We start from the raw sequence: 57042 nt of genomic DNA on the forward strand, positions 1-57042 counted from the left end.
CGCGGCCAGGTCGTGTGCAAGCCGGGTTCGGTGAAGCCGCACGCCAAGTTCAAGGCCGAGGCCTACATCCTGACCAAGGAAGAGGGCGGCCGCCATACGCCGTTCTTCACCAACTACCGGCCGCAGTTCTACTTCCGCACCACCGACGTGACCGGGATCGTGACGCTGCCCGAGGGCACCGAGATGGTGATGCCGGGCGACAACGTGACCATGGACGTGGCGCTGATCGTGCCGGTGGCCATGGAGGAGAAGCTGCGCTTCGCCATCCGCGAGGGCGGCCGCACCGTCGGTGCCGGCGTCGTCGCCGCCATCAACGATTGAGCTCGAGCAGGACCGGCGCGTCGCGACAGACGACGCGCCGGTCCTGCGCCGTCAGCCGGCGGATGGCCCGTGGTCGTCTCTAGACCACGGGGGTGCGTCAGGGCTCAGGCCATCCGCTTCGATGTGACTCGCGCCGGCCTCCGTCTTGACGGGGTGCCGGCGTTGTTTTGTCTTGTCTCCGCCTTGTCTTGGGGGAGACTCGGATGTTCGGTGATTCCGCGCGGTGGGCCGCGCGATTGCTGGTCCTGATCTGTGCCGGCTCCGTGTTCCTGCCGGTCGGCGCGCGGGCAGACGACCTGAGCGACGGCCGCTTTCGCGACGCGGTGATCAAGCAGATCCGGATCCGTCGACCGGACGTGGCGATCGACCTCAATGCCGATCCGGCGCAGCTCGGCATCGGCACCCAGACGCTCGATCTCACCAATCTCCACCAGCATGTCCGCGGCCTCACCGAGGCCGAGCGCCGGCGGGAGGTCGACGAATTCCTCGGCCTCGCCTTCGCCAAGGCCGGCCCTGCGCCGGAGCCGGCGGATTTCGCGGCGATCAAGGGCCGCCTGCGCGTACAGCTGGTGCCGGATGAGATCCTTCAGCAGAACCCGCAGCTCGCGCATCGCCGGTTCTCCGAGACGCTGCACGTCGTCTACGTGCTCGACGAGTCCAGGCGCTACCAGTACGTCACCCGCGAGATGATCGCCGGCTGGCACGTCGATCCTGCCGTGGTGGAAGCCACGGCGGTGCGGAACCTCGCGGGGGCCTCCAAGGATGTGCCGTTCCAGCTCGTCGTCGCGGACCGCACGCCCGTCGCCGCCCTCGCCAGGGAGGACGACAATTACGCCCTCGCGCGTTTGCTCGTGCCGGACTGGCTCGAGGAGATCAGCAAGGCGCTGAAGGCCGACGGCATCACGCTGACCGGGCCGACCCGCAATCTGCTCATGGCGTGGCCCGCCGACAGTCCTGCGCGGCGCGAGCTGGCCGCAGAGGCCACCACGCAGATGCGCGCCGGCCCCTACGGCCGCAGCGACGAGCTGTTCCGCTTCGACCGGGGCGGGCTCCGGCCCCTGACCGCCGCCGAGCGGGCGGATCACGGCCGGTGATGCGCGGCGATCGGCGGCGAACCTCTTGCAAGCCGCGCCGCGATGAGGCATTGGGCGGTGCGCTAGGAGTGTAGCTCAACTGGTCAGAGCGCCGGTCTCCAAAACCGGAGGTTGCGGGTTCGAGTCCCTCCACTCCTGCCAGACATTCAGCCCGATCCCGCGCGGTGGCCCGGTCGACAAGCCGGGGGAGTTGCGCTAGAGCGGGCGCAATCCGAGATCTGAAGCGACCGTCGGTGCGGGCCCATCCGGGTCCTCGGCGCCGACATTCGCATTCCCGGATGCGGTCTCTGCCTCGGGGCCGAACACGCACAGATACTGGCGCCATGGCATCGAACGAAGCGACCAAGAAGGTGGACCTGGTGCGCGGCGCAGCCCGCGGTCCCGCGAATCCGCCGCCGGCCCGGCCGGCGACGCCGAACCGGGCGCCGCAGAAGCGTGCCACGCCGGGCGAGTTCATCGCGCAGGTTCGCGACGAGGCCCGCAAGGTCACGTGGCCGACCCGCCGGGAGACCACGATCACGACGATCATGGTCTTCGTGATGGTCGTGGCCGCGAGCCTGTTCTTCACGGTCGTGGATCAGGCCCTGCGCTTCCTGGTCGGCCTGATTTTGGGCGTCTGAGTCGGAGGCGTACGAGGGCGGCTCGCCGCCGATCGGGGGGAGACCCCGCGGACTTGTCGGAGTTGAACGGAACCGTGTCGAAGCGCTGGTACATCGTCCACGCCTACTCGAACTTCGAGAACAAGGTCGCCCAGTCCATCAAGGATCAGGCGGCTCAGCGCGGGCTGACCGAGCTGTTCGACGAGGTGATGGTCCCGACCGAGAAGGTCGTGGAGGTCCGCCGCGGCCGGAAGGTCGATGCCGAGCGTAAGTTCTTCCCCGGCTACGTGCTGGTGAAGTGCGACCTCACCGACGAGGTCTACCACCTCATCAAGAACACCCCGAAGGTCACGGGCTTCCTCGGCGCCGACAAGTCGAAGCCGGTTCCGATCCCCGACGCCGAGGCCGAGCGGATCAAGGGCCAGGTCGCCGAGGGTGTCGACCGGCCGAAGCCCTCGATCTCTTTCGAGATCGGCGAGACCGTCCGGGTCGCCGACGGTCCGTTCGCCAGCTTCAACGGCACCGTCGAGGAGATCGACGACGCCCGCTCCCGCCTCAAGGTGGCCGTGTCGATCTTCGGCCGCGCGACGCCGGTGGAGCTCGAATACGCCCAGGTCGAGAAGGCCTGAGCCTCCTGATTTCGGCGGCCCTGAGGCCGCCGCGTCCTTCCGGCCGTCGCTGTGCGGCGGCCGCGAACTTGCCCCATCCTCCTGAGGCTGGGGCATCATCCGCGGGAGATCCGCCCGGCCTCGCCTCCGGGATCCACGGCTCGCACCGCGACCTGCAACCGTCCGACCCGCCGCGCTTCAGGCCGCGTGGGGGCGGATTCTCATTGGGAGCAGTCCCATGGCGAAGAAGATCACGGGCTACGTGAAGCTTCAGGTCCCGGCCGGCGCCGCCAACCCGTCGCCGCCGATCGGTCCCGCGCTCGGTCAGCGCGGCCTCAACATCATGGAATTCTGCAAGGCCTTCAACGCGAAGACCGCGCAGATGGAGAAGGGCACCCCGATCCCGGTGATCATCACCGCGTATCAGGATCGGTCCTTCACCTTCGAGATGAAGCAGCCCCCGGTCACCTTCTTCCTGAAGAAGGCCGTCGGCCTGAAGCTCGGCAAGAAGCCGGCCTCCGGTTCCAAGACCCCGGGCAAGGGCCCGACCGTCGGCAAGATCTCCGAGGCGCAGCTGCGCGAGATCGCCGAGAAGAAGATGCCCGACCTCAACTGCGACTCGATCGAGTCGGCCGTTGCCATGATCCGCGGCTCCGCCCGGGCCATGGGCCTCGAAGTGACGGCCTGAGGGAGGATAGCATGGCTAAGGAAGGCAAGCGCATCCGCGCCGCCCGCGAGGGCATCGAGGTCACCAAGCTCTATCCCCTCGACGAGGCGATCAAGCTGGTGAAGGAGCGGGCGACCGCGAAGTTCGACGAGACCGTCGAGGTCTCCATGAACCTCGGCGTCGATCCCCGCCACGCCGACCAGATGGTCCGCGGCGTCTGCAACCTGCCGAACGGCTCCGGCCGGACGGTGCGCGTGGCGGTCTTCGCCCGCGGCGCCAAGGCGGACGACGCCAAGGCCGCCGGTGCCGACATCGTCGGCGCCGAGGACCTGCTGGAGATCGTGCAGAGCGGCAAGATCGAGTTCGATCGCTGCATCGCGACCCCGGACATGATGCCGCTGGTCGGCCGTCTCGGTAAGGTGCTGGGCCCGCGCGGCCTGATGCCGAACCCGAAGGTCGGCACCGTCACCATGGACGTGAAGGGCGCCGTCGCCGGCGCCAAGGGCGGCTCGGTGGAGTTCCGCGTCGAGAAGGCCGGCATCGTCCATGCCGGCGTCGGCAAGGTCTCGTTCGATGCCGACAAGCTCGTCGAGAACATCAAGGCCTTCGCGGACGCCGTCGCCAAGGCGAAGCCCGCGGGCGCCAAGGGCACCTACGTCCAGCGCATCGCCGTCACCTCGACGATGGGCCCGGGCGTGAAGGTCGAGCCGAACACGGTTCTGACCGCCTGAGGCAAGGCATAGCGTCTACGCTGAAGAGCGCCCGGCCGGAAACGGCCGGGCGTTTTCCGTTGCCGGCATGCGGACGGAGCCGCCGTCCCGCCGCGACAGTCGGGCGAGCCGCCGGAACGGCACGCTCGACGCGGGCTCGGCGACCGATCCGGCGCATCGCGTGGGTACCTTGCCGGGAAACGCCCCGGATTACGGCGTGACCATGCTAGTCCCGTCCGAGGCCCGTCGGCGGATCTGATCGGCGGGGCCGAATCGCGGCGATTCTCGTGCTGGATCCCGGGTCGCATATCGCTGACGCGCCCTGTGCCCGGGAAGGGCCGGTGAGAAATAAACCCGTACCCCTTTTCCGGACGGGTGAAGCGGATCCTGATCCGGGACCCGGCACGCGACAGGCCGCGACAGCGGCGCCGTTCTCCTTCACGCCATTCTTAACGGCAGAGGGGGCGCCAACGCGCGCGGCTGTGCTAGATAGGCCGACATGCGATGCACCCTGACGGTCACCTCCAAGCGACGCATCCTGTGCGTCTTTCCCGCCTACACGCCGTCCTTCGGGACGTTCTCCCACGCCTACCCGCTGATGGGCGGGGTGAAGGCGTTCATGCCGCCGCAGGGGCTGCTGCTGATCGCGGCCTACATGCCGGAGGCGTGGGAATGCAGATTCATCGATGAGAATATCCGCCGCGCGAGCCCGGCCGAGTTCGCCTGGGCCGACGCGGTGTTCGTTTCCGGCATGCACATCCAGGAACCGCAGATCCACGACATCCGCGACCGTGCCCGGGCCGCCGGCAAGGTCACGGTCCTGGGCGGTCCCTCGGTCTCCGGCGCGCCGGAGAAATACGGCGACTTCGACTATCTCCATGTCGGCGAGATCGGCGACGCCACCGACCAGCTCGTCGCACGCCTCGACGCCGATGTCGCGCCCCCGCCCGCCCAGGTGGTGCTGGAGACGAAGGACCGGCTCGCGCTCGCCGACTTCCCGGCCCCGGCCTACGACCACGCACCGCTCAAGCGCTATCTGATCGGCTCGCTGCAATTCTCCTCGGGCTGCCCCTATCGCTGCGAGTTCTGCGACATCCCGCAGCTCTATGGCCGCCAGCCGCGGCTCAAGAGCCCCGAGCAGATGTGCGCCGAGCTCGACGCCATCATCAGCCAGCCCGGCCATCCGGCCGTCGTGTACTTCGTCGACGACAATTTCATCGCCAACCGCAAGGCGACCCGCGAGATGCTGCCGCACCTCGTGGCGTGGCAGAAGAAGAACAACTACCCGCTTCAGTTCGCCTGCGAGGCGACGCTGAACATGGCCAAGCAGCCCGAGATCCTCGAGCTGATGCGGCAGGCGAACTTCATGACGGTGTTCGTCGGCATCGAGACCCCGGAGGCCGAGGCCCTCAAGGGCATCGACAAGACCCACAACGCCGCCGTCCCGATGTACGAGGCGATCGAGACCCTCAATTCCTACGGGCTGGAGGTGACCTCGGGCATTATCCTGGGCCTCGATTCCGACACCGACAAATCCGAGCAGAACCTGATCGACTTCATCGACCGCTCGGCCATTCCCGTGCTGACCATCAACCTGCTCCAGGCCCTGCCCAAGACCCCACTCTGGGACCGGCTGGAACGCGAGGGCCGGCTCGTCCACGATGCGGCATTGGAATCGAACGTGCTGTTCAAGCGCCCGCACGACACCGTGGTGGGCAGCTGGCGCCGGGCCATCGCGCACGCCTATACGCCGGAGAAGATCTTCGAGCGCTTCAAGCACCAATGCGCGGTGACCTACCCGAACCGCATCACCACGCCGACCGCCGGCAAGCTGACCTTCACCAATCTCCGCCGGGGCCTGATCCTGGGGTTCAACATCATCACCCGGGTCGGGATCTTTTCCGATTACCGCAAGCCGTTCTGGAGTGCGGCCGGCTACGCGCTGAAGCGCGGGCAGATCGAGGCGGTGTTCAACATGGGCTTCGTGGCCCACCACCTGATCCGCTTCACCCGCGAGGCCCTGCGCGGCGAGCACAACGCCTCCTTCTACGCCGCCAAGGCCGCGGAGGCGAAGGCGGCCCGCGACCGGAGCTGGTGGGAATCGGCCCGGCGCAGGCTGGCGCCGGAACGCGAGGCCGCGTGAGGCGGGTTGCCGGCCAGGCCCGGACATTCCGCAGCAAGTCCTTGCCTGCGGCGGAAAAGTCGCGCTTCAGCCCTTGGCAGGCGGCTTGCTAGGCTCTATACACCGCGCCTCACGCATTTCATCCTCACGGAAGGAGACGGCCGATCGGCCGGTTTCCGCTCGAAATGTCGCCCGGGCAACCGGGTGGCAAAGGCCGGACGGATCCCAGGGGCGACGAGCCCCGCGGAGCCTTGTCCGGCCATGTCCTGTCCGAGACTGCAGGTGCCGGCTCGCCGGCTTAATCCCCAAGCCTGCACAGACGGGGAAGACCGAATTCGAAAAGCCTCGCCCAGGCCTCGGCCGCGGAGGGGTGTCGGTTTGAACCAACTCGCCCGAGGCGGCCTCCAGGGGCACGCGCGGGGACAGGGCCGCGAAGCGTCGTTCGGACGTTCCCGGTCTCTTGGCCGAGATGACGTCCGGGCGGCATGTGCAACCGGCGGACCCGAGATCGGGTTCCGCCAACCGGAGAGAGCCCAGTGGACCGGACAGCTAAAGCTGATCTCGTCTCGACGCTCAACGGCGTGTTCAGTGAGAGCGCCGTTGTCGTCGTGGCCCACTACAAGGGCCTCACGGTCGCCGACATGCAGAAGCTGCGTTCGCAGATGAAGCAGGCTGGCGCCACCGTGAAGGTCGCCAAGAACAGCCTCGCCGGCATCGCACTCGATGGCACGGACGTCGCCTCCATCAAGCCGCTCCTGAAGGGCCCGACCCTGCTCGCCTATTCCGGCGACCCGGTCGCAGCCGCGAAGGTCGCGGTCGATTTCGCCAAGGCCAACGACAAGCTCGTGATCCTCGGCGGCGCGATGGGGAAGACCGCCCTGAACCCGGACGGCGTGAAGGCCCTCGCCTCGCTCCCGTCCCTCGACGAACTGCGCGCCAAGATCGTGGGCCTCGTGCAGGCTCCCGCGACGAAGATCGCTCAGGTCGTCAACGCGCCGGCGGCCAAGCTCGCCCGCGTGTTCGGGGCTTATGCCAAGAAGGACGAGGCCGCCTGAGGCCCTTCAAAAACCATCCGTTCGAACCGATATTGAGAGGAATTCAAAATGGCTGATCTCGCCAAGCTCGTCGACGACCTGTCCTCGCTGACCGTGCTCGAGGCCGCTGACCTGGCCAAGATGCTCGAAGAGAAGTGGGGCGTCTCGGCCGCAGCTGCCGTCGCCGTTGCCGCCGGCCCGGCTGCCGGTGGCGCTGCCGCCGCCGTCGAGGAGCAGACCGAGTTTACGGTCGTCCTGGCCTCCGCCGGCGACAAGAAGATCGAGGTCATCAAGGAGGTCCGCGCGATCACCGGCCTCGGCCTTAAGGAAGCCAAGGACCTCGTCGAGGGCGCGCCGAAGCCGGTCAAGGAAGGCGTTGCCAAGGACGAGGCCGAGAAGCTCAAGGCTCAGCTCGAGAAGGCCGGCGCCAAGATCGAGCTCAAGTAAGTCGACGATGGGCCGGTCCCGGCCCATCACCCCACGGAGGTCCGCTTCGGGCCTGTCGTGACCGGAGCCCGCGGGTGCAACACCCGCGGGCTTTAGGCCGCTTCGGCGGATGGTCCCGGAAGGGACCGGCGAGAAGTTTCGGTTCGGTGGCGCTGCCCGGCGGGGCGCGCGTCGCGGCCCGGTGCGGGAGGTCCCTTTCGGGAACGCTTCCCCGGGCGAGAGGTACGCGGGTAGGAGCGAGGTCACATGGCCAACACGCTGGTCGGTCGCAAGCGCATTCGGAAGTTCTTCGGCAAGATCAAGGAAGTTGCCGAGATGCCGAACCTCATCGAGGTTCAGAAGGCGTCCTACGACCAGTTCCTGATGGTCGACGAGCCCGAGGGTGGGCGCGCCGACGAGGGGCTGCAGAGCGTGTTCAAGTCGGTGTTCCCGATTTCCGACTTCGCCTCCACGGCCCTGCTCGAGTTCGTGCGCTACACCTTCGAGGCGCCCAAGTACGATGTCGACGAGTGCCGCCAGCGCGGCATCACCTTCGCGGCCCCGCTGAAGGTCACGCTGCGCCTCATCGTGTTCGATGTCGATCCCGACACGCAGGCGAAGTCGGTCAAGGACATCAAGGAGCAGGACGTCTACATGGGCGACATGCCCCTGATGACGGAGAACGGCACCTTCATCGTCAACGGCACCGAGCGCGTGATCGTCTCGCAGATGCACCGCTCGCCGGGCGTGTTCTTCGACCACGACAAGGGCAAGACCCATTCCTCGGGCAAGCTCCTGTTCGCCGCACGCATCATCCCGTACCGGGGCTCCTGGCTCGACGTCGAGTTCGACGCCAAGGACATCGTCCACGTCCGCATCGACCGGAAGCGCAAGCTGCCGGCGACGTCGCTGCTCTATGCCCTCGGCCTCGACGGCGAGGAGATCCTGTCGACCTTCTACAACAAGGTCGTCTATGACCGCGACGGCGCCGACTGGCGCGTGCCGTTCGACGCCGAGCGCATGAAGGGCATGAAGGCCACCGTCGACCTGATCGACGCCGATTCCGGCGAGGTCGTGCTCGAGGCCGGCAAGAAGCTCAACGCCCGCAACGCCCGTCAGATCACCGACAAGGGCACCAAGTTCCTCAAGGCCACCGACGAGGATCTCGTCGGCCAGTACGTGGCCGAGGATCTCGTCAACGCGCAGACCGGCGAGATCTGGGCCGAGGCCGGCGAGGAGATCACCGACAAGCTCCTGAAGAGCCTGGATGATGTCGGCATCACCGAGCTCCCGGTGCTCGACATCGACCACGTCAATGTCGGCCCCTACATTCGCAACACGCTGGCGGTGGACAAGAACTCCGACCGCGAGGGCGCGCTGTTCGACATCTACCGGGTCATGCGCCCGGGCGAGCCGCCGACCCTCGAGACCGCCGAGGCGATGTTCCACTCGCTGTTCTTCGACTCCGAGCGGTACGATCTCTCGGCCGTCGGCCGCGTGAAGATGAACATGCGCCTCGACCTCGACGCCGCCGACACCGTGCGCACCCTCCGCAAGGAGGACATGCTCGCGGTGGTGAAGGCGCTCGTGGAGCTGCGCGACGGCAAGGGCGAGGTCGACGACATCGACCACCTCGGCAACCGCCGCGTCCGCTCGGTGGGCGAGCTCATGGAGAACCAGTACCGCCTGGGCCTCCTGCGCATGGAGCGCGCGATCCGCGAGCGCATGAGCCAGGTCGATATCGACACGGTCATGCCGCAGGATCTCATCAACGCGAAGCCCGCCGCCGCGGCCGTGCGCGAGTTCTTCGGCTCGTCGCAGCTCTCGCAGTTCATGGACCAGACCAACCCGCTCTCCGAGGTGACGCACAAGCGCCGCCTGTCGGCGCTCGGCCCGGGCGGTCTGACCCGCGAGCGCGCCGGCTTCGAGGTGCGCGACGTGCACCCGACCCATTACGGCCGCATCTGCCCGATCGAGACGCCGGAAGGCCCGAACATCGGCCTGATCAACTCGCTCGCCACCTTCGCGCGGGTGAACAAGTACGGCTTCATCGAGACCCCGTTCCGCCGCGTCCGCGACGGCGTGGTCACCGACGAGGTCGCCTACCTCTCGGCCATGGAGGAGGCGAAGTACTACGTCGCTCAGGCCAACGCCCAGATGGACGAGGCCCGCAAGCTCACGGAGGACCTCGTGGTCTGCCGTCGGGCCGGCGAGGTGATCGTCGTGGGGCCCGAGCGCGTCGATCTCATGGACGTGTCGCCGAAGCAGCTCGTCTCGGTCGCCGCGGCGCTGATCCCGTTCCTTGAGAACGACGACGCCAACCGCGCCCTCATGGGCTCGAACATGCAGCGCCAGGCGGTGCCGCTCGTCCGCGCCGACGCCCCGTTCGTGGGCACCGGCATGGAGGCGGTGGTCGCCCGGGATTCCGGCGCCGCCATCGCGGCCCGCCGGGCCGGCATCATCGATCAGGTGGACGCCACCCGTATCGTCATCCGCGCCACCGAGGAGGCCGACGCCAACAAGCCCGGCGTCGACATCTACCGCTTGCAGAAGTTCCAGCGCTCCAACCAGTCGACCTGCATCACGCAGAAGCCGCTGGTCCGCGTCGGCGAGTTCGTGAAGAAGGGCGAGATAATCGCCGACGGTCCTTCGACCGAGTTCGGCGAGCTGGCGCTCGGTCGGAACGTGCTCGTCGCGTTCATGCCGTGGAACGGCTACAACTTCGAGGACTCGATCCTGCTTTCCGAGCGGATCGTGAAGGATGACGTGTTCACCTCGATCCACATCGAGGAGTTCGAGGTGATGGCCCGCGACACCAAGCTCGGGCCGGAGGAGATCACCCGCGACATCCCGAACGTCTCCGAGGAGGCGCTCAAGAACCTCGACGAGGCCGGCATCGTCTACATCGGTGCCGAGGTGAATGCGGGCGACATCCTCGTCGGCAAGATCACCCCGAAGGGCGAGAGCCCGATGACGCCGGAGGAGAAGCTCCTCCGCGCCATCTTCGGCGAGAAGGCCTCGGACGTGCGCGACACCTCCCTGCGGGTGCCGCCGGGCGTCACCGGCACGATCGTCGAGGTGCGGGTGTTCAATCGGCATGGCGTCGACAAGGACGAGCGCGCCCAGGCGATCGAGCGGGAGGAGATCGAGCGGCTCGCCAAGGACCGCGACGACGAGCAGGCGATCCTCGACCGCAACACCTACGCGCGCCTCGCGGACGTGCTGATCGGTCAGGCGCCGGTGGCCGGCCCGAAGGGCTTCCGGAAGGACACCACGCTCACCCGCGAGCTGATCAACGACTACCCGCGCTCGCAATGGTGGCAGTTCGCCGTCATCGAAGACCGTCTCATGACCGAGATGGAGGCGATGCAGAAGCAGTACGACGAGTCGAAGAAGCGCCTCGAGCAGCGCTTCCTCGACAAGGTCGAGAAGCTGCAGCGCGGCGACGAGCTGCCCCCCGGCGTCATGAAGATGGTCAAGGTCTTCGTGGCGGTGAAGCGCAAGATCCAGCCGGGCGACAAGATGGCCGGCCGTCACGGCAACAAGGGTGTCGTGTCGCGGATCGTGCCGATCGAGGACATGCCGTTCCTGGAGGACGGGACGCATGCCGACATCGTGCTCAACCCGCTGGGCGTGCCGTCGCGCATGAACGTCGGCCAGATCCTGGAGACGCACCTGGGCTGGGCGGCTGCGGGCCTGGGTCGCAAGGTGTCGAAGGCGGTGGATGCCTATCTGAAGTCGCAGGACATCGCGCCGCTGCGGGAGGAGATGACGGCGATCTACTCCCCGGGCGAGCTCGACGGGCTGACGGACGAGGAGCTGGCCGAGGCCGGCAACAACGTCCGCCGTGGCGTGCCGATGGCCACGCCGGTGTTCAACGGCGCCAAGGAAGCCGACATCGAGCAGATGCTGGAGATGGCCGGGCTGGACCGCTCGGCGCAGTCGACGCTCTACGACGGGCGGACCGGCGAGCCCTTCGACCGCAAGGTCACGATGGGCTACATCTACATGCTGAAGCTCCACCACCTCGTGGACGACAAGATCCACGCGCGCTCGATCGGCCCGTACTCGCTCGTCACCCAGCAGCCGCTGGGCGGCAAGGCGCAGTTCGGCGGCCAGCGCTTCGGTGAGATGGAGGTCTGGGCGCTGGAGGCCTACGGCGCGGCCTACACGCTGCAGGAGATGCTCACGGTGAAGTCGGACGACGTGGCCGGCCGCACTAAGGTCTACGAGGCGATCGTCCGCGGCGACGACACCTTCGAGGCCGGCATCCCCGAGAGCTTCAACGTGCTCGTCAAGGAGATGCGCTCGCTCGGCCTCAACGTCGAGCTGACGTCTTCGAAGAAGGCCGCGAACGATCAGCTGGAGCCGCCGGCCGACGCGGCCGAGTAGAGCCAGTCACAAACACCTCCCGTGGCGGCGGATCCCGCCGCCACGGTCGAGCGGGGAGGGGAGGGGCCTTCCGGGTTCGACGACGGTGAGCAGCGCCCGTGCGGGGTGCGGCGCCGGATCTTTTTCAAGACGCGGTGGCCCGGCGCGGGGCTGCCGGCGTCAACAAGGAGCGGATCATGAACCAAGAGGTCATGAACCTTTTCAACCAGCAGGCCACGCCGGTCAGCTTCGATCAGATCAAGATCTCGATCTCGTCCCCGGAGAAGATCCTCTCCTGGTCGTACGGCGAGATCAAGAAGCCCGAGACCATCAACTACCGGACCTTCAAGCCCGAGCGCGACGGCCTGTTCTGCGCGCGCATCTTCGGGCCGATCAAGGACTACGAGTGCTTGTGCGGCAAGTACAAGCGCATGAAGTACAAGGGCGTCATCTGTGAGAAGTGCGGCGTCGAGGTCACCCTCGCGCGCGTCCGGCGCGATCGCATGGGCCACATCGAGCTGGCCGCCCCCGTCGCGCATATCTGGTTTCTGAAGTCGCTGCCCTCGCGCATCGGCCTGCTGCTCGACATGGCCCTCAAGGACCTCGAGCGGATCCTGTACTTCGAGTCGTACTGCGTCATCGAGCCGGGCCTCACCCCCCTGAAGGAGCGTCAGCTCCTGTCGGAGGAGGAGTACCTGCGCGCCCAGGAGGAGTACGGCGAGGACAGCTTCACCGCCATGATCGGCGCCGAGGCCATCCGGCGCATCCTGCAGGAACTCGACCTCGACAAGATCGCCAACGATCTGCGCGAGGAGATCGCGGTCACGACGTCGGAGCTGAAGCCCAAGAAGCTCCTGAAGCGGCTCAAGATCATCGAGGCCTTCCAGATGTCCGGCAACAAGCCGGAATGGATGATCCTCACGGTCGTCCCGGTGATCCCGCCGGACCTGCGCCCGCTGGTCCCGCTGGACGGCGGCCGCTTCGCGACCTCCGACCTCAACGACCTGTACCGCCGCGTCATCAACCGCAACAACCGCCTGAAGCGGCTGATCGAGCTGCGCGCGCCCGACATCATCATCCGCAACGAGAAGCGGATGCTGCAGGAGGCGGTCGACGCCCTGTTCGACAACGGCCGCCGCGGCCGCGTCATCACGGGCGCCAACAAGCGTCCGCTGAAGTCGCTCGCCGACATGCTGAAGGGCAAGCAGGGCCGGTTCCGCCAGAACCTGCTCGGCAAGCGCGTCGATTATTCGGGCCGCTCGGTCATCGTGGTCGGCCCGGAGCTGAAGCTGCACCAGTGCGGCCTGCCCAAGAAGATGGCTTTGGAGCTGTTCAAGCCGTTCATCTACGCGCGCCTCGACGCCAAGGGCTTCTCAGCCACCGTCAAGCAGGCGAAGAAGCTGGTCGAAAAGGAGAAGCCGGAGGTCTGGGACATCCTCGATGAGGTGATCCGCGAGCACCCGGTGATGCTGAACCGCGCGCCGACGCTGCACCGCCTCGGCATCCAGGCCTTCGAGCCGAAGCTGATCGAGGGCAAGGCGATCCAGCTGCACCCGCTGGTCTGCGCCGCGTTCAACGCCGATTTCGACGGCGACCAGATGGCCGTGCACGTCCCGCTGTCGCTCGAGGCGCAGCTGGAAGCGCGCGTCCTCATGATGTCGACCAACAACATCCTGCACCCGGCCAATGGCCAGCCGATCATCGTGCCGTCGCAGGACATCGTGCTCGGCCTCTACTACCTGTCGATCGTGGCCGAGGGCATGCCGGGCGAGTTCAAGGCGGACAACGCCAAGAACCCGATGCAGGGCGTCTACGGCGACATGGGCGAGCTGGAGCACGCCCTGGCCGCCAAGGCCGTGTCGCTGCACACCAAGATCAAGTGGCGCTGGACCGGCATCGGCCCGGACAATCAGCCACTGACCAAGACCTACGAGACCACGCCCGGCCGGGTGATCCTGTCCGGTGCCCTGCCGAAGCACGCCAAGGTGCCCTTCGAGGTCGTCAACAAGTTGATGACCAAGAAGGAGATCTCGGCGATGATCGACACCGTCTACCGCCACTGCGGTCAGAAGGAGTCGGTGATCTTCTGTGACCGGATCATGGCGCTCGGCTTCAACCACGCGTTCAAGGCCGGCATCTCGTTCGGCAAGGACGACATGGTCGTGCCGGAGAACAAGTGGTCGATCGTCGACACGACCCGCGCGCTCGTGAAGGACTACGAGCAGCAGTACAACGACGGCCTGATCACGCAGGGCGAGAAGTACAACAAGGTGGTGGATGCCTGGGCCAAGTGCTCGGACAAGCTGGCCGCCGAGATGATGGGCCGCATCTCCGCGGTCCAGAAGGACGAGCACGGCGCCGACAAGCAGATCAACTCGATCTACATGATGAGCCACTCCGGCGCCCGTGGTTCGCCCGCCCAGATGAAGCAGCTCGCGGCGATGCGCGGCCTCATGGCCAAGCCGTCGGGCGAGATCATCGAGACCCCGATCATCTCGAACTTCAAGGAAGGCCTGGACGTTCTGGAGTATTTCAACTCCACGCACGGTGCCCGTAAGGGCCTGGCCGACACCGCCCTGAAGACCGCCAACTCCGGCTACCTGACCCGCCGTCTCGTCGACGTGGCGCAGGACGCCGTCATCCGCGAGGTGGATTGCGGCACGACCAACGGCATCAAGATGCGCGCCATCGTGGATGCCGGTCAGGTCGTGGCGACGCTCGCCACCCGCATTCTGGGCCGCGCCACGGCCGAGGATCTCGTGGCCGCGGACGGCACGGTGATCGTCAAGACCGGCGAGACCATCGAGGAGCGGCACCTGCCGGCGATCAACGCCGCCGGCATCCAGGAGGTGAAGATCCGCTCGGTGCTGGTCTGCGCCACCAAGAGCGGCGTCTGCGCCACCTGCTACGGGCGCGACCTCGCCCGCGGCACGCCCGTCAACATGGGCGAGGCCGTCGGCGTCATCGCGGCGCAGTCGATCGGCGAGCCGGGCACGCAGCTCACGATGCGCACCTTCCACATCGGTGGTGCGGCCCAGATCGCCGACTCGTCCTTCATCGAGTCGAGCTTCGAAGGCACGATCAAGATCCGCAACCGCGCCGTCGCCAAGAACACGGACGGGGACCTGATCGCCACCGGCCGCAACGTGGCGGTCGTGATCGTGGGGTCGGACGGCGTCGAGCGGGCGGTCCACCGCCTGCAATACGGCGCCAAGCTCCGGGTCGACGAGGGTGACAAGATCAAGCGCGGGCAGCGGATCGCCGAGTGGGATCCCTACACCCGTCCGATCCTCACCGAAGTCGACGGCCTCGTGGCCTACGAGGATCTGGTCGACGGCCAGTCCATGACCGAGACCACCGACGAGTCGACCGGCATCGCCAAGCGCGTCGTCGTCGACTGGCGCGGCTCGGCCCGGACCTCGGACCTGAAGCCCGCGATGGTCGTGGTCGACCGGGAGGGCAAGGCGCTCAAGCTGCCGCGCGGCTCGGACGCCCGCTACTTCCTGCCGGTCGACGCCATCATCGGCTTCGATCCGGGCGCGACGGTCAAGGCCGGCGACATCCTGGCCCGCGTCTCGACCGACTCGGCCAAGACCCGCGACATCACCGGCGGTCTGCCGCGGGTGGCGGAGCTGTTCGAGGCACGGCGCCCGAAGGACGCGGCGATCATCGCCGAGAAGTCGGGCACCATCGCGTTCGGCCGCGACTACAAGAACAAGCGTCGGCTCACGCTGACGCCGCATGACGGCTCGGAGGCGGTCGAGTACCTGATCCCGAAGGGCAAGCACATCCACCTGCAGGACGGGGACGTGGTGGAGCTCGGCGACTACATCGTCGACGGAAACCCGGCTCCGCACGACATCCTGGCGATCAAGGGCGTCGAGGAACTCGCCGCCTACCTCGTCAACGAGATCCAGGAGGTCTACCGGCTGCAGGGCGTGTCGATCAACGACAAGCACATCGAGGTGATCGTCCGTCAGATGCTGCAGAAGGTCGAGGTGACCGATGGCGGCGACTCGGACATCCTCTCGGGCGACCAGATCGACCGGACGGAGCTGACCGAGTTCAACGAGAAGCTGCTCGCCGAGGGCAAGAAGCCGATCCAGGGCGTTCCGGTCCTGCTCGGCATCACCAAGGCGTCGCTGCAGACGAAGTCGTTCATCTCGGCGGCCTCGTTCCAGGAGACCACCCGCGTCCTCACCGAGGCGGCGGTCAACGGCAAGGTCGACACCCTGGAAGGCCTGAAGGAGAACGTGATCGTCGGATCGCTGATCCCGGCCGGCACCGGGTCGATGGTGGCGGACATCCGCTCCATCGCCCGCCGCCGCGACGCGATGATCCTGCAGCAGAAGCAGACCGAGAGCGGCGCGATGCCGGTCGAGGAGCTTCCGCCCGCCGCCGAATAAGGCGACAGGCAGGATTGACAGAGACAAGGGCGGCCTTCGGGCCGCCCTTTTTCGTGGCCGCTCTCCAAACCGGGACGCCGGCACGGCGACCGACTTAACCGAGGCTCAACCATGCCGCGCGATAAATCCTGAGCGGCCCCAGAAACACCCTGGAAACGGGGAGGATCGGGCCGGTTCGGGTGCGTGAGTGCGGGTCTGGCGTCGTGGGCACGAGACGAGGACGGGAATCGAGCCTGCGCTGGCTCTCGGCGGCGATGACGCCCTGGATGGTCGGGCTCGGCCTGCTGGTGTCGTTCACGGCCGATGCCGGCACGGAGAACGCCATCGGGGCGAGCCGGCTCGGGGTGATCGATGCCGAGACCGTTCCGCCCCTGCCGCCCGGCACCCTGCTGATCGGATCTGCCCTGCGCCGCCTCGGTGACGAGCCGCCCCAGACAGTGTTCAAGACCGGTGCGCACGTCTTCCCGGTGGTGCAGCGGGGCGGCAAGGGCAACCCCACCCGGCCGCCGGCCGAGAGCTTCGCCCGCCGGGCCGCCAACCTGCGGGAACCCGGCGGCGCCCTGGTGTTCGGCGACGTCACCGGCAGCGTCACCGGCGTGCTGACGCAGGGGGCTGCGGTCTGGGATCCGGATTCCGAGCCGGAGGCCGGTTTCGTCCCCGTGCCCGATCTCGGCCTGACCACCGGCGCCGGCACGGCCGCCTCCACGGGCGAAGGCACGGCCGACCTCACCGCGGATGGCGGGCCCGAGCGCTTCGACGGCTCGACCCCGCCGGTGCCCCGTGCCATCGCCCTCTCGTCCACCACGCCGGCGCCCGCGGACGCGATCCCCGTGGAGATCGCCGCGGCGAGTCTCGCGCTCCCCGATTTCGCGATCCGCACGGAGCGCCCGGACAGCGCCCAGCCGGTGCCCGAGGATGCGCGCCGGCGCTACGCCGACCTGATCGACCCGAACGCCCTCGACAAGGAGCAGCGCTGCCTCTCCGAGGCGGTCTATTTCGAGGCCCGGAGCGAGCCGGAGGCCGGCCAGGCCGCCGTCGCCCAGGTGGTGCTCAACCGCGTGAAGAGCGGCCTCTACCCGGCGAGCGTCTGCGGCGTCGTCTACCAGAACCGGCACCACTACATGGGCTGCCAGTTCTCCTTCGCCTGCGAGGGCAAGTCCCTGCGCATCACCGATGCCGGCGCCTGGGAATCGGCGACCCGCATCGCCCGCTCGGTGATCGAGGGCCGGACCTACCTCGCCGAGGTCGGTGCCGCGACCCACTACCACGCCGACTACGTCCGTCCGGGCTGGGCGCGCCGCCTGCGAAAGATGGACGTGATCGGCCGGCACATCTTCTACCAGCTCCGGGCGGGTCAGACCTGAGGCGGCTCTGGCCTGACTTCGTAAGAGAGACTGTGGAAAATTCGAACAATGCTACCTAGGTAGGCGACGACTAAGCAGTCGAAACCAAGGGTTAATTTTACCTTCGTTCCCGATAATGCTTGCGCGCCGGGCAACGAGTCTGGCCTCTGGTACGTCGAGACGAGCGCCGCTTGCGCGCCGCTTCTCGTTGTAATGCGTATCAGAGGACTTCCATGACCGCGCCGGTCGCTCGTACCGCTCTCCTGGCCGCCGCCCTCGGCGGCGTTCTCCTTGCCGCACCCGCCCAGGCCGGCGGCTGTTACGGCTCCGAATGCTACCGCCACGTCGTCACGCCGCCGGTCTACGACACCGTGCAGGAGAACGTGCTGGTCCGTCCGCCCCGCACGGTCTACCGGACCACGCCGCCGGTCTACGATACGGTGTCCGAGCGCGTGATGGTCTCGCCGGGTGGCCGCTACTGGCAGACGAGCCGCGGTCCCGGCGGTGAGCTGATCGGCTGCTGGGTCACCACGCCGCCGCGCTTCGCCGTGCGCACGCGGACCGTGCTGGTCCGTCCGGCGCAATCGATCCCCGAGACGATCCCGCCGGAATACGCCAGCGTCAGCCGCCGGGTCCTCGTGGCGCCCGCCCGGGCCGGCTGGGTGCCGGTCGGCGGCGGCTACGGTTACCGGCCGGCCTCTTACGGTGGCCCGCTGGTCGGCTCGATCCCGGACGCCGTCGGCATCACGGGGGCCAGTTCTTCGGATATCGGCGTCGGGCTCGGCTTCTACACGGGCAGCCGGTACGAGGGGTACTGATCCGGCCGCGAAGGCTTGATTCCGGACGTCCCGGCGACACCTCACCGCGCAACACGGGAGGTGACGATGGGGACGTTCAAGGCCTGGGTGGTCGAGAAGAACGAGGCGGGCCAGAGCCTCGCCTTCAAGGACTTCGACGACGCCGACCTGATGGACGGCGACGTCACCGTGCGGGTGACGCACTCGACCCTGAACTACAAGGATGGCCTCGCCCTCACCGGCACGTCGCCGGTGGTGCGCCGCTTCCCGATGATCCCCGGCATCGATTTCTCGGGGATCGTCGAGACGTCGGACCATCCCGAATACAAGCCGGGTGACGCGGTGGTGCTCACCGGCTGGGGTGTCGGCGAGACGCATCTCGGCGCCTACGCCCAGCGCGCCCGGGTGAAGGGCGACTGGCTGGTGCCGCTACCCCAGGGGCTCACGCCCGAGCAGGCCATGGCGGTGGGCACCGCCGGCTACACGGCGATGCTGTGCTGCATGGCCCTCGAGGCCCACGGCGTGACGCCGGAGCACGGCCCGGTCATCGTCACCGGCGCCTCCGGGGGCGTCGGCTCGGTCGCCGTGGCCCTCCTCGCGCGGGCGGGCTGGCACGTCATCGCCTCCACGGGCCGGGACGGCGAATCCGACTACTTGAAGGGCCTCGGCGCTGCCGAGATCCTCGACCGGGCCGAGTTGTCGAAGCCCGGCAAGCCGCTCGGCAAGGAGCGCTGGGCCGCGGGGGTCGATGCGGTCGGCTCCACGACGCTCGCCAATGTGCTGGCCATGACCAAGGCGGACGGCGCCGTCGCCGCCTGCGGGTTGGCGCAGGGCATGGATCTGCCGACCTCGGTGGCGCCGTTCATCCTCCGCGGCGTCTCGCTGCTCGGCATCAACAGCGTCACCACCCCGCAGCCGAAGCGTCGCGAGGCCTGGGCGCGGCTCGCCCGGGATCTCGATCTGGGCAAGCTCGCCGCCATGACGAGCCGTGTCCCCCTGGAGGAAGTCGGCCGGCTCGGCGCTGAGATCCTGGCCGGGAAGGTGCGCGGGCGGATCGTGGTGGAGGTGGATCGGGCGGGCGGTCCTCGCTGATCCTCAGGGGTTTCGGCTAACCCGTCCCGGCACCGGGCTGGACCGGAATTTTGCCGCGGCCCCGGAACCTTTGCCGTGCATCGCGTGTTGATGTTTTCATGAGCGTTGCATTCGTCAAAGAGCCCGAGGGTGGAGAAGCGTTCGAGAATCTGCCGGATCGGCCGATCTCGCCGCACACGAATTTCGTGACGCCGGAAGGCCTCGCGCAGATCGAGGCCGAAGTCGCCCGTCTGGAGAAGGAAGTCGCCTCGCTGGATCCTGCCGACAAGGCGGAGGATTCCCGCATTGGGCGCGACCTGCGCTACTGGGCGGCCCGGAAGAACACCGCGCAGCTCGTCGAGCCCAAGGCCGGCGACACGGTTCAGTTCGGCTCTACCGTCACGGTGATCCGGGAGGACGAGGCCGGCAAGGAGACCCGCCAGACCTTCCGGATCGTCGGCGAGGACGAAGCCGATCCGCACAAGGGTTCGATCTCCTACGTGGCGCCGCTCGCCCGGGCGATCACCGGCAAGACGATCGGTGACGTGGTCGAGGTGAACGGCAACGAGGTCGAGGTGGCGGAGATCCGCTGAGCCGGTTCAGCGGCCTTCGAAGCGCGGTCGCAGGGGCAACAGCGCCTCGGCAATATGTTCCATGAAGACCCGGACCCGTGCCGCGTGGCGCAGGTCCGGATGCGTCAGGATCCAGAGATCCGCCCCCAGCTCCGGATGCGGCCCGGACAGGCGTTGCAGTGCCGGATTGACGTCGGCGGTGAAGCAGGGGAGCGGGCCGATTCCCAGGCCGGCCTGCACGGCCGCCTCCAGGCCGATCACCGCGTTGAGCCGGAGGCGGATGTGGTCGGGCGGCACCCGCCCTTCCACGAAGCGCATGAACGAGCCCCCTGCCACCAGCCGTCCCGGACTGATCCACGCCTCCCGGGCGAGGTCGCCATAGGCGCGGTCGGCCCGGCCGTAGACCCCCCACGCCGTGACTGCGAGACGCCGCCCCACCAGAGTCTCGCTCGGCTCGCGGCTGATCCGGATCGCGACGTCGGCATCCCGGCGCGACAGGTTGAGCGTCGCCTCGGCGAGGATCAGCTCGATCCGGATGTCGGGGTACCGCTCCGTGAAGCTCGCGAGCATCGGCATCAGCAGCTCTGCGGCGAAGCCGGCCGGCGCGGTCACCCGCAATTCGCCGGACGGGGTTTCGCCCTGGCCGGCGACCACGCGGGTGAACCGCGCCACGTCCGCCTCGATCCGCGCGGCCGCCGCGATCATCGCCTGTCCGGCGGTGGTCGGCACGTAGCCCGTGCGCAGCCGCTCGAACAGGCGCGTATTGAGCTTCGCCTCCAGGGCCGCGAGGCGTCGGAACGCCGTCGAGTGGTTGATGCCGAGATCCGCCGCCGCCGCGGTCAGGCCGCCGCGGTCGGCCACGGCCTTTGCGAACCGAAACTCGTCCCAGTCGAGCGCCACACCCGGGTCCTTGCGTCTGCGCAAGATCACTCTTGCATGGTGGGGCATTCTTGCAAGGCGCCAAATGCGCGATGGAGGGGCACGACGCTGGCCGACGATTCGGCCGCCCGACACATAGGAGAGACCCGTCCATGGCCAAGGTTCTGGTGCTGTACTACTCGACCTACGGTCACGTCGAGCAGATGGCCTACGCGGTCGCCGAGGGGGCCCGCGAGACCGGGGCCGAGGTCGTCGTGAAGCGCGTGCCGGAGCTGGTCCCGGAGGAGGTCGCCCGGCAGAGCCATTTCAAGCTCGATCAGGCGGCCCCGATCGCCACCGTGGACGAACTGGCGCAGTACGACGCCATCATCTTCGGCACGCCGACCCGCTACGGCAACATGGCGTCGCAGATGAAGCAGTTCATCGACCAGACCGGCGGGCTCTGGATGAAGGGCGCGCTGGTCGGCAAGGTCGGCTCCGTCTTCACCTCGACGGCCTCGCAGCATGGCGGCCAGGAGACGACGCTGACGAGCTTCCACACGGTGCTGTTCCACCACGGCATGGTGGTGGTCGGCCTGCCCTACAGCTTCCAGGGCCAGGGCGGTGTCGAGGCGGTCAAGGGCGGAACACCCTACGGGGCCAGCACGATCGCGGATGGTGACGGATCCCGCCAGCCGAGCGCCGTGGAACTGGAGGGGGCCCGCTTCCAGGGTCGCCATGTGGCCGGCATTGCCGCCAAGCTGGCCCGAGACTGAGAAGGCAAGAAAAAAGGCTCGGATTGCTCCGAGCCTGAAAGGAAAAAGGCCATTGGGGGCTGAGAAGGCCTTCGTGATCAATAAACGGATCAGGCCGACATCTGTTCCGCTGCCGGCAAAAATTTCTGCGCCGTCAGCGGGGCGCGGCGGCCCGGGCGAGGCGGTCGCGGATCGCCTCGCCGAGGCCGTCTTCCGGAATCGGCACCACCGCGATGGTGCCGGCCCCTGAGGCATCGAGGTCGCGCAGGGCGCCGAACAGGCGGGCCGCGGCCTCCGCGGGATCGCCCGACGGGCTCAGGTTGAGGCTGGCCCGCGCGGTTTCGTGACCGGCCGGGCGCTCGGCTCCGAACAGCAGCACCGCCTCGCCGGGCTCGATCCGCACCGCATCCAGGCGGACCCGCGCCCGGGGCGCGTAATGCGAGGCGAGCATGCCGGGGCCCGCCGGCCTGTCGGCGTCGGCCGCCTCCGGAGATGCCGGATCGAGGCCGAGCACGTCCCGGAGCGCCGCCCGCGTGATGCCGCCCGGCCGCAGCAGCCGCGGCGCGCCGCCGAGGCAGGCCACCACCGTCGACTCGACGCCCACCATCGTGTCGCCACCGTCGAGCACCGCGGCGATCCGCCCGGCGAGATCGTCGAGGACATGGGCGGCCCGGGTCGGGCTCACCCGCCCGGAGCGGTTGGCCGAGGGCGCCGCCACCGGACGGCCGACTTCCGCGAGGAGCGCCTGGGCGAGCGGGTGCGCCGGCACCCGCAGGGCGAGGCTCGGCAGGCCGGCGCGGGCGAGGTCGCAGACCCGCGTGCCCGGATGGGCCGGGACGACCAGGGTCAGGGGACCCGGCCAGAAAGCCGTGGCGAGGCGGCGGGCCTGCGCGTCGAAGACCCCCTCCGCCAGGGCCGCGTCCGCATCGGCCAGATGCGAGATCAGCGGGTTGAAGCGCGGCCGATCCTTGGCGGCGAAAATGCCCGCCACCGCGGCGGCATCGGTGGCGTCCGCCCCGAGCCCGTAGACCGTCTCGGTGGGGAAGGCGACGAGGCGGCCCGCCCGCAGGAGCGCGGCGGCCTCCGCGATGCCGGCCGCGTCGGGGGGAAGCCGGCGGGTCGCGGTCGGACCCGTTGACCCGGGATCATTCATGCGGGAAGCCGTCTCCGAGGTCATGGCGATGCGAGCCCCGCGCGCCTATCCTCGCCCCGCCCTAGCGCCGGTGCGCGGGCGCGGTCAAACCCGCCCCGGATCGAACGAGCGGGCGGGCCGCAACACGGGAGGATCGTATGAGTTACCGCGCCCCGGTCCCCGAGATGCTCTTCACCCTCTGGCACGTGGCCGGGCTCGATTCCGTCGATCCGGACGACGCCGAGGCGATCCTGAGCGAGGCCGGGCGGATCGCCGCCGGCGTGATCGCGCCGCTCAACCGGGTCGGCGACCGGCACGGCACCCCCTTCGCGGAGGGGCGGGTCACCACGCCGCCCGGCTGGCGCGAGGCCTACCGCACCTTCACGGAGGGCGGCTGGAACGGGCTCTCGGCCGAGGCCGACCATGGCGGCCAGGGCCTGCCGAAGCTGATCGAGGCCGCCTGCACCGAGATGTGGAACGGCGCCAACCTCGCCTTCGGCCTCTGCCCGCTCCTGACCCAGGGCGGCATCGAGGCGCTCGCGGCCCACGGCTCCGACGACCTGAAGGCGCGCTACCTCGAGAAGCTGGTCTCGGGGGAATGGCCCGCCACGATGAACCTGACCGAGCCGCAGGCGGGCTCCGACCTCGCCCTGCTGCGCACCCGGGCCGAGCCTGCGGGCGACGGCACCTACCGGATCACCGGGTCCAAGATCTACATCACCTACGGCGAGCACGATCTCGCCGACAACATCGTCCACCTCGTCCTGGCCCGGCTGCCCGACGCGCCCGCCGGCACGCGGGGCATCTCCCTGTTCCTGGTGCCGAAGGTGCTGCCGGACGGGACCCGCAACGACCTGCGCTGCTCCGGCATCGAGCACAAGCTCGGCATCCACGCCTCGCCGACCTGCTCCATGGCCTTCGGCGACGATGGCGGCGCCACCGGCTGGCTGATCGGCCAGGAGAACAAGGGCCTCGCCTGCATGTTCACGATGATGAACGCGGCGCGGCTCAACGTCGGCCTGCAGGGCGTCGGCGTGGCCGAGGCCGCGACCCAGCGGGCGCTCGCCTACGCGCAAGAGCGGCGCCAGGGTAAGGCCATCGGGGCCGCCGAGGCGACGAGCCCGATCGTGGCGCATCCGGACGTGCAGCGGATGCTGCTGACCATGAAGGCGTACACGGCCGCGGCACGCGCCATCTGCTACCTCACCGCCGCCGCCCTCGACGCGTCGAAGGGCCCGGAGGGGCAGCCCGCCCTGGACCGGGCCTCGCTGCTGACCCCGGTGGCCAAGGCCTTCGCGACGGACCTCGCCAACGAGGTGACCTCGCTCGGCGTGCAGGTCCATGGCGGCATGGGCTTCGTCGAGGAGACCGGGGCGGCGCAGCTCATGCGCGACGCCCGCATCCTCGGCATCTACGAGGGCACCAACGGCATCCAGGCGATCGACCTCACCGCCCGCAAGCTGCCGCTGAACGGCGGCGCCACGGCCCGGTCGCAGATCGCCTGGATGCGCCGGGCGGCCGAGGGTCTGCTCAAGGCCGGCGATCCCGCCTTCGGCCACATGGCGGCACGGCTGCGCGACGGGATCGGCAGCCTCGACCGGGCCACGAGCCACCAGCTCGCCGCGCTGAGCTCCAACCGCCCCGAGGCGGCGCTGGCGGGCGCGACGCCGTATCTGCGCCTGTTCGGCCTGACGCTCGGGGGCGCCTGCCTCGCCCGCAGCGCGCTCGCCGCCAGCGCCGCCCTGAAGGCCGGCGAGACCGATCCGGCGCAGGCCGCTCGCATCGCGCTCGCCCGGTTCTACGCCGAGAACCTGCTCACCGCGGCCGGCGGCCTGGAGCAGACCGTCGTGGCGGGCGGCGCCTTCACGGACGACGCCACCCTGGCGCTGGCGGTTTGAGGAGCGGATCATGGCCGAACCCGTCGCGATCGACGACCTCTCGGGCGGCGTCCGCCTGATCACCCTGAACCGCCCGGAGAAGAAGAACGCGCTCACCGGCGCCATGTACGACGCGATGCGTGCAGCTCTGGTCGAGGCCGACGCCTCGGACCGGATCGGCGCCGTGGTCTTCGCCGGGCAGCCCGGCATGTTCAGCGCCGGCAACGACCTCGCCGACTTCATGGGCCGGTCCTCCGGGGATCGTGCCGGGGACGGGTTCAGCGCCTCGCCGGCGCTGGCCTTCATCCGCCAGCTCGCCCGCACCCGAACCCCGATGGTGGCGGCGGTCGACGGGATCGCGGTGGGCATCGGCGCGACGCTCTGCCTGCATTGCGACCTCGTCTATGCGAGCCCGGCGGCGCGGCTGCGCATGCCCTTCGTCGAACTCGGCCTCGTGCCGGAGGCGGCCTCGAGCTACCTGCTGCCCCTGCGGGTCGGGCGCCTCCGGGCGACCGAGCTGCTGCTCCTGTCCCGGCCGCTCGAGGCCGACGAGGCGCAGGCGCTCGGCCTCGTCAACGCGGTGCTGCCGGCCGACATGCTGGTGGAGCAGGCGGTCGCGCAGGCGGCACGCCTCGCCGCCCTGCCGCGCGGGGCGCTGGCGGCAACCCGGGCGCTGATCCGGGGTGATCAGGCGCAGGTCGAGGCCGCCCTCGAAGCGGAGGCCAAGGCCTTCGACGCGCAGCTGCGCTCGCCCGAATCCCAGGAGCGGCTCGCCGCCTTCCTCAACCGCACCAAGCCCGTCTCGGCGTGAGCCCGCCCGACCTCTCCCGGAAGATCTGCCTCGTGGCGGGCGCGTCGCGGGGCGTCGGCCGGGGGCTCGCCCGCGCGCTGGGAGAGGCCGGGGCCACGGTGATCGTCACGGCGCGCTCCAGCGAGACCGGCCCGCGCACCGAGATGCGCCCGGAGGCGATCGAGGACACCGCCCGCATGGTCGACGCGGCCGGCGGGCGGGGTCACCATTACCTCTGCGATCACCGCTCCGAGCGCGCCACCGACGCGCTGGTCCACTGGACCCTGCGCCGGTTCGGTCGGATCGACGTCGTGGCCTGCAGCGTGTGGAGCGGCAACGAGGGCTATGACGGCGAGCGCTACCCGGACGGGGCCGGATGGGGCACGCCGTTCTGGCGCCGCTCGGCCGAGCCGTATCTCGGGCTGCTCGAAGCCGGGCCGCTGCCGGCCCTGCTGCTCGCCCGCGCGGTCGCCCCCGCCCTGGTGGCGGCGCGGACCGGGCTTCTGGCGCTCGTCTCCTTCGGGACCGAGGATTACCTCGGTGACGTGTTCTACGATTCCGCCAAGGCCGCCACCAATCGGCTGACCCTGGCCTTCGCCCGCGAACTCGCGCCCCACGGCGTCACCGCCCTCGGCCTCTCACCGGGCTTCGTCGCCACCGAGCGGGCGCGCGATCTCGGCCAGGAGGTGCACGCCACCGAGAGCCCGCTCTACGCCGGCCGGGCGCTGGCGGCGCTGGCGGCAGATCCGGATATCGCCGCCCGGGCCGGTGCGGTGCTGCATGCCGGCGACCTCGCCCGGATCTACGGATTCACGGACGCCGACGGAACGCAGCCGGAGCGGTTCCGGGTCGGGCCGTGACGGGCCCTTGTCGGGCGTGTCGTGGAACCGGCGCACGCTCCCGACAGACGGGCCAAACGAGCCTCAACGCTCCCCGGCGGGGCGATTTTCGGCGTTCGGTCCGGCGTCCTGTCGGGATTGGCGGTGCCGATTGCTGCGGGAGCGAAAAACGGCCTTAATTGACCCGCAGGTCAGAGGGCGATCCTGCACCCGGTTCCGTCTGGAGCCGGCGGGGCCGGGTATGTGTGGACGAGGGAAACTGGCATGTCGGAAGCGAACACGGCCCCGCGCGTGCTGATGGTGTTCCCGAAGTTCTACGAAAACTCCATGTGGAACTTCAAAGAGGCCATGGAGCTGCAGGGCGCCCGCGCGCCCGCGCCGCCGCTCGGCCTCATCACGCTGGCCGCGATGCTGCCGCCGGCCTGGCAGGTGTCGCTCGTCAACCGCAATTGCGAGGAGCTGACCGACGAGCAGATCCGCGCCGCCGACCTCGTGATGACCGGCGGCATGCTTCCCCAGGAGCCGGATTGCCTCGTGGTCATCGACCGCTGCGTGGCGCTCGGCACCCCGGTCTGCGTGGGCGGCCCCGCGCCGACCTCGACGCCCGAGGTCTACGACAAGGCCGACTTCCTGGTGCTGGGCGAGGCCGAGGGCATCCTCGACAAGTTCGTGGCCGCCTGGGAGGCCGGCGAGCGCCGCGGCCGGCTCACGGCCGAGAAGTTCAAGGCCGACGTCACCACGAGCCCGATCCCGCGCTTCGACCTGCTGACCTTCAGCCACTACCTCTACATCGGCGTCCAGTTCTCCCGCGGTTGCCCGTTCACCTGCGAGTTCTGCGACATCATCGAGCTCTACGGCCGCGCCCCGCGGACCAAGACCACGCCGCAGATGCTGGCGGAGCTCGACCGGCTCTACGGCCTCGGCTACCGCGGCCATGTCGATTTCGTCGACGACAACCTGATCGGCAACAAGAAGGCCATCAAGCTGTTCCTGCCGCACCTGATCAAGTGGCAGGAGGATCACGGCTACCCGTTCAAGTTCTCCACCGAGGCCTCGCTGAACCTCGCGGACGACGACGAGCTGCTCGGGATGATGCGGGACGCGAACTTCTTCGCCCTGTTCACCGGGATCGAGACGCCCGACGAGGCGACGCTGATCCAGACGCAGAAGAAGCAGAACACCAAGCGTTCGATCGCCGACAGCGTGCACAAGCTCTACGAGCACGGCATGTTCGTCACGGCCGGCTTCATCGTCGGCTTCGACACCGAGAAGGACAGCATCAGCAAGGCGATGTCGCTGTGCATCAGCCAGACCGGCATCCCGATCGCCATGGTCGGCCTGCTCTTCGCGCTGCCGAACACGCAGCTCTCGCGCCGCCTGCGCAAGGAGGGCCGCCTCTACGAGAACTACGCGGCGACCACGGCCGACCAGGGCGATCAGTGCACGCAGGGCATCAACTTCGTGACCCTGCGTCCGCAGCGCGACGTGCTGGCCGATTACCGCGACGTCCTCCAGGAGATCTACGACCCGCCGAACTTCTTCGACCGGGTCCGGGTGGTCGCGCGGCAGGTGAAGCGGCCGAAATTCGCCGCCCAGAAGCTGAACTGGCGCCACATCGCCCACGATCTCTATTCGCTGCTGCGCGTGTGCTGGCGGATGACCGTGCGCCGTCCCGAACTCGCCAAGCACTTCTGGAGCGTGTTCCTGGAGACCGCCCGGCGCAATCCGGCCGCCCTGGAGGCGGTGGTCACCAACATGGTGATCTACCTGCACGTCTACCCGTTCTCTCGCTACGTCATCCGCGAGATCAACAGCCGGATCGCGGACCTCGACGCCGGCCGCTGGGTGCAGCCGCCGGTCCTGGCCCCCGAGGCTGAGACCTGCAAGGCGCCGCCCGTGGGTAAGGTTGTGGCGCGGGCCGAGGTGAAGCACCTGGCTGCGGTGGCGTGACGGGGCGTCGGTTCGGTTCATCCGACCCGCGCCCTCGTCCCGAGGTGCCGGAGCGCAGCTTTGGTCTCGAACGAGACCGCCACCGGGCGGCGCGCTTCCGGGAGCCCGCCTTCCAGGCCCGCTTCGCGGTCACCTCAGGATAAGGTCCGCGGATCGGGCCCGTGCGGCGCCCTTGCCGCCGTCCCCCGTAAACCTTAGCTGATCCCGCGCGAGGCCACGTCCTCCCTCCGGTTTACGGGGCACAAGTCCGGGACGGCCCGGCCCTTTCAGGAGGGCCGCCATGGCCTGGATCTCTCTCGTCATCGCGGGCGTCCTCGAGGTCGTATGGGCCTACGCGATGAAGCAGTCGGACGGCTTCACGCGCTTGTGGCCGACCGCGATCATGGCCGTGTCGATGGCCGGCAGTGTCGGCTTCCTGGCGCTGGCGATGCGCACGTTGCCCCTGGGAACCGCCTACACGATCTGGACCGGCATCGGCGCGGTCGGCGCCTTCCTGGTCGGCATCGCCGTGCTCGGCGAGCAGGCGAGCGCCAGCCGGATCCTCGCGGCCGGCCTGATCGGATCCGGGCTCGTCCTGATGAAGCTGTCGAGCCCCGGCTGAGCGTCAGGCCGCGCGCACGGTGTGCAGGAAGCCGTCGATCTCCCGCCGCAGCTCGGCGGTCTCTTCCGAGAGGCTTGTCGCCGAGGCGAGCATCCGTGTGGCGGCCGAGCCCGTGTCGTCGGCCGCCCGCGCCACTGCGTCGATCGTCCCGGTGACCGCGCTGGTTCCGGATGCGGCCTCGGCGACGTTCCGGGCGATCTCCCGGGTCGCCGCGCCCTGCTGCTCGACGGCGGCCGCGATCGAGGTCGCCACGCCGTCGATCTCGCGGATGCGGGATGCGATGCCGTCGATGGCGTCCACGGTCTGTCCGGTGGCGCCCTGGATCCGACCGACCTGACCGGCAATCTCCTCGGTGGCCTTGGCGGTCTGGGCGGCGAGCTGCTTCACCTCGCTGGCGACCACCGCGAAGCCGCGTCCCGCATCGCCGGCGCGGGCCGCCTCGATCGTGGCGTTGAGCGCCAGCAGGTTCGTCTGGCCTGCAATGTCGGTGATGAGGCGCACGACATCGCCGATCCGGCCCGCCGCCGTGCTCAAGTCCTGCACGAGGCCGGCGGTGGCGCCGGCCTGGACCACCGCGCTCCGGGCGAGTTCGGCAGACCCGTCCACCTGGCGGCCGATCTCCTGCACCGAGGCGCCGAGTTCCTCCGCGGCCGCCGCGACGGTGCCGACATGCTGGGCGGCCTCCTGCGCGGCCCCCGCCACCGTGGCCGAGCGCTCGGCCGTGTGCGTGGCCGTGCTGGTCATCGCCTCGGCTTCGGCCCGCAGGCCGAGGGCGGCGTCCGCCACCCGCGTCAGCACGCCGCCGACCGCGGCCTCGAAGGACTCGGCCAGGGCGTGAACGGCCCGCCGGCGCTGCGCCTCGGCGCCCTCCCGGGCCTGGGCCGTCTCCCGCTCCAGGGCGCGGGTGTGGATCAGGTTGTCCTTGAAGACCTGTACGGCCGCCGCCATCGCGCCGATCTCGTCGCGGCGCCCGGTGTGCGGGACCAGCACGCTCTCGTCGCCCTGGGCGAGGCGGCCCATCGCCCCGGTCATGCGCTCGATCGGGCGCGCGATCCCGAACAGGGCGAACAGCATCGCGGCGGCGGCGACCACGAGGCCCACCACGGTGGCGGCCATCGCGATCAGCTTGGCGCGCGTCGCCGCCTGCACGGTCACGGCGACATTGGCCGCGGTCTGTGCCCGGGCAGAGGCGATGGACTCGGTCAGGCTCGCCACCGCGGCATCGTTCTGCGCACCCGTCGCGGGGTCCAGCACCAGCGCGAGCGCGCCCGGCTGATCGCCTGCGATCATCAGCTCGACCACCTGTAGCTGCACGTTCTGGTAGGCGTTCCAGGCGGTGGTGAAGCGCTCGTAGATCTCCCGGTCCTGGGAACCCGTCAGGCGCTCCTGGTAAGCCTGACGGAGGCCGGAAAGCTCGCCGAGGGTGTCGGTGAGCGCGGTCTGGTTCTTGTCCAGGGCTGCCGCGTCGGGCGAGGCCACCACCAGCCGGTAGAGCCGCAGGCGGGCGTCCCGCACGGCCGTCCCGATGGCCTCGGCCTGGTTCTGCGTGGGCAGGGCCTGCTGGGAGATCGCCGCGGCGTTGCGCTCGATCTCCGACAGGCTCACGACACTGGCGATTCCCTGGCCGACGGCGGCGAGGGCAAGCAGGCCGATCGCACCGGCGAGAACCGTTTTCAGGGAGAAACGCATGGGAGGTTCCGTCATCGCGGCCATGCCGCGCCTGCAGGTCTCACCATGCTCCCGCAGAGACCTTAATATTTTTCCGGTCCTGGAGCAGACTTTGCCGTTAAAGCCACTTCTTCCAGCGAAAGAAAAAGTAAGGGAATACCGCTGCGACAACCATCATGACCAGCGCCATCGGGTATCCGAATGAGAAATCTAGTTCGGGTATGGCTTTAAAATTCATGCCATAGATCGACGCGATCAGCGTCGGCGGCATGAAGACGACCGCCATGACCGAGAACAGCTTGATGATGTTGTTCTGTTCAAGATTTACAAGACCGAGTGTTGCGTCGAGCAAAAATTGAATTTTCGTGGACAGGAAGGTGGCGTGCTCCTCGAGGGATTGCAGATCCCGCAGGGTGGAACGGACATCCTCGCGCAGATCGCGCGGGGCCTTGTTGGTCCGGTAGGTCGCCGACAGCGAGAGCAGAATACGCTCCATGGAGACGAGGCTCTCCCGCTGCTTGGAGATGAGATCGCCGTGCCGGCCGAGGGCGCGTAACGTGTCCTGGAGGGCGGTGTTGCGGGCGGACGGATCCTCCTGCACTTCGAAGATCTTGCCCGACAGGCGGTCGATGCGTTCGCCCTGGAGCTGGAGCACGTCGGCGGCCCGGTCGATCACCGCCTCGATCAGCCCGGCCAGGATGGTCTCGCCCGAGGTGGCCGACGCGCTGCCGTTGCCCATCGAGCGCCCGGCGCGCTGCGTGTACATGCGGAAGGCCTGCGGCTCCTCGTGGCGCACGGTGACGAGCCGGTTGCCGCGCAGGATGAAGGTGATGCCGGCGAGCCCCGGCTCCTCGGCATCGCTGACCTTCGAGAGCACGCGCCCGGTCATGTAGCGGGCGCCGTCTTCCACGTAGAGCAGCTCCGAGGGCTCGATGTCCTTCATCTCCTCGCGGGTCGGCACCTCGATGCCGGCGAAGGCCTCGACCTTCAGCTCCTCCTCGCGGCTCGGGCGGATCAGGTCGAGCCAGACGGTGTCTTCGGGGATCGTGTCCTGGAGATCGATGACGCGGCGTTCAAGCAGCGTGGCTCCGGCGCCGATGGCGGGCTGGTGGATGAAGATCACGAGCAGGTCTCGGATACGGATCGGTCACGGGACAGCGCAGGGCCGCAGCCCGCATCCGGCACCGCGACGATCGATGCAAGCTGTGCCGGGGATGTGGCGCTGTTTTCTGACGCTTCCGTGACATCGCGGCCCAATCCCTCGGAACAGCTCGGCGTCGGTCGCTGCGGGGCCGGTCGCCGCCTCGCCGAGGGCCTTGGCGTCGAAAGGGCGCTGAATAGGAGTGACGGAGCGGTCGCGCGCCGTCTCATGGATCGTCTCATGGACCGCCGCGGGCGCGACCGGTCGCTCCGGCCTGGGCGCCGTCAGCCGACCGTCGTCTGGGCGATCCCGCCGAATTCGGCCATCGCCGCCCGGAGAGGCGCCTGCTCGGTCCGGGTGGCATCGTCCCCGCGTCCGGCGAGCCGGGCTCACTCTGGCGGCCATGGTCGCCTGCCGCCCGGCCCAGGACGACCCTGCGGCGGCAAGGTCCGCCGACCGCGAGCGAGTGCCCCGGACCCAGGCTCAGTTGCAGCCGTCGCAGATGCTGCGTTCGATCCGATCGGTCAGGGCGCGCTCGCGCCGCTCCTCCGTGCGGGACGGCACTTCGGCGGCCCCGAGCGACGTGCCCGGCGGCTTGGTGACGCCGAGGCTGTTGGTGTTCGGCGCCGTGATCGTCGAGGCCGGGCCGCCGCCGGTGCCCGTCTGATCGGGCGCGACCGTCTGTGCCGCGAGGGGAGCCGAGAGGGTGAGACTCAGCGCGGCCAGACCTGCGAGACGAAAATATCCTCGGCTCATGGAACCTCTCCAGTCTTCGAGAGAACGCCGAACTTCACTGCGGGTTGCTTGCCTCATCGGCGCCGCGCCGGCTCGCGTCGGAACACGCCAACCATCTCAACATGGCCCGAATGGCGGAACTGGTCCACCGGCGTGACGGCCTCCAGCCGGTAGCCGCCGGCAACCAGCGTCGCCGCATCCCGGGCGAAGGTGCCGGCGTCGCAGGCGACGCCGATCACGAGGGGCACGCGCGCGGCGGCGAGCTGGCGGGCCTGGGCCTCCGCGCCGGCCCGGGGCGGGTCGAACACCACCGCATCGAAGGCCTCGAGTTCGAGGGGGAGCAGGGGCCGCCGGAACAGGTCGCGGCGCTCGGTGGTGATCCTGCGCAGGCCCGAGGCCATGCGCGTGGATCGTTCGAGCCCGGCCAGGGCGGCGGCGTCGGACTCGACGGCGTGAACGGCGGCCGTCCGGGCGATCGCCAGGCTCAACGGCCCGCAGCCCGCGAACAGGTCGGCGACACGTCGGACACGGGGGCCGAGGGCCGTCAGGGTGAGATCGCAGAGCGTCGCCTGTCCGGCGGCGGTCGCCTGCAGGAATCCGCCGGGCGCCGGGTAGAGGCGGATCGCGTCGGCGGTGACCGAGACCGGCTCGGCCTCCATGAGCCGCTCGCCGTGGAGGGAGAGGCGGGCGAGGCCGAGTTCGCCGGCGATCCGCACCAGCGCGGTGCCCACGCCGGCGCTCACCGGGCCGTGGCCGCGCAGATCGACGTCCAGGCCCTGGTCGGTGGCGGTGACGGCCACGTCGAGGGGCTTGCGCCCATGGCCCAGGGGGGCGGCGAGGCGGCGCGCCACCGCGGGGGCCGCGTGCAGCGCCGGCACGGTGATCGGGCAATGGTCGATCGGGACCAGCGCGTGGCTGCGCGCCGCCATCAGCCCGGCCTCGGCACGGCCGTCGATCTCCCGCACGTGCAGGGTGAGGCGGCGACGCCCGGTCCCGTGCGCGTCGATGATCGGGGCAGGGGCCACGTCGAGGCGGGCCTGGGACAGGGCCTGCGCGACGAGGCCGCGCTTCCAGGCGAGTTCCGCGGGCCGCGCGAGGTGCTGGGTGCGGCAGCCGCCGCAGCGCATGTAGTACGGGCAGAACGGCGCGACCCGGTCGGGGGAGGCCTGCGTGACGGCGATGAGGTCGCCGCGCCGCGCCTCCCGGCGGATTTCCGCGCGTTCCCCGGGCAAGGTGTAGGGCACGAGGATCCCATCCTCGGCGATCCCGTCGCCGCGGGCGCCGAGGTCGCGGATCGTGACTGTCTCGATGTCGGCTGTCTCGCTCACGGCAACCTCGCACCGATCAGGAACTCGGCATTGCCGTCGCCGCCCGGCACCGGCGAGTCGATGAGGCCCAGGATTTCGGCGCCGAGCGCCTCCAGGGTTTTGCGGATGGCCGCGCAGACTTCTGCGTGGACCGCCGGGTCGCGCACGAGGCCGCCGCGGCCGACCCGCCCGCGCCCGGCCTCGAATTGCGGCTTGATCAGCGCGACGACCTCCGCTCCCGGGGCGAGCAGCGGCGGCAGGACCGGCAGGACGAGGCGCAGACCGATGAAGCTCACGTCCACGCTGGCGAGATCGGGGCGCGGGACGAGGACGTCCGGGTCGAGGGCGCGGATGTCGGTCCCCTCCCGGTTGGTCACCCGCGGATCCCCGGCGAGGCGCGGATGCAATTGCCCCCGGCCCACATCCAGCGCGTGGACGTGGCGGGCGCCGCGGGCCAGCAGCACGTCGGTAAAGCCGCCCGTCGAGGCGCCGACGTCGAGGCCGGTACGGCCGGCCGGGTCAAGGCCGAACGCATCCAGGGCGGCGGCGAGCTTCATGCCGCCGCGGGAGGCGTAGGGATGCTCGGATTCCGCCTCGACCCGTGCCCCCGGGGCGATCGTGTCCGAGGGGCGCGCGAGCGGGCGCCCGTCGACCCGCACGAGCCCGGCGCGGATCGCGGCCTGGGCCCGGGCCCGGCTCTCGAAATGGCCGTGCGCCACGAGGAACAGGTCGGCGCGACGCGGGGACGGATCGTCCGTGGGCGGCGCGCGGTCCGGGATAGGCCGGTCTCGGGTCATCAGGGCTTCGTGCGGTCCCGGCAGATCTGCGACGGAGGTTTCGGGCCGCCGCCCTGTCGAAGGCCGGCGCGCTCCCTAACTAGACCGGGCCGGAGAGGAGAGCCACCGTATGACCCGCACCCTGCCGCTGCTCGCATTGCTCGGGACCGTCGCCGCCGGCGCCGCCCTGGCGCAGGAGCCTCCGAAGGAGGCCGCCAAACCGGCAGAGACCTACACGGCGCCGATCAAGAACGCCAAGGGCGACGCGATCGGCGCCATGTCGATCCGCGACGGGGCGAATGCCCTGGTCCTGCGCGTGACGATCCAGCCCGGTGGTCTGCCGCCCGGCTGGCACGGGATGCATTTCCATGCCGTGGGCGACTGCTCGGATCCGAAGTTCATGAACTCGAAGGCCCACGTGAACCACGACCAGAGCAAGCACGGGCTGCTCAACGCCGAGGGGCCCGACGAGGGCGATCTGCCGAACCTCTACGCCGCGCAGGACGGCTCGGCCAATGCCGAGGTCTCGAGCGAGACGCCGCTGAACGGCGAGGGCGGCCTCAAGGATGGTGACGGCGCAGCGCTGATCATTCACGCCAACGAGGACGACCACACCAGCCAGCCGATCGGCGGCGCCGGCGACCGGATCGCCTGCGGGGTGATCAAGTAGTCGCGGAGGGCGAGGGCACCGCCGGCGGGATCGGCCGCGGGCGGCCGGCCTCGTCGATGGCCACGAAGGTGAACGTGGCCTGCGTGACCCGCTCGCGAACCTGGGTGCAGAAGCGCCGCGCCCAGGCCTCGACTTCGATCTTCATCGAGGTCCGGCCGACATGCGCCACCCGGGTATAGACGCACAGCACGTCGCCGACCCGGACCGGCCGGATGAAGGTCATGGATTCGAGCGCCACGGTGACCACGCGGCCCTGCGCCCGGTCCACCCCCGCGATGCCACCGGCTTGGTCCATCTGCGAGAGCACCCAGCCGCCGAAGATGTCGCCGTTGGCATTGGTGTCGGCCGGCATGGCGATGGTGCGCACCGTGAGGTCGCCCTTGGGCAGATCGACCTCCACGGGCGGTGTCGCGCTTCCGGCCGGTGAGAGTGTGACGTGCTGCATGCCGTCCATCCGCCCCGTCTGCGCCGTCAGGACATCAGGCCGGCGAGCTTGAGACCCGCCGCCAGCAGCACGGCGACCGCACTCAGGATGCATTCGAGCGGGATGGATTGCCAGAGGTCCGGCGTCGCCGCCGCAGGCTCGGCGCGTTGCGCAATATCGTTCATCGGGCTTCCTCTCGGGCGCACCGATCTGCCGTCGGCGGTCCCGTTCTCGGCACGATAAAGCAAGGGCCGCCCGCGCGCACCCCGAATCGGCGCATGAAAAAGCCCGGCGGCTCGAGGGAGCCGCCGGGCCGGTCAGGTCGGAGAACCGCTCAGTAGTAGAACCGGCGGCCGTAATAGGGACGGCGGTAGAACGGCCGCGGGCCGTAGTAGAACCGGCGACGGTAATAGGGGCGGCGCCAGTAGGGCCGCGGGCCGTAGAAGCGGCGGCGGTAGTAGTACTGGGCCTTCTCGGCTACTGCCGGCGCGGCTTCGGCGGGCAGGGCCAGCCCCGGGCCGATGGGCGCGGCGGACGCGCCCTCCGGCGCCGCAGCCGCGAAGCCCAGCACCAGCAGGGCCGCGAGCAGGAATTTCCTCAGCACGGTCTCGACTCCCTTCGTGTGGTTACGTCCTGGTCGACGAACCGCACGGGAAGCGAGGGCCCTCCGCCCGGTCCGAAACGCTGCAACGCGTAGGCGAGCGGAAGCGTTGCAGCATAACCGCTGCGACGTTTCGGACAGGGTTGATCGCGGGTTGAGACCCGACGGGTCAGGCGATCTTCGTCGTCATGTCCTCGATGCGGGCCTCGGCGCTTTGGCGCACGAGGGCGATGCCGTGCTCGCAATCCTCGCGGCGGCTATAGCCTTCGCCGGATTCGGCGATCACCTCGCCGTTGCGCGCCCGGAGGCGCCAGCGCCATTCACCCTTGGCGTCCCGATAGAGTTCGAACCGCATGATGCAGGCCCCCATTCGTCCGTCGGCAGAAATGGGGGCACGGCGCGGCCAATAAAAGGATCTGCCCGCGCCGGAGCGGCCGTCCGGTCGGGCGACGGTCGCGGAAGGGCCATCCGCTGCGGGGGGCTCGAGAAGTCCCGGCGACGGACTCGGATCCGGCTCGATTCTTTGTTTTTCGCGAACGAATGCCTGTGTTCGCTCGACATTATTGGATCAAAGCAGTATTCGGCTGCATCGCTGCGGGTGGCGAATCACGCGGCCACGGTCGGGCTTGCCGGGTCGCCGTGGCGTGAACGGATCGCGATGAGCGAGAACAGGGCACTGTCCAGCGCATCGGAATGGTCGGTTCCGGAACGCCGGCTGGCCGCGATCTTCGCCGCCGACATCGCCGGCTATTCGAAGGCGATGCATGCCGACGAGAGCGGCGCCATGCGCGCCCTCCAGGCCACGCGGCGGATCGTCGACCGGATGATCGCGGCCCGTCACGGACGGATCGCCAACACGGCCGGGGACAGCGTGCTGGCCGAGTTCGCCTCGGTCATGGATGCCGTCTGCTGTGCGGTGGCGATCCAGCGAGCCCTCGCCGAGGCCGAGGGGGAGGCCGCGCAGTTCCGTCTCCGCATCGGGATCCATCTCGGCGACATCATGGTGCATGACGGCGATCTTTTCGGCGACGGCGTCAACATCGCCGCGCGTCTGCAGAGCGCCGCCGAGCCCGGCGCCCTGAGGCTTTCGGAAGCCGCCTACCTGCAGGTTCGTGGTCTCTCGGAAATCCCGTTCATCGATCTCGGCCCGCAGCGCCTCAAGAACATCGCACGCCCCGTGCGCGTCTACGCCGTGCCGCCTCCCGACCAGCGGACGTCGCGCGCCATCCGGGCGGGCCGCGCCCGCGCCGCCCTCCGGCCGACGCTCGGGGCCGTCGCGGTCCTCGCCGCCGCGGGGCTGGCTCTGACCTGGCCCCGTCTCGTCGGATCCGAGCGCACGGATGGGCCGGGCGAGCCTCTGCGCCCGAGGCTGTCCCTGGTGGTCCTGCCCCTGGCGAACCAGAGCGGCGAAGCAGACCAGGATTATCTCGCCGAGCAGCTCGCCGAGGATCTCTCCGCCGATCTCGCCCGCGCCCCGGGAACCTTCGTCATCGCGCACGGTACGGCACAGGCCTACAGGGGGCGGCCTCTCGAGCCGCGCGCCGTCGGCCGCGAACTCGGCGTCCGCTACGTCGTGCAGGGAAGCCTTCGGCAGAGCGGCGAGCAGGTGCGCTTCGCCGTGCAACTGACGGATGCCGAGACCGGCGCCGCCCTCTGGGCCGACCGCTACGACGGACCGCGGACCGCCGTCGGCGCCGCGCAGGATGTCCTCGTCGCCCAGGTCGGCCGCGCCCTCGGCGTGCGTCTTCTCGAGGCCGCCACGCAGGCCCGGTCGGGCCAGCCGGCGGATGCGGTGGATTTGGTCATGCGCGGACAGGCGCTGCTCAACCGGCCCTTCGCCCGCGACAACCACGCCCAGGCCCGCCCGCTGTTCGAGCGCGCGCTCGGCCTCGATCCGGCCAATGTCGATGCGCGCCTGGGGCTCGCCGAGGTGCTCGTCGACGGGGTGCTGAACGGCTGGACGACCGAGCGGACGGCGGATCTCGACACGGCCGAGCAGGCGATCGCATCGGTCCTCCAGGGCGACCCGACACACCCCTTCGCGCATTACCTGCGCGGGGAGACCCTGCGCGCCCGATCGCGCTACGCGGAGGCCCTCGCGGCGTTCGACCGGGTGCTCACCCTGAATCCCAGCTTCGCCCGGGCCTACGCCTATCGCGGCCTCATCCAGATCTTCCTCGGACGGGCCGAGGAGACGGAGCGCGACATCGCCGCCGCCATCCGCCTCAGCCCCAAGGATCCCCTGCTCGGGGCGTGGCTCGCCCGGGACGGCTTGGCCAAGCTCCATCTCGGGCAGGATCAGGAGGCGATCGAGCCGCTGCGCCGCGCGGCGGCGGTGAACCCGCTCTTCGACTTCCCCCACCTCTATCTCGCCTGCGCCTTCGCGCGGCTCGGCCGGGATGTGGAGGCGCGGGCCTCCCTCGCCGAGTTCCTCAGGCTGCGCCCCGGCTACACCCTCGCCCGCTACCGAAGCCTGACCTCCACCGATCCGACCTTCCTGGCCCAGCGGGCACGCATCTACGAGGGCCTGCGCCGCGCTGGCCTGCCGGAGGGCTGACCCCGCGCGTCCGCCCGGCGCGGACCGGGCACCGCGCTCGAATTAGAATTTTTTTTCTTCCCGATATAGGCTGGACCCGACCCGCGCCGAGAAACACGCATAATAACGAGACGCCTGCGGGGTCAGGGAGGAAACGATGAACGAGATCGTCCAGGCCGAGGCCGTCTCAGAGGTCTTCTACGGCGCCTGTCCGCATGATTGTCCCGACACCTGCTCCATGCTGTTCGAGGTGAAGGGCGGCGAGCTTCTGAGCGTGCGCGGCAACCCGGACCACCCGATGACCCGGGGCGGCCTCTGCGTGAAGCTGAAGGATTACGAGAAGCGCCACTATCATCCGGACCGGGTGCTCTACCCGATGAAGCGCGTCGGCCCGAAGGGCTCCAAGCAATTCGCGCGCATCACCTGGGACGAGGCGCTCGACGAGATCGTCAGCCGCTGGACGGCGATCATCGACCAGTACGGGCCGCAGGCCATCGCCCCCTACAGCTATCTCGGCAACCAGGGCCTCGTGCACGGGCTGAACGGCGGCGACGCCTTCTTCAACCGCCTGGGCGCCACCGTGACCGAACGGACCTTCTGCGGCGAGGGCTCGTGCACGGCCTGGCTCCTCACCGTCGGGCCGACCGCCGGCCTCGATCCGGAGAGCTACATCCACTCCAAGTACATCGTCATCTGGGCCTGCAACTCGGTCAGCACGAACCTCCACCACTGGGCGATCGTGAAGGACGCGCAGAAGAAGGGCGCCAAGGTCGTCGTCATCGACGCCTACGCGTCGCGCACCGCCAAGGCCGCCGACTGGCACATCGCCCCGAAACCCGGCACTGACGGCGCCCTCGCCATGGCGCTGATCAACTCGATCATCGCGCAGGGCCTCGTCGACCAGGACTACGTCGACGCCCACACGATCGGCTTCGCCGATCTGAAGGAGCGGGCCGCCGCGCGCACGCCGGAATGGGCAGAGGCCATCACGGGCGTCCCGGCGGCCGACATCCGCAGGCTCGCCCACGAGATGGCGACGGCCCAGCCGGTGGGCATCCGCATGGGCGTGGCGCTGGAGCGGCATTTCGGCGGCGGCCAGACCATCCGGGCGGTCACCTGCATCCCGGCGCTCACCGGTGCGTGGCGCCATGTCGGCGGCGGCGTCACGCAGTTCCCGGTCTGGGAGCATCCCTACAAATTCGACGTCATGTGCCGGCCCGACCTGATCCCGGAGGGCACCCGGGTCGTCTCAAACCTGCAGATCGGCCGCGCGCTCACCGGGGAGCTGAAGCTCGACCCGCCGATCATGTCGATGATGTGCTGGAACTCGAACCCGGTGACGCAGGCCCCCGAGACCGACAAGATCGTCGCGGGCCTGATGCGGGAGGACCTGTTCATGGTCTCGGCCGAGCACTTCATCTCGGACACGGCCGCCTACGCCGACATCCTGCTTCCGGCCGCGATGGGCGCCGAGATGGAGGACATGATCCTCTCCTGGGGCCACCTCTACCTCACCTACAACACCAAGTGCGCGGAGGCGCCCGGCGAGGCGATCCCCAACAACGAGATCTTCCGCAGGCTCGCCGCCCGGTTCGGTTTCGAGGAAGAGAACTTCAAATGGTCGGACGCGGAGTGCCTGGAGCACTACGTCGACTGGGCTTCGCCCGCCTGCGCGGGGATCGACCTCGCCTACATGCGGGCGCATGGCTTCGCCCGCCTGAAGGTGGGCACGCCGGACGACCGCGCCCCGCACCGGGAGGGCAATTTCCCGACCGATACCGGCAAGTGCATGCTCAAGATCGAGGGCGCCACGAACTTCGTCGCGCCGCCGTTCCGGCAGATGTATGAGGGCTTCCAGCCCGGCGAACCCCTCGACCCGCTGCCCGACTATGTCGGTGCGCGGGAATCACACGCGAACGATCCGGAGCTGGCCAAGCGTTACCCGCTCAACATCGTCTCGCCCAAGAGCCACTACTTCCTGAATTCCTGCTACGCCAACATGGCGGACAAGCAGAAGGGCCAGGGCGAGCAGTTCGTGATGATCAGCCCGGCCGATGCCGAGTCCCGGGGCATCGTCGACGGCGACCGTGTCCAGGTCGCCAATGCCCGGGGCGCCTTCAAGGGCGTCGCGCGCGTCACCGACGACGTCACGCACGGAATCGTGGTGGCGACCCTCGGCTACTGGCGCCAGCTCAACGAGGGGACGGTCAACAGCATCTCGTCGGCGGCCTTCACCGATATGGGCCACGCCCCCTCGTTCTCCGACAACCTCGTCGAGGTTTCGCGGGCGAACTGACCGAGTCCCATGATGGGAACCGCGCGCAGCGACGGGAGCCGGGGCAGCGTCACAGCCGGGGATGCGGTGCCGGCTGGCGTGCGTCGCTGCGCGCGCGGGGACAGCGGAGCCCTCATGGGGAGACGGGGTCGCGGGGCGTCCCCGCCCGCCATCCGGCCGGCGGCGCCATCGCCGCGTGCGGGGCCGCAAGGGCCCGAGGCATGGTCACGGGCGTCAGGGGGAAACTGATCGCCGCGCGGCGCGGCTTCGCGGCCGCGGCCTGCGCTGAAATGGAAAGCCGCCCGGGACGGATCCGTCCCGGGCGGCTCGAATGTGACGCTCAGGAGCGGGGCGCCCGCTCCAGCCAGCCGATGCTGCGACCCTCGCCGCCGCCCCCGCCGCTGCGCGGCCGGGCATCGGCCCGCTGGGGCCGGGCGTCGCGGTTCGGACGGCCCTGGTTGGGGCGCTCGCCCTGCGGTCGTGCCGGCCGGTCGGCGCGGACGTCGCGGCCCTGCGGGGCATGACCCCGCCCGTCGCCGCGGGCGTCGGCCCGGCCTTCCTGGGGCCGGCCCTGCCGGGGCGCACCCTGGCCGGGACCGCCGAAGCCGCGGCCACCCTCCGGCCGACCCTGCTGGGGACGGCCCTGCGACTGCCGGGGCCGCTGACCCTGGCGGCCGCCGCCGGGACGCTGCTGCTGCCGTTCGGGCCGGCGCTCCTCCTCGCGGGCGATCTCGGCCGCCTCCTGGCGGGACGGCGGGGTGAAGCCCTCGGGGAAGCCCGCCACCGGCACCTTCTGCCGGGTCACCCGCTCGATGTCGCGCAGGTAGGCCTTCTCCTCGTCGTTGCAGAACGAGATGGCGAGCCCGTCCGCGCCGGCCCGGGCGGTGCGGCCGATCCGGTGGACGTAGCTCTCCGGCACGTTCGGCAGGTCGAAATTGACCACGTGGCTCACGCCCTCGACGTCGATGCCGCGGGCCGCGATGTCGGTGGCGACCAGAACCCGGCAGGAGCCGTCCTTGAAGGACGCCAGCGCCCGCTCGCGCTGCGGCTGGCTCTTGTTCCCGTGGATGGCCGCCGCCGCGATGCCGACCTTGTCGAGCCCGCGGACGACGCGGTCGGCGCCGTGCTTGGTGCGGGTGAAGACCAGGACGCGTTCGATCGCCGGATCGCGCAGGATGTGGCCGAGCAGCGCCTGCTTGGCGCCGGTGTGGACGAAGATCACCTGCTGGTCGACCCGCTCCGCCGTGGTGGCGACGGGCGTCACCGCGACCTGGACCGGATCGGTGAGATACTGCGCCGCGAGGCCGGCGATATTCTTCGGCATGGTCGCCGAGAAGAACAGGCTCTGGCGCTTCTCGGGCAGCATCTTCACGATGCGCTTGAGGGCGTGGATGAAGCCGAGGTCGAGCATCTGATCGGCTTCGTCGAGGACGAGGATCTCCACGCCGTCGAGGATCAGTGAGCGACGCTCGATCAGGTCGATCAGCCGGCCGGGGGTGGCGACGAGGATGTCGACGCCCGGCGCCAGGGCGCGCTCCTGTCGGCTGATGGTGACGCCGCCGAACACCACCGTGTTGGTGAAGGACAGGTGACGGCCGTAATCCGAGAAGGATTCGGCGATCTGGTTGGCGAGCTCGCGGGTGGGCGAGAGCACCAGCACCCGGCAGCCGCGGCGCGGCGCGCGACGGTCCGAGAGCGAGAGGCGGTGCAGGATCGGCAGCGCGAAGGCCGCGGTCTTGCCGGTGCCGGTCTGGGCGATGCCGCAGAGGTCGCGGCCTTCCATGGCGGGCGGGATCGCCTGGGCCTGGATCGGGGTCGGCGCGACGTAGCCGGCCTCGCTGAGCGCCCGCAGCACAGGCTGGGCGAGGCCGAAATCGGTGAATTGGGTCAAGGATGTATCCGATGCAGCAGGGCCGGCCGGGCGCCTCGCGTCGCACGCGATCGATGCCGTGTTGGGGCCGGTCCGTTGGCAGGGGGCAGCCCGCGTGATGGAGCGGCCCGGGTGCATGCACGTTATGAAGAGGGGGGCCGGATCACGCCGGGAAGGCGCCCGATCCGTCACGCAGCCCCCTCAAGCGGGCCATGACGGCCGCTGACGCTGCAGCGCCGATATGCGGCTGTGCGACTGCGAAGTCAATGCAGGGCCGGGTTGCGGCGCGATCAGGCCGAGGGCCACGCGGACCGGTACCAGTGCCCCGTCGAGCCCGCGAACACGGCCGGCGATCCGGGCATGGCCCTCCGCCTCCCGCAGCGCCAGGGCGCCCGAGCTTTCGGTCGATCGGGACCGGGCCGCGGTTCCGCAGAGCGGATCGGCTTACTCTGATGTTGTGTCGCAATCGGCGGCGCACCGCCCTGTCTTGCACCACATCCGGGCTGCCGCAGATCCGGGGCAACCGAAACAATGTGGTGCGGCCAAGAGGACTCGAACCTCCACCCCTCTCGGGACTAGCACCTCAAGCTAGCGCGTCTACCAATTCCGCCATGGCCGCATCGGACGCGAAGATCGGTCCGTTTGCCCGACCGTCGCGCGCCGCGGGAGAACCCGGGGCCGCTTTCGTGTCGCGCGGCGCAGCGGATAACAGATCGTTCCGCCGCCGACAAGCGCCTCGCTCACGGGGAATCGTAGCCGCCCTCCAGGAAAGGCGCCGCGCCGTCGCCGATGCTGATGCCGGGCTCCACGATCGAGGCCGCCTTGCGGATCAGCTCGGTCACCTCGACGGAGATGCGGTCGCCGGTCACCACGATCTGCCCGCGGGCGATCGGGTGGTCGTTGGCCAGGATCTCGACCATGTCGCTGTCGCTGGCTTCCAGCTCGATCACGGCGCCGCGGCCCATGCGCAGCAGCATGTGCAGCGGCATGCGGGCGCGGCCCAGCACCACTGTCAGATCGACCTTCAGGGTCTCGAAGATCGCCACCAGCCGCCATCCTGTCTCACGGCCGGTCCTTGCCAGCGCCGGCCGCGAATGTTGAAGGCTGCGACCATCGACGCAGGATGATGAACTCTTGGTAAACGCGCCCCGCCTCACGGTCCGCCCGCACGCCTTCCCGAAGCGGCCCGGCGCAGATCCGGTCGCCGGCCCGGTGGGCTGGCGCGTGAGCGACGCGCCCGTGGGCTACGCGGCCGCCCTCGCCTGGATGGAGGCGCGTGTGGAGGCGATCGCCCGCGGCGCGGCGCCCGAATGCGTCTGGCTGCTGGAGCACCCGCCGCTCTACACGGCCGGGACCTCGGCCCGACCGGAGGATCTGGTGGCACCGGACCGCTTCCCGGTCCACGCCACGGGCCGGGGCGGGCAATACACCTATCACGGCCCCGGCCAGCGGGTCGCCTACGTGATGCTCGACCTCGACCGGCGCAGCCGCGACCTGCGCGCCTATGTGGCGAGCCTGGAGGCGTGGCTGATCGAGACGCTCGCCGCCTTCAATGTCCGCGCCGAGCGCCGGGAGGACCGGGTCGGCGTCTGGGTACGCCGGCCCGAGAAGGGGCCTCGCGTCGAGGACAAGATCGCGGCGATCGGGATCCGGGTGCGCCGCTGGGTCAGCTTCCACGGCATCAGCCTGAACGTCGAGCCCGATCTCGCGCATTTCGACGGGATCGTGCCGTGCGGCGTCCGGGAGCACGGGGTGACGAGCCTCGTCGATCTCGGCCTGCCCGTGAGCCTGCCGGAGGTCGACATGCGGCTCCGCGCCGCCTTCGAGGCGCTCTTCGGGGCCACCGTGACCGAGGCTGCGGACTGATCGGGTGTGCCGCCGATGCCTCCGGCCGCGCCGATCAGAAATCCGCGTGCAACCGCGAGGCGAAGAAATGCGCGGGGCCGCGGTCGCGATTGTATCCGGGATTGTCGATGAACTGGTAGTCGAAGGTCAGGGTGACGAACTTCGTGAGGTTCAGGGCGTAGTAGGTCTCCAGCGCGCGCTCGGTGCCGTAATTCAGCCGCCCGTCGCCGATCAGCAGGCCGAGGTAGCCGGCCGCGAAGGCGGCCCGGTGTGAGGGCGAGAGCCCGTTCATCGCGGCGCCGATGCCGATCGTGTCGTCGGGCCGGTCCCAGGCCTTGCCCTTCAGCGACAGGCCTCCGGAGAAGCTCCGGTCGATGTCGGTGAAGGAGATGTTCTCGGTGCGCCCGTCGTTCAGGCTCGCCCGGGCGAACAGCCCGAGTTCCGGCGTCAGCCCCTGCTCCAGGTTGATGTAGCCGCCGGTCTTGCGGCGGGGGCGCCTTGTCGCCGCGACGGCGTCGTTGATGTCGTCGAACAGGCCGAGCTGCGTCAGGGTGACCACGTCGCGGTTGTTGGCCGAGACACCGACATTCGAGAACAGCCCGATCCGGATCTTGCCGGGCTGCTCCAGCCACGGGAGGACGTGGCGCTCCTCGAACTCGACGTTCAGCCCCGCACGCCGGAACACCCGCGGGTCGAGCACGTCGCTCGACGGCTCCTTGGGCACCTGCGTGTAGGCTGCGCGGATGGCGAATTCCGGCCGGTTGTACTCGGCGTAGACACCCTGCGTGAAGCCCGGGAGGTTCGCCGGGAAGTCCCAGGCCGAGGCGCCCCAGAGCGACCAGTTGAAGAAGTCCACGCGCGGGTCGTGCGCGTAGATGTTGCCGTCGAAGAAGTCGCCCAGCGCGAACTTGCCGGCGATCAGCGTGATCCGCTCGGCATCGTAGCGGGTGGCCACCTGGTTCGGACCGTCCGGAACATCCACGGTCTCGCCGCCCAGCCCGAAGGTCTGCTTCACGTAGTAGCGGTTCGAGCGCAGCTTCGGGAACGGGGCGCCCGCCTTCTGCGCCTCGCCGTTGACGAAGCCGGCGACGCCCAGCGTCCGCGACAGGCCGAAGCCCTGGCTGAATTCGGGGTTGTAGTAGATCTCGGTGCTGTCGGTGAGCTTGAGGCCGAGGAAGATCGTCGCCGTGGTGGTCTGCCGGGCCTGATGGGGGATCAGGCTCTGCGCGCCCTCGTAGGGCGAGCGGAAGCCGGGCACGGCCTGCGCGATCAGGGTCGTCTGCCCGTGCAGCGAGAAGCGGCCGGTATCGCCGTTGTCGGGGTCGTGCGGAGCGGTCTCGTCCGGGTCCGGCGGCACCTTCAAGCCGCCCGGAAACCACATCAGCCGTGCGAACAGCTGGTTGGAGGTGAAGCTCGCCCGGGTCGTGACCGGTCCACCCGTGTCGCCGGGCACCACGCCCAGCGGGAAGCGCCGGCTGCCGCCGAGATCGATGTAGCGGTAGTCGATGCCCAGGGCGAGGCTGTCGGTGATGGCGTATTGCACGCCCGCGCCCAGGGTGAAGCCGACATAACCCAATTCCCGCTGCGCGGTGGTCTGGCCGCCCGTGTCGAGATCCGGATAGCTGGCGAGAAACCGGGCGTTCGCACCGGTGAGCCCGAAGGTGCCGTAGATCAGATAGCGATCGAAGCTGTAGCCGAGTCGGGCACGCAGGGCGCCGTAGAGATTCGTCTTGGCGCGCACGACGTTGAAGGCCGGATCCGCATCCGCGTAGCCGAATCCCGCGACGGTCGCGGGGACCGGACGCTTCAGATTCGCCAGGTCGAGATTCGCTTCGATGCCGTAGACCCACGGCCCGGCCTGCCAGGTCCAGCCGCCGAACACGCCGCCCACGGCCGTGGTGGCGTTGCGCCCCTGGTCACTGCGGCCCGTGGAATCGCCGCTCTTGAAGGCCGGGATCGGCCGGCCGCCGATCGTCGTCGGACCGAAATTGTAGGCCCCGTAGGATCCGCCGGCGCTGCCCTCGAGGCCGACATAGCCGCCCGACCAGTCGGTGTAGGTCGGCCGGGTGGCGTCGGGGCGCGGCGCGGCGAAGTCGGCCGCCCGCGCGGCAACCGGGACGAGAAGGGGCGTCGTCAGAATGAGGGCTGCGGTGCGGACCAGGGGCACGGAACGGGTTCTCATCCGACTCACAAAAAAGTATAGCACTTGCTAAAACGGTCTTTGGCATCGCGCAAGCCAGGGTGCGCCTTCTCGCCACAGGCCGCCTCGCAAGTCATCTCCGTTCCGCCCGCCATCCTCGATGCTCGGCATGGCAGTGGAATGACAATCCCGGTCCCGCCGTCTCGGTCAAGATGCAGAGGGTCATCGTATAGCGAACATCTCCGTGAGCTTTTGCAATGACCGCGTCACGGTGCCGGAAAGACATGCGAATACGATCATGGCTCCCCAAGGTGGTCTCAGATTAGAATTGTTATTATTTGAGATCGATGCGATTCCAGTTTGAACTTCGAGCGGGGTGGATTATGTGCGACCGCATGCATGCGTCGCCCATCACTCCGCTTCTCCGCGGCCTCGCCGCGGCCTCGCTCCTCGCCTTCGCGGGCCCCGCGACGGCCAAGGAAGTGCCCATCGGTCCGCATGTGACGCAGAACGGCCTGGAGGTCGCCGCCGTCTATCTCCAGCCGATCGAGATGGATCCTCCCGGCATGATGCGCGAGGCCGCCAAGTCGGACATCCACCTCGAAACCGATATCCGCGCCGCCAAGGACAACCGCAACGGCTTCGCCGAGGGGGATTGGGTGCCGGCCCTCGACGTCCGGTTCGAGGCGGTGAAGCTCGATGGCGACAAGCCCACCGACCAGACGGTGTCGGGGGTGCTGATGCCGATGGTCGCCAATGACGGGCCGCATTACGGCGATAACGTCAAGCTGTTCGGCCCCGGCCGCTATCGCCTCAAAGTAATGGTCGCGCCCCCGGGCAAGGACAGCCATTTCGGTCGCCACGTGGACAAGGAGACAGGGGTCGGTCCGTGGTTCGAGCCCTTCGCGGTTACGCAGGATTTCACCTTCGCCGGTGTCGGCAAGAAGGGCGCCTACTGAATTTGCCGGAGCTGTCCGTGTCCCGCCTGTCGCGCTTCCTCGCCCCTGCCGCCGTGCTGCTGGTCGCCGTCGCGTCCGCGCGGGCCGACGACATGCCGGTCATCAAGGTCGAGATGCGCGATGGGGTGATCCTTCCGGCGGTGATCGAGGTGCCGGCCAACACCCGGTTCAAGCTGGAGATCTCGAATACCGGCCAGAGCCCGGTTGAGTTCGAGAGCACGGAACTCAAGCGCGAGAAGGCGCTGGCCGCGGGCTCGACCTCGGCGATCGTGTTCCGCACCCTCGATGCCGGCACCTACCAGGTGTTCGACGACTTCCACCCGGAGGCGAAGGCGACTTTGGTGGCCAAATGAGCGCGTCGACGACAGCGCCAGCCTCCCTTGCCCTGAGCCGTGTTCCGCCGCGTCGATCCGTCATCGACGGTGCGCTGGCCCGGTTCGGCGACGGGCTGCGCCGGTACGGTTGGATCATCCGGGCCGTGCAATGGCTGATCGTTGCCGTCTACGCGGTTCTGGTGATCGTCCCGGCGCTGCTGCCGCTCCCCGACAACGCCGCCCATATCTGGACCAACCTGACGCTCGCCGCTCAGTTCGCGTTCTGGGGGATCTGGTGGCCGTTCGTGCTGGTGAGCATGGTCCTGGTCGGCCGTGCATGGTGCGGCGTGCTCTGCCCCGAGGGCGCGCTCAGCGAATTCGCAAGCCGCTGGAGCCGCGGCTATGCCGTGCCGCGCTGGATCACCTGGCAGGGCTGGCCCTTCGTGGCCTTTGCCGGCACCACCGTCTACGGGCAGATGACCAGCGTCTACGGCTATCCCAAGCCGGTCCTCGCGGTCCTGGGGGGCTCGACGCTGGCGGCGATCGTGGTCGGCCTGCTCTACGGGCGCAACAAGCGCGTCTGGTGCCGCTACCTCTGCCCGGTCAACGGCGTCTTCGCGGTGCTGTCGAAGCTGGCGCCGGTCAGCTTCCAGGTCGACAGCGCCGCCTGGGCGGTCTCGCCCAAGCCCGTCGGGGGCACCGAGAGCTTCAACTGCGCGCCCCTCGTGCCGGTAAAGACCATGCGCGGCGCGGGCGCCTGCCATATGTGCGGGCGCTGCAGCGGCCATCGCGGCGCCGTGCGACTCGCCCTGCGCTCCCCCAATCACGAGATCGTCCGCGTTGCGGGCGAGGAGCCCAGCCTCGACCAGACCATGCTGATCCTGTTCGGCATGCTGGCGCTGGCGGTGGGCGCCTTCCAATGGTCGTCGAGTCCCTGGTACGTCGACGCCAAGCAATGGGCCGCCACATGGCTCATCGAACGCGGGACCACGTGGCCCCTGGAGCATTCGGCGCCCTGGTTCGTGCTGACGAACTACCCCGACCGCAACGACGTCATGACCCTCCTCGACGGCGGGTTGCTGCTGGCCTACATCGGCGCCGCGACGATCGTCCTCGGGCTTGCCCTGTCGGGGATCGTGGCGCTCGCGACCCTGTCCCTCGGGGGCTGGTCCCTGCGCCGCTTCCACCACCTGACCCAGACGCTGATCCCCGTGGCGGGCTGCGGCGTCTTCCTGGGCCTGTCGGCGCTGACCGTCACGTTCCTCCGCGGCGACGGCATCGTGATCCCCTACGTGGCGGAGATCCGCACGGCCCTGCTCGCCGGCGCGAGCCTGTGGAGCGTCTGGCTCGCCTGGCAGGTGGCGGGGCTTGCCGTCGGTGGGGTCCGCCGGGTGGCGGCCGCAGCCTGCATCGCCGGGGCGGCCGCCCTGTCGGTGGCCAATTGGGTGCTCCTGTTCTGGATCTGGTAGCGCGCGGTCCGCGCGCGGTGCTTCACGCTCTCGCATAACCCCTGGAGACCGCCATGATCGGCGCCTTCGTCATCGCCTTCCGCGAAGTCATCGAGGCAGGCCTCATCATCTCCATCGTGCTGGCGGCTACCCGGGGCATCCCGGGCCGGATGCGCTGGGTCCTGCTCGGCGTTGCCGGCGGCCTCGCGGGTGCCGCCCTGGTGGCGCTGTTCGCCGAGAAGATTTCCGATGCCTTCGAGGGCAGCGGGCAGGATATCCTGAACGCCGCGGTCCTGATCGTCGCCGTGCTGCTGCTCGTCTGGCACAACACCTGGATGAGCAAGCACGGCAAGGAACTGGCGGGCGAGCTGCGCGCCGCCGGCGCGGCGGTGCGATCGGGGGAGCGGGAGGCGGCGGCCCTCTCGATCGTGATCGGCGCCGCGATCCTGCGCGAGGGCGCCGAGCTGGTGCTGTTCCTGTATGGCCTCGTGGCCTCGGGCACCTCGGGGGCCGACATCCAGTTCGGCGCCGTCGCCGGCATCGGTGCGGGCGTGCTCCTCTCGGCGGTCACCTATCTCGGCCTCGCCTCGATTCCGAGCCGCTACGTCTTCTCGGTGACGAGCGTGCTGATCATCTTCCTCGCGGCCGGCTTGGCTGCGCAGGCCGCGCAGTTTCTGAGCAATGCCGGCGTGGTGGACGTCCTCGGCCACACCCTGTGGAACAGCTCCGGTTTGATCGCCGAGAATTCCTGGCCCGGCCGCGTCCTGCACGCCCTGGTCGGCTACACGGACCGCCCGACCGCCCTGCAGGGTCTGGTCTACATCGCCACCATCGCGGTGATGATCGGCCTGATGCAATGGAGCGCCGCCGACCAGCGCCGCGCGGTGCGGGCGGCGTAGAGCGGCGTCCGACCCCATGGCGGCCGGACCGTCCGACAGCGTGATGTGCGGAGACTGTGCGCCGCCCGGCTGACCCGGTCGGGACAGATCCGGCGCCGGGGTGCGGGCGTCCCGGGCCAAGGGGCCACCCGGCTGTGTGTCCTCGACGCGAGGCGACCGGTTCCGCCGCACCGATCGGCGATGCGGCGGATCGGGCTGCGGCCCTCAGGCCGGTGCAGCCCATTTCGCGCGATCGGCCGGCTTCTCCCTGTAGATCGTGCCGCCGAAATCGATGTGCAGTTCCGTGTCGGCCCCCTCGCGCCGGCGCGCCAGCACCTCGAAATGCTTCGGCTTGCGGCGCGGCGCGTCTACGACCATCCAACCCGCCGAGGCCGCCGCCGCGAGGGCATGCGCGGGATCGGCGGGGCCATCCGCCCGCTTGGAGCCGGGGGCGTGGTGGGGCTTCTTGTGATGGATCTCCACCGGATCCCGGCCCGCCGCCGAAATCCGTGTGACCTTGATCTCCGAGGGACGGCGCTCGCCCTCCAGGGTCACGTGCAGCCCGCTCGTGATCGGAAACGCGTCCACGCCCTTCGGGCCGAGATCGGCCAGATGTGTCTCGCCGCCCGCCTCGAGGGTGAAACGATGGGCGAAGACGTGCCGGATGGTGCCCGAGAGGGCGGTCGTGTCGTGAAGCGGCATGATTTTCTCCGTGGAGCGCCCAACCGCAGGCGCATTCGATATATCGAAATCTGCCACGAAGGTTTCAAGGACACGATCAGATCGGTCCGGACACGGCGGCAGCCCGCCATGTCCGAGGGCAGGTTTCTGGCGGCCCGCCGGCTTCTCAGGCGCCCGTCGCGACCGCGCGGGCCTGATCGGCGCCCCATTCCGACCAGGAGCCATCGTAGAGGCTTCGCGCCGGGCGGCCCATGGTCTCGAGAGCGAGCGCGATGATCGCCGCGGTCACGCCGGAGCCGCAGGTGGTCACGATCGGCCGGTCCGGATCGACGCCGTTCTCGGCGAAGACCGACTTCAATTCCTCCGGGGTCTTCATCCGGCCGTCACGCTGGAGTGCCGCGTAATGCAGATTGCAGGCGCCCGGCATATGCCCCGGTCGGACGCCGGGCCGGGGTTCGGGCTCCTCGCCGCGGAAGCGTGTCGCCGAACGGGCATCAACCACCTGAGCCGACCCGGTTTCCAGCGCCCGCGCCACGTCGTCCGCATCCGCCACCGCGCCGTGATCGAGGCGGGCCGAGAAGTGGCGACGCTCGTGCGGGTGCGGCTCGCCCTCCTCGGTGGGGTAGCCTGCCGCGATCCAGGCCGGGAGGCCGCCGTCCAGGACCAGGGCGTCCCGCACGCCGAAGGCCTTGAGCATCCACCAGACGCGCGGAGCCGAGAACAGGCCCTGACCGTCATAGACCACGATCTGCATGCCGTCGCCGACGCCGAGGGCGCGCATCCGGGCGGCGAACACCTCGGGCCGCGGCAGCATGTGCGGCAGGCTCGACTCGGTGTCGCTCATGGCGTCGAGATCGAAGCGGCGGGCGCCGGGAATGTGGGCCGCGCGATATTCGGCCTCGGGGTCCCGGCCTGCGGCCGGCAGGTACCAGGAGGCGTCCAGGACCACGATGTCGGGAGCTTGTAGGCGGTCGTGCAGCCATTCGGGTGACACGAGGGGCGCGTGGGCCATGGTCAGCGGATCCGGCTCTGTTCGCGTTGCAGGCTCACAGAACCACAGGTCGCACCGCGTTGCACGCCCGGGACAGGCTCGGAGGCGAGCGTCCGGCGGATTCGTCAGGCCCGGCCAATGCCAATCGAAGCGATGCGCGAATGCGCCGAGCTACGCATCCCGCACCGTGGTCCGATGCACCCGACGCAGGCTGGTCTTGTTTTAAAGAGCCGTAACCCCAGTTACGACAACATAATGACGCCAATCGCGTCGGTCGTCCGGCCGGCATCGTGTTGGCCGACCCGGGCGCCCCGCTTGCGGATGCGCGCCGGGTCCGTCGCCTGAACGAGACGCGTTCAAACTTCCCTTGTCTGCCGGGGTGCATGATCCACCGAGCAGGATACTTATTGAGCCGATCAACGCCATGAATCAACTCGTCCGTATGTCCCAGATTGGCGACGCCGAGACCGTCGAGGAGCCGTCGGCCGACCTGCGCGTGCCCTTCGCGCAGTCCGGAGCCTTCGTGTGCAAGTACATTATCGGTGAGCCGAACGACCGAGCCGTTTGTTGCGGGGCACCCGTGTCCGACGGCAAGAGCTGGTGCGCCTATCACCGCCGCATCGTGTTCGAGCCGACCCGGCCCGGCCGCATCCGCTGAGCGAAGCGTCTCTTCGTCCCGGCCGTCACTGTGTCCGCATGACCTGGATGACGGCGGGGGTGATGATGACCACGAACAGCACGGGCAGGAAGAACAAGATCATCGGCACTGTGAGTTTGGGCGGCAAGGCGGCCGCCTTTTTCTCGGCCTCGTTCATGCGCAGGTCGCGACTCTCCTGGCTCAGCACCCGCAGCGCCTGTCCCACCGGCGTGCCGTAGCGCTCCGCCTGGATCAGCGCGGTGGCGACGGATTTCACCGGTTCGAGGCCGGTGCGCAGCACGAGATTCTCGTAGGCCTGCCGCCGGTCGGGCAGAAACGACATCTCGGCGGTCATCAGGGCGAGTTCCTCGGCCAGCACGACCGAGGAGGTGGCGATCTCGGTGCTGACCTTCCGGAAGGCGTTCTCGATCGCCATGCCGGATTCCACGCAGATCAGCGTGAGATCGAGGGCGTCCGGCCACGCCTTTCGGATCTCGGTCTGGCGCTTCTTGGCGGCGTTGACCAGGAACAGCTCCGGCGCCTTGATGCCGGCATAGGCCGCGCCGACCACCAGCCCGAACCGCACGAGGTAGGATGAATCCAGAACCTCGAGCACGAACAGGTAGAACAGGGCCGCGATCACCGAGGCGAGCGGCACGACGAACCGGAAGAACAGGAACGCCGTCTCCGACCCCGGGCCGCGATAGCCTGCCTGCATCAGCATGCGCTTGGCCGTGTCGGTGCCGAGCCAGCGGCGCAGCTGGTACCGCTCGACGATGGACTTCATGTAGGCCTTCGGCTCCACGCGCAGCGTGGCCCGGGTCGCCGGCCCGTCCGCCTTCACCCGCTCGCGCCGCCGGATCTGCTCGCGCTCGTCGCTGACGAGCTTCATCCGCTTGCTGAGCTTGTCGGTTTCCAGGAAGGGCTGCGCCACCGCGTAGGCGGTCGCCGCCGCCGCGACCGCGGTCAGAAGCGTGCCCATGAAGCGGGGATCGAACAGCTTCTCGGCAATGTCTTCGATCATCGGGCGGTATCCGGCAGAGGGCGCACCGCGCCTAGAACTCGAACGCGATCATCTTCTTGATCGTGAAGATGCCGATGGACATCCAGATCGCCGCGCCGACCAGGGCGACCTTACCGGTATCGGTCGTCCAGAGCAGCGAGATGTAGTCGGGGCTCGTCAGGGCGGTGATGCCCGCCACCGCGAAGGGCAGGCAGGCGATGATCGAGGCGGAGGCCTTGGCCTCCATGCTCATCGCCTGGACCTTGCCGCGCATCTTGGCGCGGTCGCGCAGCACCGTGGACAGGTTGTTCAGCGCCTCCGACAGGTTGCCGCCCGACTGCTGCTGGATGTTGATCACGATGGCGAAGAAGTTCACCTCGGCGGTGGGCACCCGCTCGAACAGCCGCGTGCACGCCTCGCCGAGCGACAGGCCCATGGCCTGGGTCTCCACGACGGTCCGGAACTCGCTGCGCACCGGCTCCTCGGCCTCGCGCGAGACCATGCGGAAGCAGTCGCCCACCGGGATGCCGGTTCGGATGCCGCGGACCACCACGTCCACGGCGTTGGGCAGCTCCTTGTTGAACTTCGCGATGCGCTTGAGCCGCAGGTGGCGCAGCAGCCACGCCGGCAGGCCGAAGCCCCCCGCGAAAGCGGCCCCGAGCGCCGCGAGGGCATTGTCGGTGATCACGAAGATCAGCAGCCCGAGGACGCCGCCGCTGGCGGCTGAGATCGTATAGAAGGTCCGCTTCGTCCATCCGAGGCCGGCGCGGGCGAGCTTCAGCTCCACGCTGGCCTTCGAGGCGCCCTTGGCCTTCGCCTCGATCTCGCTCAGCGTCTTGGCGACCTGCTCGCGCCGGTTGACCGCGACGCCCCGGGTCGCCGCGCCGGAGGCGGAGACGCTGATCGACTTCAGACGCTTGTTCGCCCGGCGCTCGCCGCCGAGCAGGGGCAGGACAGCCACGTAGGCGACCGCCGCGACCGCGATGCCGATGAGGCCCGCGGCGAGCGGCAGGTTGGAGGCGCCGGCGGCCGCGGCGGGCAGGTCCGGCATGCGCTCAGCTCCGGTCGATGATCTCGGCGGCGTCGAGCGCCTCGCCGAGCCGCTGTTCCAGGCCGTAGTAGCGGGCCCGCTCCCAGAATTTCGGCCGGCCGACGCCGGTGGAGCGGTGGCGCCCGATCAGCTTGCCGTTCGCGTCCTCCCCGACGATGTCGTAGAGGAAGACGTCCTGCGTGGTGATGACGTCGCCCTCCATCCCGAGCACCTCGGTGATGTGGGTGATGCGCCGCGAGCCGTCGCGCAGGCGCATGGCCTGGATCACCACGTCGATCGAGCCGCAGATCATCTCGCGCAGGGTCCGGGACGGCAGGGTGAACCCGCCCATCGAGATCATCGACTCGATACGCGACAGGCATTCGCGCGGGCTGTTGGCGTGGAGCGTGCCCATCGAGCCGTCGTGGCCGGTGTTCATCGCCTGGAGCAGGTCGAAGGCTTCCGGTCCGCGCACCTCGCCGACGATGATCCGCTCCGGCCGCATGCGCAGGCAGTTCTTGACGAGATCGCGCATGGTGACCTGGCCCTGGCCCTCCATGTTGGGCGGCCGCGTCTCCAGGCGGACCACATGGGGCTGCTGGAGCTGCAGCTCGGCCGCGTCCTCGCAGGTGATCACCCGCTCGTCGTGCTCGATGAAGGCGGTCAGGCAGTTCAGCAGCGTGGTCTTGCCCGAGCCCGTGCCGCCCGAGATGACCACGTTGCAGCGCGACTGGCCGATGATCTTGAGAACCTCGGCGCCCTCGGGCGAGATCGCCCCGAAGCGGACGAGCTGCTCCAGGGTCAGCTTGTCCTTCTTGAACTTGCGGATGGTGAGCGCCGGGCCGTCGATGGCCAGCGGCGGCGCGATGACGTTGACGCGGGACCCGTCCGGCAGGCGCGCGTCGCAGATCGGCGAGGCGTCGTCGACGCGCCGGCCCACCTGGCTGACGATCCGCTGGCAGATGTTCATCAACTGCTGGTTGTCGCGGAACCGGACGCTGGTCAGCTGGATCTTGCCGCCGACCTCGATGAAGGTCCGGTGGGCGCCGTTGACCATGATGTCGGCGATGTCGTCGCGGGCGAGCAGCGGTTCCAGCGGGCCGTAGCCGAGGACGTCGTTGCAGATGTCGTCGAGCAGCTCCTCCTGCTCGGAGATCGACAGGACGATGTTCTTGAGCCCGATGATCTCCGTGACGATGTCGCGGATCTCCTCGCGCGCCGTCTCGGCATCGAGGCGCGAGAGCTGCGTCAGGTCGATCGCCTCGATCAGGGCGCCGAAGATCAGACTCTTCGTGCGGTAATAATCCTCGGACCGCGCGGTCTCGACGACGACCGGCGCCGCCGGTGCCGGACGCGCGACCGGAGCCGCCGCATCGCGCAGGACCGGCGTGGCCGGCGCCGGGGTCCGGGCCTGCGGTATCGGCGGGGGGGCCACCGATGTGCCGCCGGCGTGTCGCCTACCGAACATGGGTCAGCCCTCCGACGCTGACCTGCGGAGCCCGTGGGACGAAGGATCGTATCCGCATCAGGATGCCTTGCGGCCGGCGAGCTTGGCGAGCAGCGGCTCGAGCAGGCTCGGACGTCCCCGCCGGCTCTCCGGACGCCCGAGGGTCATGGCGGCCAGATCGTTGAACAGCTCCGCCACCTTCGATCCGGCCTGGATCTCGGCGATCATCTGGCCGTTATTGGCGGCGGTGCCGAACAGCGTCGGCTCGAACGGGATCGACAGGGCGACCGGGGTCTCCAGGGCCTTGGCGAACTCGGCTGTGCCGATCTCGGGCCGCTTCGGTACTCCGACGCCGTTCAGCAGGACGCGGGGGGGCTGGTCGTTCGGGCGCCCGTGCTTCAGCGCGCCGAGAAGGTTCTTGGCGTTGCGCAGGCAGGCGAGATCGGGACCGGCCACGATCAGGATCTCGTCGGCCGCGGTCAGGATGCGCTTCGACCACGCGTTCCACTGATGCGGGATGTCCAGGACCACGCAGGGTACGCTCGCCCGCATGTGCTCGATCAGCGCGTCGAAGGCCGGCTCGGACAGGTCGATGGTCCGGTCGAGGCTCGCCGGCGCCGAGAGCAGGCTCAGGTTGTCGCTGCACTTGGACAGCAGCCGCTCCACCAGGGCGGAATCCAGCCGCTCGGGGGCGAAGACCGCTTCGGCGATGCCCTGCGGCGG

General features: G+C 69.5%; 50 protein-coding genes and 2 tRNA genes (1 of these 52 only partly in view). 31 read left to right on the top strand and 21 right to left on the bottom strand.

Annotated features, from left to right (window positions below; genetic code table 11):
- The 16 genes from GGQ91_RS21040 to greA all read left to right on the top strand — a co-directional run.
- A partial coding sequence (locus tag GGQ91_RS21040) for an EF-Tu C-terminal domain-related protein (RefSeq protein ID WP_455709732.1) occupies nucleotides 1-321 on the top strand: 321 nt, incomplete at its 5' end.
- 203 nt (nucleotides 322-524) lie between these two features.
- Nucleotides 525-1415, top strand: coding sequence for a DUF1444 domain-containing protein (locus GGQ91_RS21045; protein WP_182592795.1), 891 nt, complete (start codon nucleotides 525-527; stop codon nucleotides 1413-1415).
- Between the two features lie 64 nt (nucleotides 1416-1479).
- Nucleotides 1480-1556 (top strand) — tRNA-Trp (locus GGQ91_RS21050).
- A gap of 182 nt (nucleotides 1557-1738) precedes the next feature.
- Complete coding sequence (gene secE / locus GGQ91_RS21055; RefSeq protein WP_043348282.1) at nucleotides 1739-2035, top strand: preprotein translocase subunit SecE; 297 nt, start codon at nucleotides 1739-1741, stop codon at nucleotides 2033-2035.
- Between the two features lie 74 nt (nucleotides 2036-2109).
- Nucleotides 2110-2643, top strand: coding sequence for a transcription termination/antitermination protein NusG (gene nusG, locus GGQ91_RS21060; protein ID WP_012320778.1), 534 nt, complete (start codon nucleotides 2110-2112; stop codon nucleotides 2641-2643).
- 217 nt (nucleotides 2644-2860) lie between these two features.
- The gene (gene rplK / locus GGQ91_RS21065) at nucleotides 2861-3310 is read left to right on the top strand and encodes a 50S ribosomal protein L11 (protein WP_043348285.1); all 450 of its coding nucleotides are present in this window, start codon (nucleotides 2861-2863) and stop codon (nucleotides 3308-3310) included.
- An 11-nt stretch (nucleotides 3311-3321) separates the two neighbouring features.
- Nucleotides 3322-4020, top strand: coding sequence for a 50S ribosomal protein L1 (gene rplA, locus GGQ91_RS21070; RefSeq protein ID WP_043348287.1), 699 nt, complete (start codon nucleotides 3322-3324; stop codon nucleotides 4018-4020).
- A 478-nt stretch (nucleotides 4021-4498) separates the two neighbouring features.
- Complete coding sequence (locus GGQ91_RS21075; RefSeq protein ID WP_043348289.1) at nucleotides 4499-6142, top strand: B12-binding domain-containing radical SAM protein; 1644 nt, start codon at nucleotides 4499-4501, stop codon at nucleotides 6140-6142.
- A 515-nt stretch (nucleotides 6143-6657) separates the two neighbouring features.
- Complete coding sequence (rplJ, locus tag GGQ91_RS21080; RefSeq protein ID WP_043348291.1) at nucleotides 6658-7176, top strand: 50S ribosomal protein L10; 519 nt, start codon at nucleotides 6658-6660, stop codon at nucleotides 7174-7176.
- A 48-nt stretch (nucleotides 7177-7224) separates the two neighbouring features.
- Nucleotides 7225-7602 (top strand): 50S ribosomal protein L7/L12, encoded by a 378-nt coding sequence (rplL, locus tag GGQ91_RS21085; RefSeq protein ID WP_012320773.1) that lies wholly within the window; start codon nucleotides 7225-7227, stop codon nucleotides 7600-7602.
- Nucleotides 7603-7848: 246 nt separating this feature from the next.
- A complete protein-coding gene (gene rpoB, locus GGQ91_RS21090; protein ID WP_182592796.1) occupies nucleotides 7849-11973 on the top strand; it encodes a DNA-directed RNA polymerase subunit beta in 4125 nt (1374 codons plus the stop codon).
- A 176-nt stretch (nucleotides 11974-12149) separates the two neighbouring features.
- Nucleotides 12150-16358, top strand: a complete 4209-nt coding sequence (rpoC, locus tag GGQ91_RS21095) for a DNA-directed RNA polymerase subunit beta' (protein ID WP_043385733.1) — start codon at nucleotides 12150-12152, stop codon at nucleotides 16356-16358.
- 266 nt (nucleotides 16359-16624) lie between these two features.
- Nucleotides 16625-17722 (top strand): cell wall hydrolase, encoded by a 1098-nt coding sequence (locus GGQ91_RS21100; RefSeq protein ID WP_043348328.1) that lies wholly within the window; start codon nucleotides 16625-16627, stop codon nucleotides 17720-17722.
- A 212-nt stretch (nucleotides 17723-17934) separates the two neighbouring features.
- Nucleotides 17935-18519 carry a hypothetical protein gene (locus tag GGQ91_RS21105; protein WP_043348296.1) on the top strand — a complete coding sequence of 195 codons (585 nt, stop codon included), beginning with the start codon at nucleotides 17935-17937 and terminating at the stop codon, nucleotides 18517-18519.
- A gap of 66 nt (nucleotides 18520-18585) precedes the next feature.
- Entirely contained in the window at nucleotides 18586-19590 is a 1005-nt protein-coding gene (gene acuI / locus GGQ91_RS21110) for an acrylyl-CoA reductase (NADPH) (RefSeq protein ID WP_043348299.1), read from the top strand.
- A 98-nt stretch (nucleotides 19591-19688) separates the two neighbouring features.
- A complete protein-coding gene (gene greA, locus GGQ91_RS21115; protein WP_043348301.1) occupies nucleotides 19689-20162 on the top strand; it encodes a transcription elongation factor GreA in 474 nt (157 codons plus the stop codon).
- Between the two features lie 6 nt (nucleotides 20163-20168).
- On the opposite strand, the gene GGQ91_RS21120 is transcribed toward greA, so the two are convergent.
- The gene (locus GGQ91_RS21120) at nucleotides 20169-21041 is read right to left on the bottom strand and encodes a LysR family transcriptional regulator (RefSeq protein WP_182592890.1); all 873 of its coding nucleotides are present in this window, start codon (nucleotides 21039-21041) and stop codon (nucleotides 20169-20171) included.
- A 131-nt stretch (nucleotides 21042-21172) separates the two neighbouring features.
- Between GGQ91_RS21120 and wrbA the strand changes: the two genes are divergently transcribed.
- Nucleotides 21173-21775: an NAD(P)H:quinone oxidoreductase gene (wrbA, locus tag GGQ91_RS21125; protein WP_043348306.1), complete on the top strand. Its 603-nt coding sequence runs from the start codon at nucleotides 21173-21175 to the stop codon at nucleotides 21773-21775.
- 133 nt (nucleotides 21776-21908) lie between these two features.
- Here wrbA and GGQ91_RS21130 read toward each other — a convergent pair whose 3' ends face one another.
- Nucleotides 21909-22907: an L-threonylcarbamoyladenylate synthase gene (locus GGQ91_RS21130; RefSeq protein ID WP_043761423.1), complete on the bottom strand. Its 999-nt coding sequence runs from the start codon at nucleotides 22905-22907 to the stop codon at nucleotides 21909-21911.
- A gap of 137 nt (nucleotides 22908-23044) precedes the next feature.
- Here GGQ91_RS21130 and GGQ91_RS21135 point away from each other — a divergent pair, with 137 nt between their 5' ends.
- The 5 genes from GGQ91_RS21135 (at nucleotide 23045) to GGQ91_RS21155 (ending at nucleotide 28943) form a co-directional block, all read left to right on the top strand.
- Complete coding sequence (locus GGQ91_RS21135; protein WP_182592797.1) at nucleotides 23045-24784, top strand: acyl-CoA dehydrogenase family protein; 1740 nt, start codon at nucleotides 23045-23047, stop codon at nucleotides 24782-24784.
- A gap of 10 nt (nucleotides 24785-24794) precedes the next feature.
- Entirely contained in the window at nucleotides 24795-25574 is a 780-nt protein-coding gene (locus GGQ91_RS21140) for an enoyl-CoA hydratase-related protein (protein ID WP_182592798.1), read from the top strand.
- 32 nt (nucleotides 25575-25606) lie between these two features.
- Complete coding sequence (locus GGQ91_RS21145) at nucleotides 25607-26413, top strand: SDR family NAD(P)-dependent oxidoreductase (RefSeq protein ID WP_043348313.1); 807 nt, start codon at nucleotides 25607-25609, stop codon at nucleotides 26411-26413.
- Nucleotides 26414-26656: 243 nt separating this feature from the next.
- Nucleotides 26657-28342: a B12-binding domain-containing radical SAM protein gene (locus GGQ91_RS21150; protein ID WP_043348316.1), complete on the top strand. Its 1686-nt coding sequence runs from the start codon at nucleotides 26657-26659 to the stop codon at nucleotides 28340-28342.
- Nucleotides 28343-28622: 280 nt separating this feature from the next.
- Nucleotides 28623-28943 (top strand): DMT family transporter, encoded by a 321-nt coding sequence (locus tag GGQ91_RS21155; RefSeq protein ID WP_043348319.1) that lies wholly within the window; start codon nucleotides 28623-28625, stop codon nucleotides 28941-28943.
- Nucleotides 28944-28946: 3 nt separating this feature from the next.
- On the opposite strand, the gene GGQ91_RS21160 is transcribed toward GGQ91_RS21155, so the two are convergent.
- From GGQ91_RS21160 to GGQ91_RS21180, 5 genes are all read right to left on the bottom strand, one after another.
- Nucleotides 28947-30632, bottom strand: coding sequence for a methyl-accepting chemotaxis protein (locus tag GGQ91_RS21160; protein WP_182592799.1), 1686 nt, complete (start codon nucleotides 30630-30632; stop codon nucleotides 28947-28949).
- Between the two features lie 97 nt (nucleotides 30633-30729).
- A complete protein-coding gene (locus GGQ91_RS21165) occupies nucleotides 30730-31734 on the bottom strand; it encodes a magnesium transporter CorA family protein (protein ID WP_043348324.1) in 1005 nt (334 codons plus the stop codon).
- 501 nt (nucleotides 31735-32235) lie between these two features.
- A complete protein-coding gene (locus GGQ91_RS21170) occupies nucleotides 32236-32508 on the bottom strand; it encodes a hypothetical protein (RefSeq protein ID WP_043348336.1) in 273 nt (90 codons plus the stop codon).
- A gap of 53 nt (nucleotides 32509-32561) precedes the next feature.
- On the bottom strand, nucleotides 32562-33815 hold the full coding sequence (locus GGQ91_RS21175) for a class I SAM-dependent RNA methyltransferase (RefSeq protein ID WP_182592800.1): 1254 nt from the start codon (nucleotides 33813-33815) through the stop codon (nucleotides 32562-32564).
- Nucleotides 33812-34591 (bottom strand): TlyA family RNA methyltransferase, encoded by a 780-nt coding sequence (locus GGQ91_RS21180; protein ID WP_182592801.1) that lies wholly within the window; start codon nucleotides 34589-34591, stop codon nucleotides 33812-33814. The genes GGQ91_RS21175 and GGQ91_RS21180 overlap by 4 nt, the downstream gene beginning before the upstream one ends.
- Nucleotides 34592-34700: 109 nt before the next feature.
- Between GGQ91_RS21180 and GGQ91_RS21185 the strand changes: the two genes are divergently transcribed.
- Nucleotides 34701-35240 (top strand): superoxide dismutase family protein, encoded by a 540-nt coding sequence (locus tag GGQ91_RS21185; RefSeq protein WP_182592802.1) that lies wholly within the window; start codon nucleotides 34701-34703, stop codon nucleotides 35238-35240.
- Here the strand turns inward: GGQ91_RS21185 and GGQ91_RS21190 are convergent.
- The 4 genes from GGQ91_RS21190 to GGQ91_RS21205 form a co-directional block, all read right to left on the bottom strand.
- Nucleotides 35233-35685, bottom strand: a complete 453-nt coding sequence (locus GGQ91_RS21190) for an acyl-CoA thioesterase (RefSeq protein WP_051976177.1) — start codon at nucleotides 35683-35685, stop codon at nucleotides 35233-35235. The two genes, GGQ91_RS21185 and GGQ91_RS21190, sit on opposite strands and share 8 nt — an antisense overlap.
- A 26-nt stretch (nucleotides 35686-35711) precedes the next feature.
- On the bottom strand, nucleotides 35712-35849 hold the full coding sequence (locus tag GGQ91_RS21195; RefSeq protein WP_164706365.1) for a hypothetical protein: 138 nt from the start codon (nucleotides 35847-35849) through the stop codon (nucleotides 35712-35714).
- Nucleotides 35850-35998: 149 nt separating this feature from the next.
- The gene (locus tag GGQ91_RS21200) at nucleotides 35999-36268 is read right to left on the bottom strand and encodes a hypothetical protein (RefSeq protein WP_043385676.1); all 270 of its coding nucleotides are present in this window, start codon (nucleotides 36266-36268) and stop codon (nucleotides 35999-36001) included.
- A gap of 166 nt (nucleotides 36269-36434) precedes the next feature.
- Nucleotides 36435-36620 carry a YegP family protein gene (locus GGQ91_RS21205; protein WP_043385745.1) on the bottom strand — a complete coding sequence of 62 codons (186 nt, stop codon included), beginning with the start codon at nucleotides 36618-36620 and terminating at the stop codon, nucleotides 36435-36437.
- Nucleotides 36621-36923: 303 nt separating this feature from the next.
- Here GGQ91_RS21205 and GGQ91_RS21210 point away from each other — a divergent pair, with 303 nt between their 5' ends.
- Nucleotides 36924-38822, top strand: a complete 1899-nt coding sequence (locus GGQ91_RS21210; RefSeq protein WP_051976175.1) for a tetratricopeptide repeat protein — start codon at nucleotides 36924-36926, stop codon at nucleotides 38820-38822.
- A 136-nt stretch (nucleotides 38823-38958) separates the two neighbouring features.
- A complete protein-coding gene (locus GGQ91_RS21215; RefSeq protein ID WP_053609922.1) occupies nucleotides 38959-41097 on the top strand; it encodes a molybdopterin-containing oxidoreductase family protein in 2139 nt (712 codons plus the stop codon).
- Between the two features lie 319 nt (nucleotides 41098-41416).
- On the opposite strand, the gene GGQ91_RS21220 is transcribed toward GGQ91_RS21215, so the two are convergent.
- The 3 genes from GGQ91_RS21220 to GGQ91_RS21230 all read right to left on the bottom strand — a co-directional run bounded on the left by GGQ91_RS21220 (nucleotide 41417) and on the right by GGQ91_RS21230 (nucleotide 43992).
- Nucleotides 41417-42967, bottom strand: coding sequence for a DEAD/DEAH box helicase (locus GGQ91_RS21220; RefSeq protein WP_043759103.1), 1551 nt, complete (start codon nucleotides 42965-42967; stop codon nucleotides 41417-41419).
- A 513-nt stretch (nucleotides 42968-43480) separates the two neighbouring features.
- Nucleotides 43481-43565, bottom strand: a tRNA-Leu gene (locus GGQ91_RS21225).
- 121 nt (nucleotides 43566-43686) lie between these two features.
- On the bottom strand, nucleotides 43687-43992 hold the full coding sequence (locus tag GGQ91_RS21230; protein WP_043351350.1) for a FliM/FliN family flagellar motor switch protein: 306 nt from the start codon (nucleotides 43990-43992) through the stop codon (nucleotides 43687-43689).
- A gap of 88 nt (nucleotides 43993-44080) precedes the next feature.
- Here GGQ91_RS21230 and lipB point away from each other — a divergent pair, with 88 nt between their 5' ends.
- Nucleotides 44081-44812 (top strand): lipoyl(octanoyl) transferase LipB, encoded by a 732-nt coding sequence (gene lipB / locus GGQ91_RS21235; protein ID WP_182592803.1) that lies wholly within the window; start codon nucleotides 44081-44083, stop codon nucleotides 44810-44812.
- A gap of 34 nt (nucleotides 44813-44846) precedes the next feature.
- On the opposite strand, the gene GGQ91_RS21240 is transcribed toward lipB, so the two are convergent.
- Entirely contained in the window at nucleotides 44847-46973 is a 2127-nt protein-coding gene (locus tag GGQ91_RS21240; protein ID WP_043385682.1) for a carbohydrate porin, read from the bottom strand.
- A 353-nt stretch (nucleotides 46974-47326) separates the two neighbouring features.
- Between GGQ91_RS21240 and GGQ91_RS21245 the strand changes: the two genes are divergently transcribed.
- The 4 genes from GGQ91_RS21245 to GGQ91_RS21260 are packed head-to-tail and all read left to right on the top strand — an operon-like array spanning nucleotide 47327 to nucleotide 50551.
- Nucleotides 47327-47890 carry an iron transporter gene (locus GGQ91_RS21245; RefSeq protein WP_205782340.1) on the top strand — a complete coding sequence of 188 codons (564 nt, stop codon included), beginning with the start codon at nucleotides 47327-47329 and terminating at the stop codon, nucleotides 47888-47890.
- A gap of 17 nt (nucleotides 47891-47907) precedes the next feature.
- On the top strand, nucleotides 47908-48243 hold the full coding sequence (locus tag GGQ91_RS21250; protein ID WP_043351359.1) for a cupredoxin domain-containing protein: 336 nt from the start codon (nucleotides 47908-47910) through the stop codon (nucleotides 48241-48243).
- A complete protein-coding gene (locus GGQ91_RS21255) occupies nucleotides 48240-49673 on the top strand; it encodes a 4Fe-4S binding protein (protein WP_043385688.1) in 1434 nt (477 codons plus the stop codon). The genes GGQ91_RS21250 and GGQ91_RS21255 overlap by 4 nt, the downstream gene beginning before the upstream one ends.
- Nucleotides 49674-49726: 53 nt before the next feature.
- Entirely contained in the window at nucleotides 49727-50551 is an 825-nt protein-coding gene (locus tag GGQ91_RS21260) for an FTR1 family iron permease (protein WP_043351362.1), read from the top strand.
- Nucleotides 50552-50755: 204 nt separating this feature from the next.
- Here the strand turns inward: GGQ91_RS21260 and GGQ91_RS21265 are convergent, their stop codons facing one another.
- Nucleotides 50756-51232, bottom strand: a complete 477-nt coding sequence (locus tag GGQ91_RS21265) for a hypothetical protein (protein ID WP_043351364.1) — start codon at nucleotides 51230-51232, stop codon at nucleotides 50756-50758.
- A 145-nt stretch (nucleotides 51233-51377) separates the two neighbouring features.
- The gene (gene sseA / locus GGQ91_RS21270) at nucleotides 51378-52223 is read right to left on the bottom strand and encodes a 3-mercaptopyruvate sulfurtransferase (protein WP_043351370.1); all 846 of its coding nucleotides are present in this window, start codon (nucleotides 52221-52223) and stop codon (nucleotides 51378-51380) included.
- A 403-nt stretch (nucleotides 52224-52626) separates the two neighbouring features.
- Between sseA and GGQ91_RS21275 the strand changes: the two genes are divergently transcribed.
- Nucleotides 52627-52860 (top strand): GcrA family cell cycle regulator, encoded by a 234-nt coding sequence (locus GGQ91_RS21275; RefSeq protein ID WP_020095642.1) that lies wholly within the window; start codon nucleotides 52627-52629, stop codon nucleotides 52858-52860.
- A gap of 25 nt (nucleotides 52861-52885) precedes the next feature.
- Here the strand turns inward: GGQ91_RS21275 and GGQ91_RS21280 are convergent, their stop codons facing one another.
- The 4 genes in view from GGQ91_RS21280 to GGQ91_RS21295 are tightly spaced (at most 57 nt apart) and all read right to left on the bottom strand, a layout consistent with a single transcriptional unit that may run on beyond the window.
- A complete protein-coding gene (locus GGQ91_RS21280; protein WP_043385697.1) occupies nucleotides 52886-53863 on the bottom strand; it encodes a type II secretion system F family protein in 978 nt (325 codons plus the stop codon).
- A gap of 31 nt (nucleotides 53864-53894) precedes the next feature.
- Nucleotides 53895-54893, bottom strand: a complete 999-nt coding sequence (locus GGQ91_RS21285) for a type II secretion system F family protein (RefSeq protein ID WP_043385699.1) — start codon at nucleotides 54891-54893, stop codon at nucleotides 53895-53897.
- Between the two features lie 4 nt (nucleotides 54894-54897).
- Nucleotides 54898-56340, bottom strand: coding sequence for a TadA family conjugal transfer-associated ATPase (locus tag GGQ91_RS21290; protein WP_043385702.1), 1443 nt, complete (start codon nucleotides 56338-56340; stop codon nucleotides 54898-54900).
- Nucleotides 56341-56397: 57 nt separating this feature from the next.
- On the bottom strand, nucleotides 56398-57042 hold the 3' portion of the coding sequence (locus tag GGQ91_RS21295; RefSeq protein ID WP_043349286.1) for a CpaE/TadZ family protein. The gene runs 600 nt beyond the window's last position; the window shows 645 of its 1245 coding nt (coding positions 601-1245); its start codon lies off the right edge, out of view; its stop codon occupies nucleotides 56398-56400.

Source organism: Methylobacterium fujisawaense (genome assembly GCF_014138435.1).
Classification (GTDB): domain Bacteria; phylum Pseudomonadota; class Alphaproteobacteria; order Rhizobiales; family Beijerinckiaceae; genus Methylobacterium; species Methylobacterium fujisawaense.

Coding starts and splice junctions, on each gene's coding strand:
- GGQ91_RS21135 (WP_182592797.1), top strand. CDS start 23,045: ATGAGTTACCGCGCCCCGGTCCCCGAGATGCTCTTCACCCTCTGGCAC.
- secE (WP_043348282.1), top strand. CDS start 1,739: ATGGCATCGAACGAAGCGACCAAGAAGGTGGACCTGGTGCGCGGCGCA.
- rpoB (WP_182592796.1), top strand. CDS start 7,849: ATGGCCAACACGCTGGTCGGTCGCAAGCGCATTCGGAAGTTCTTCGGC.
- GGQ91_RS21170 (WP_043348336.1), bottom strand. CDS start 32,508: ATGAGCCGAGGATATTTTCGTCTCGCAGGTCTGGCCGCGCTGAGTCTC.
- rplK (WP_043348285.1), top strand. CDS start 2,861: ATGGCGAAGAAGATCACGGGCTACGTGAAGCTTCAGGTCCCGGCCGGC.
- GGQ91_RS21150 (WP_043348316.1), top strand. CDS start 26,657: ATGTCGGAAGCGAACACGGCCCCGCGCGTGCTGATGGTGTTCCCGAAG.
- GGQ91_RS21280 (WP_043385697.1), bottom strand. CDS start 53,863: ATGATCGAAGACATTGCCGAGAAGCTGTTCGATCCCCGCTTCATGGGC.
- GGQ91_RS21185 (WP_182592802.1), top strand. CDS start 34,701: ATGACCCGCACCCTGCCGCTGCTCGCATTGCTCGGGACCGTCGCCGCC.
- GGQ91_RS21105 (WP_043348296.1), top strand. CDS start 17,935: ATGACCGCGCCGGTCGCTCGTACCGCTCTCCTGGCCGCCGCCCTCGGC.
- GGQ91_RS21130 (WP_043761423.1), bottom strand. CDS start 22,907: ATGAATGATCCCGGGTCAACGGGTCCGACCGCGACCCGCCGGCTTCCC.
- rplA (WP_043348287.1), top strand. CDS start 3,322: ATGGCTAAGGAAGGCAAGCGCATCCGCGCCGCCCGCGAGGGCATCGAG.
- GGQ91_RS21045 (WP_182592795.1), top strand. CDS start 525: ATGTTCGGTGATTCCGCGCGGTGGGCCGCGCGATTGCTGGTCCTGATC.
- wrbA (WP_043348306.1), top strand. CDS start 21,173: ATGGCCAAGGTTCTGGTGCTGTACTACTCGACCTACGGTCACGTCGAG.
- GGQ91_RS21215 (WP_053609922.1), top strand. CDS start 38,959: ATGAACGAGATCGTCCAGGCCGAGGCCGTCTCAGAGGTCTTCTACGGC.
- GGQ91_RS21140 (WP_182592798.1), top strand. CDS start 24,795: ATGGCCGAACCCGTCGCGATCGACGACCTCTCGGGCGGCGTCCGCCTG.
- GGQ91_RS21260 (WP_043351362.1), top strand. CDS start 49,727: ATGATCGGCGCCTTCGTCATCGCCTTCCGCGAAGTCATCGAGGCAGGC.
- GGQ91_RS21180 (WP_182592801.1), bottom strand. CDS start 34,591: ATGACCCGAGACCGGCCTATCCCGGACCGCGCGCCGCCCACGGACGAT.
- rplL (WP_012320773.1), top strand. CDS start 7,225: ATGGCTGATCTCGCCAAGCTCGTCGACGACCTGTCCTCGCTGACCGTG.
- GGQ91_RS21155 (WP_043348319.1), top strand. CDS start 28,623: ATGGCCTGGATCTCTCTCGTCATCGCGGGCGTCCTCGAGGTCGTATGG.
- GGQ91_RS21290 (WP_043385702.1), bottom strand. CDS start 56,340: ATGTTCGGTAGGCGACACGCCGGCGGCACATCGGTGGCCCCCCCGCCG.
- GGQ91_RS21210 (WP_051976175.1), top strand. CDS start 36,924: ATGAGCGAGAACAGGGCACTGTCCAGCGCATCGGAATGGTCGGTTCCG.
- GGQ91_RS21255 (WP_043385688.1), top strand. CDS start 48,240: ATGAGCGCGTCGACGACAGCGCCAGCCTCCCTTGCCCTGAGCCGTGTT.
- GGQ91_RS21240 (WP_043385682.1), bottom strand. CDS start 46,973: ATGAGAACCCGTTCCGTGCCCCTGGTCCGCACCGCAGCCCTCATTCTG.
- GGQ91_RS21190 (WP_051976177.1), bottom strand. CDS start 35,685: ATGCAGCACGTCACACTCTCACCGGCCGGAAGCGCGACACCGCCCGTG.
- GGQ91_RS21285 (WP_043385699.1), bottom strand. CDS start 54,893: ATGCCGGACCTGCCCGCCGCGGCCGCCGGCGCCTCCAACCTGCCGCTC.
- sseA (WP_043351370.1), bottom strand. CDS start 52,223: ATGGCCCACGCGCCCCTCGTGTCACCCGAATGGCTGCACGACCGCCTA.
- acuI (WP_043348299.1), top strand. CDS start 18,586: ATGGGGACGTTCAAGGCCTGGGTGGTCGAGAAGAACGAGGCGGGCCAG.
- GGQ91_RS21160 (WP_182592799.1), bottom strand. CDS start 30,632: ATGCGTTTCTCCCTGAAAACGGTTCTCGCCGGTGCGATCGGCCTGCTT.
- GGQ91_RS21275 (WP_020095642.1), top strand. CDS start 52,627: ATGAATCAACTCGTCCGTATGTCCCAGATTGGCGACGCCGAGACCGTC.
- GGQ91_RS21100 (WP_043348328.1), top strand. CDS start 16,625: ATGGTCGGGCTCGGCCTGCTGGTGTCGTTCACGGCCGATGCCGGCACG.
- greA (WP_043348301.1), top strand. CDS start 19,689: ATGAGCGTTGCATTCGTCAAAGAGCCCGAGGGTGGAGAAGCGTTCGAG.
- GGQ91_RS21195 (WP_164706365.1), bottom strand. CDS start 35,849: ATGAACGATATTGCGCAACGCGCCGAGCCTGCGGCGGCGACGCCGGAC.
- GGQ91_RS21205 (WP_043385745.1), bottom strand. CDS start 36,620: ATGCGGTTCGAACTCTATCGGGACGCCAAGGGTGAATGGCGCTGGCGC.
- GGQ91_RS21245 (WP_205782340.1), top strand. CDS start 47,327: ATGCATGCGTCGCCCATCACTCCGCTTCTCCGCGGCCTCGCCGCGGCC.
- GGQ91_RS21075 (WP_043348289.1), top strand. CDS start 4,499: ATGCGATGCACCCTGACGGTCACCTCCAAGCGACGCATCCTGTGCGTC.
- GGQ91_RS21265 (WP_043351364.1), bottom strand. CDS start 51,232: ATGCCGCTTCACGACACGACCGCCCTCTCGGGCACCATCCGGCACGTC.
- rpoC (WP_043385733.1), top strand. CDS start 12,150: ATGAACCAAGAGGTCATGAACCTTTTCAACCAGCAGGCCACGCCGGTC.